Source organism: Priestia sp. AB, assembly GCF_028369225.1.
GTDB lineage: Bacteria > Bacillota > Bacilli > Bacillales > Bacillaceae_H > Priestia > Priestia megaterium.
Map to the genome: position 1 here is coordinate 1 of NZ_JAQMYN010000011.1, position 57,671 is coordinate 57,671.

At 37.9% G+C, this 57,671-nt stretch carries 57 protein-coding genes (1 of these 57 running past the window's edge); 23 read left to right on the plus strand and 34 right to left on the minus strand.

What is annotated here, in order from left to right:
- Window positions 1-307: 307 nt before the first annotated feature.
- The 4 genes from POF52_RS24180 to POF52_RS24195 all read right to left on the minus strand — a co-directional run bounded on the left by POF52_RS24180 (window position 308) and on the right by POF52_RS24195 (window position 4,558).
- Window positions 308-1,084 carry an enoyl-CoA hydratase-related protein gene (locus POF52_RS24180; protein WP_271995620.1) on the minus strand — a complete coding sequence of 259 codons (777 nt, stop codon included), beginning with the start codon at window positions 1,082-1,084 and terminating at the stop codon, window positions 308-310.
- A gap of 35 nt (window positions 1,085-1,119) precedes the next feature.
- Window positions 1,120-2,652: a fatty acid--CoA ligase family protein gene (locus POF52_RS24185; RefSeq protein WP_271995621.1), complete on the minus strand. Its 1,533-nt coding sequence runs from the start codon at window positions 2,650-2,652 to the stop codon at window positions 1,120-1,122.
- A gap of 169 nt (window positions 2,653-2,821) precedes the next feature.
- A complete protein-coding gene (locus tag POF52_RS24190) occupies window positions 2,822-3,811 on the minus strand; it encodes a lipoate--protein ligase (protein WP_013055339.1) in 990 nt (329 codons plus the stop codon).
- Between the two features lie 15 nt (window positions 3,812-3,826).
- On the minus strand, window positions 3,827-4,558 hold the full coding sequence (locus POF52_RS24195) for an MBL fold metallo-hydrolase (RefSeq protein WP_271995633.1): 732 nt from the start codon (window positions 4,556-4,558) through the stop codon (window positions 3,827-3,829).
- Window positions 4,559-4,786: 228 nt separating this feature from the next.
- Between POF52_RS24195 and yhfH the strand changes: the two genes are divergently transcribed.
- Window positions 4,787-4,918 carry a protein YhfH gene (gene yhfH, locus POF52_RS24200; protein ID WP_013055337.1) on the plus strand — a complete coding sequence of 44 codons (132 nt, stop codon included), beginning with the start codon at window positions 4,787-4,789 and terminating at the stop codon, window positions 4,916-4,918.
- A gap of 38 nt (window positions 4,919-4,956) precedes the next feature.
- On the opposite strand, the gene POF52_RS24205 is transcribed toward yhfH, so the two are convergent.
- From POF52_RS24205 to POF52_RS24215, 3 genes are all read right to left on the minus strand, one after another.
- Entirely contained in the window at window positions 4,957-6,540 is a 1,584-nt protein-coding gene (locus POF52_RS24205) for a response regulator (protein WP_025751390.1), read from the minus strand.
- Entirely contained in the window at window positions 6,518-8,338 is a 1,821-nt protein-coding gene (locus tag POF52_RS24210; RefSeq protein WP_271995641.1) for a cache domain-containing sensor histidine kinase, read from the minus strand. Before POF52_RS24210 ends, POF52_RS24205 begins: the two co-directional genes overlap by 23 nt.
- 149 nt (window positions 8,339-8,487) lie before the next feature.
- On the minus strand, window positions 8,488-9,777 hold the full coding sequence (locus POF52_RS24215; protein ID WP_013081692.1) for an ABC transporter substrate-binding protein: 1,290 nt from the start codon (window positions 9,775-9,777) through the stop codon (window positions 8,488-8,490).
- 280 nt (window positions 9,778-10,057) lie between these two features.
- Here POF52_RS24215 and POF52_RS24220 point away from each other — a divergent pair, with 280 nt between their 5' ends.
- Complete coding sequence (locus POF52_RS24220; protein ID WP_271995645.1) at window positions 10,058-12,229, plus strand: peptidoglycan D,D-transpeptidase FtsI family protein; 2,172 nt, start codon at window positions 10,058-10,060, stop codon at window positions 12,227-12,229.
- A 52-nt stretch (window positions 12,230-12,281) separates the two neighbouring features.
- Here the strand turns inward: POF52_RS24220 and POF52_RS24225 are convergent, their stop codons facing one another.
- The 5 genes from POF52_RS24225 to POF52_RS24245 all read right to left on the minus strand — a co-directional run bounded on the left by POF52_RS24225 (window position 12,282) and on the right by POF52_RS24245 (window position 18,972).
- On the minus strand, window positions 12,282-12,851 hold the full coding sequence (locus POF52_RS24225; RefSeq protein WP_013081690.1) for a TetR/AcrR family transcriptional regulator: 570 nt from the start codon (window positions 12,849-12,851) through the stop codon (window positions 12,282-12,284).
- 162 nt (window positions 12,852-13,013) lie between these two features.
- A complete protein-coding gene (gene hemY, locus POF52_RS24230) occupies window positions 13,014-14,435 on the minus strand; it encodes a protoporphyrinogen oxidase (RefSeq protein ID WP_176585724.1) in 1,422 nt (473 codons plus the stop codon).
- Window positions 14,436-14,572: 137 nt separating this feature from the next.
- Complete coding sequence (hemH, locus tag POF52_RS24235) at window positions 14,573-15,505, minus strand: ferrochelatase (RefSeq protein ID WP_176585723.1); 933 nt, start codon at window positions 15,503-15,505, stop codon at window positions 14,573-14,575.
- Between the two features lie 97 nt (window positions 15,506-15,602).
- Complete coding sequence (gene hemE / locus POF52_RS24240; RefSeq protein ID WP_013055329.1) at window positions 15,603-16,646, minus strand: uroporphyrinogen decarboxylase; 1,044 nt, start codon at window positions 16,644-16,646, stop codon at window positions 15,603-15,605.
- Window positions 16,647-16,842: 196 nt separating this feature from the next.
- Window positions 16,843-18,972 (minus strand): transglycosylase domain-containing protein, encoded by a 2,130-nt coding sequence (locus tag POF52_RS24245; protein ID WP_176585732.1) that lies wholly within the window; start codon window positions 18,970-18,972, stop codon window positions 16,843-16,845.
- Window positions 18,973-19,157: 185 nt separating this feature from the next.
- On the opposite strand from POF52_RS24245, the gene POF52_RS24250 reads away from it, so the two are divergent.
- Together POF52_RS24250 and POF52_RS24255 are read left to right on the plus strand one after the other, a co-directional pair.
- Entirely contained in the window at window positions 19,158-19,664 is a 507-nt protein-coding gene (locus tag POF52_RS24250) for an antibiotic biosynthesis monooxygenase family protein (protein ID WP_013055327.1), read from the plus strand.
- Window positions 19,665-19,747: 83 nt separating this feature from the next.
- Window positions 19,748-21,136 carry a hypothetical protein gene (locus POF52_RS24255; protein WP_098579352.1) on the plus strand — a complete coding sequence of 463 codons (1,389 nt, stop codon included), beginning with the start codon at window positions 19,748-19,750 and terminating at the stop codon, window positions 21,134-21,136.
- A 47-nt stretch (window positions 21,137-21,183) separates the two neighbouring features.
- Here the strand turns inward: POF52_RS24255 and POF52_RS24260 are convergent, their stop codons facing one another.
- A complete protein-coding gene (locus tag POF52_RS24260; RefSeq protein WP_074897511.1) occupies window positions 21,184-21,849 on the minus strand; it encodes a phosphatase PAP2 family protein in 666 nt (221 codons plus the stop codon).
- A gap of 224 nt (window positions 21,850-22,073) precedes the next feature.
- Here POF52_RS24260 and POF52_RS24265 point away from each other — a divergent pair, with 224 nt between their 5' ends.
- Window positions 22,074-23,282, plus strand: coding sequence for a M20 family metallopeptidase (locus POF52_RS24265; RefSeq protein WP_016762982.1), 1,209 nt, complete (start codon window positions 22,074-22,076; stop codon window positions 23,280-23,282).
- Between the two features lie 113 nt (window positions 23,283-23,395).
- Window positions 23,396-24,115 carry an EcsC family protein gene (locus POF52_RS24270; protein WP_013055323.1) on the plus strand — a complete coding sequence of 240 codons (720 nt, stop codon included), beginning with the start codon at window positions 23,396-23,398 and terminating at the stop codon, window positions 24,113-24,115.
- 37 nt (window positions 24,116-24,152) lie between these two features.
- On the opposite strand, the gene POF52_RS24275 is transcribed toward POF52_RS24270, so the two are convergent.
- Both POF52_RS24275 and POF52_RS24280 read right to left on the minus strand, forming a co-directional pair.
- Entirely contained in the window at window positions 24,153-25,358 is a 1,206-nt protein-coding gene (locus POF52_RS24275) for an ABC transporter permease (protein WP_074897508.1), read from the minus strand.
- The gene (locus POF52_RS24280; RefSeq protein ID WP_013081681.1) at window positions 25,351-26,094 is read right to left on the minus strand and encodes an ABC transporter ATP-binding protein; all 744 of its coding nucleotides are present in this window, start codon (window positions 26,092-26,094) and stop codon (window positions 25,351-25,353) included. The genes POF52_RS24275 and POF52_RS24280 overlap by 8 nt, the downstream gene beginning before the upstream one ends.
- 690 nt (window positions 26,095-26,784) lie before the next feature.
- Between POF52_RS24280 and POF52_RS24285 the strand changes: the two genes are divergently transcribed.
- Window positions 26,785-27,219 carry an HIT family protein gene (locus POF52_RS24285; protein ID WP_013081680.1) on the plus strand — a complete coding sequence of 145 codons (435 nt, stop codon included), beginning with the start codon at window positions 26,785-26,787 and terminating at the stop codon, window positions 27,217-27,219.
- Between the two features lie 102 nt (window positions 27,220-27,321).
- On the opposite strand, the gene POF52_RS24290 is transcribed toward POF52_RS24285, so the two are convergent.
- From POF52_RS24290 to POF52_RS24300, 3 genes are all read right to left on the minus strand, one after another.
- The gene (locus POF52_RS24290) at window positions 27,322-29,217 is read right to left on the minus strand and encodes an acyltransferase family protein (RefSeq protein ID WP_205662263.1); all 1,896 of its coding nucleotides are present in this window, start codon (window positions 29,215-29,217) and stop codon (window positions 27,322-27,324) included.
- Window positions 29,218-29,520: 303 nt separating this feature from the next.
- Complete coding sequence (locus POF52_RS24295) at window positions 29,521-29,964, minus strand: GNAT family N-acetyltransferase (RefSeq protein ID WP_271995656.1); 444 nt, start codon at window positions 29,962-29,964, stop codon at window positions 29,521-29,523.
- Between the two features lie 17 nt (window positions 29,965-29,981).
- On the minus strand, window positions 29,982-30,536 hold the full coding sequence (locus POF52_RS24300; RefSeq protein ID WP_271995658.1) for a PadR family transcriptional regulator: 555 nt from the start codon (window positions 30,534-30,536) through the stop codon (window positions 29,982-29,984).
- Window positions 30,537-30,789: 253 nt separating this feature from the next.
- Here POF52_RS24300 and serC point away from each other — a divergent pair, with 253 nt between their 5' ends.
- From serC to POF52_RS24320, 4 genes are all read left to right on the plus strand, one after another.
- Entirely contained in the window at window positions 30,790-31,887 is a 1,098-nt protein-coding gene (gene serC, locus POF52_RS24305; protein ID WP_271995661.1) for a 3-phosphoserine/phosphohydroxythreonine transaminase, read from the plus strand.
- A 124-nt stretch (window positions 31,888-32,011) separates the two neighbouring features.
- Window positions 32,012-32,542 carry a tryptophan transporter gene (locus POF52_RS24310; protein ID WP_034654488.1) on the plus strand — a complete coding sequence of 177 codons (531 nt, stop codon included), beginning with the start codon at window positions 32,012-32,014 and terminating at the stop codon, window positions 32,540-32,542.
- 549 nt (window positions 32,543-33,091) lie between these two features.
- A complete protein-coding gene (locus tag POF52_RS24315) occupies window positions 33,092-33,487 on the plus strand; it encodes a YtxH domain-containing protein (protein WP_013055314.1) in 396 nt (131 codons plus the stop codon).
- Window positions 33,488-33,600: 113 nt separating this feature from the next.
- Window positions 33,601-34,197, plus strand: a complete 597-nt coding sequence (locus POF52_RS24320) for an HTH-type transcriptional regulator Hpr (protein WP_014461677.1) — start codon at window positions 33,601-33,603, stop codon at window positions 34,195-34,197.
- A gap of 3 nt (window positions 34,198-34,200) precedes the next feature.
- On the opposite strand, the gene POF52_RS24325 is transcribed toward POF52_RS24320, so the two are convergent.
- Window positions 34,201-34,545, minus strand: coding sequence for a DUF1878 family protein (locus POF52_RS24325; RefSeq protein WP_013081673.1), 345 nt, complete (start codon window positions 34,543-34,545; stop codon window positions 34,201-34,203).
- A gap of 475 nt (window positions 34,546-35,020) precedes the next feature.
- Here POF52_RS24325 and POF52_RS24330 point away from each other — a divergent pair, with 475 nt between their 5' ends.
- Complete coding sequence (locus POF52_RS24330) at window positions 35,021-35,200, plus strand: hypothetical protein (RefSeq protein ID WP_013055312.1); 180 nt, start codon at window positions 35,021-35,023, stop codon at window positions 35,198-35,200.
- Window positions 35,201-35,235: 35 nt separating this feature from the next.
- On the opposite strand, the gene POF52_RS24335 is transcribed toward POF52_RS24330, so the two are convergent.
- On the minus strand, window positions 35,236-35,331 hold the full coding sequence (locus tag POF52_RS24335; RefSeq protein WP_016762974.1) for a YjcZ family sporulation protein: 96 nt from the start codon (window positions 35,329-35,331) through the stop codon (window positions 35,236-35,238).
- Window positions 35,332-35,367: 36 nt separating this feature from the next.
- Window positions 35,368-35,457: a YjcZ family sporulation protein gene (locus POF52_RS24340; RefSeq protein WP_016762973.1), complete on the minus strand. Its 90-nt coding sequence runs from the start codon at window positions 35,455-35,457 to the stop codon at window positions 35,368-35,370.
- A 307-nt stretch (window positions 35,458-35,764) separates the two neighbouring features.
- Here POF52_RS24340 and POF52_RS24345 point away from each other — a divergent pair, with 307 nt between their 5' ends.
- Complete coding sequence (locus tag POF52_RS24345; RefSeq protein WP_271995674.1) at window positions 35,765-36,688, plus strand: peptidylprolyl isomerase; 924 nt, start codon at window positions 35,765-35,767, stop codon at window positions 36,686-36,688.
- A gap of 42 nt (window positions 36,689-36,730) precedes the next feature.
- Here POF52_RS24345 and POF52_RS24350 read toward each other — a convergent pair whose 3' ends face one another.
- From POF52_RS24350 to POF52_RS24365, 4 genes are all read right to left on the minus strand, one after another.
- Window positions 36,731-36,913 (minus strand): sporulation YhaL family protein, encoded by a 183-nt coding sequence (locus POF52_RS24350; protein ID WP_013055310.1) that lies wholly within the window; start codon window positions 36,911-36,913, stop codon window positions 36,731-36,733.
- 65 nt (window positions 36,914-36,978) lie between these two features.
- Window positions 36,979-37,920 (minus strand): 3'-5' exoribonuclease YhaM, encoded by a 942-nt coding sequence (gene yhaM, locus POF52_RS24355; protein ID WP_013055309.1) that lies wholly within the window; start codon window positions 37,918-37,920, stop codon window positions 36,979-36,981.
- A 492-nt stretch (window positions 37,921-38,412) separates the two neighbouring features.
- Complete coding sequence (locus tag POF52_RS24360; RefSeq protein ID WP_016762971.1) at window positions 38,413-39,666, minus strand: ABC transporter permease; 1,254 nt, start codon at window positions 39,664-39,666, stop codon at window positions 38,413-38,415.
- A complete protein-coding gene (locus POF52_RS24365) occupies window positions 39,659-40,558 on the minus strand; it encodes an ABC transporter ATP-binding protein (protein ID WP_271995679.1) in 900 nt (299 codons plus the stop codon). The genes POF52_RS24360 and POF52_RS24365 overlap by 8 nt, the downstream gene beginning before the upstream one ends.
- A gap of 141 nt (window positions 40,559-40,699) precedes the next feature.
- Here POF52_RS24365 and POF52_RS24370 point away from each other — a divergent pair, with 141 nt between their 5' ends.
- On the plus strand, window positions 40,700-40,885 hold the full coding sequence (locus POF52_RS24370) for a YhzD family protein (protein WP_013055306.1): 186 nt from the start codon (window positions 40,700-40,702) through the stop codon (window positions 40,883-40,885).
- A gap of 40 nt (window positions 40,886-40,925) precedes the next feature.
- Here POF52_RS24370 and POF52_RS24375 read toward each other — a convergent pair whose 3' ends face one another.
- From POF52_RS24375 to POF52_RS24405, 7 genes are all read right to left on the minus strand, one after another.
- Window positions 40,926-41,198: an HU family DNA-binding protein gene (locus POF52_RS24375; protein ID WP_013055305.1), complete on the minus strand. Its 273-nt coding sequence runs from the start codon at window positions 41,196-41,198 to the stop codon at window positions 40,926-40,928.
- A 112-nt stretch (window positions 41,199-41,310) separates the two neighbouring features.
- Window positions 41,311-42,114 carry an enoyl-CoA hydratase gene (locus POF52_RS24380; protein ID WP_176585712.1) on the minus strand — a complete coding sequence of 268 codons (804 nt, stop codon included), beginning with the start codon at window positions 42,112-42,114 and terminating at the stop codon, window positions 41,311-41,313.
- 5 nt (window positions 42,115-42,119) lie between these two features.
- On the minus strand, window positions 42,120-43,733 hold the full coding sequence (locus POF52_RS24385; RefSeq protein ID WP_271995686.1) for a long-chain fatty acid--CoA ligase: 1,614 nt from the start codon (window positions 43,731-43,733) through the stop codon (window positions 42,120-42,122).
- 116 nt (window positions 43,734-43,849) lie between these two features.
- Window positions 43,850-45,352: a coproporphyrinogen III oxidase gene (locus tag POF52_RS24390; RefSeq protein WP_170943847.1), complete on the minus strand. Its 1,503-nt coding sequence runs from the start codon at window positions 45,350-45,352 to the stop codon at window positions 43,850-43,852.
- 127 nt (window positions 45,353-45,479) lie between these two features.
- Complete coding sequence (locus POF52_RS24395) at window positions 45,480-45,638, minus strand: hypothetical protein (RefSeq protein ID WP_162837677.1); 159 nt, start codon at window positions 45,636-45,638, stop codon at window positions 45,480-45,482.
- Window positions 45,639-45,788: 150 nt separating this feature from the next.
- Entirely contained in the window at window positions 45,789-46,667 is an 879-nt protein-coding gene (locus POF52_RS24400; RefSeq protein ID WP_013055300.1) for a Cof-type HAD-IIB family hydrolase, read from the minus strand.
- Between the two features lie 179 nt (window positions 46,668-46,846).
- Window positions 46,847-47,197: a YlbF family regulator gene (locus POF52_RS24405; RefSeq protein WP_013081664.1), complete on the minus strand. Its 351-nt coding sequence runs from the start codon at window positions 47,195-47,197 to the stop codon at window positions 46,847-46,849.
- A 187-nt stretch (window positions 47,198-47,384) separates the two neighbouring features.
- On the opposite strand from POF52_RS24405, the gene POF52_RS24410 reads away from it, so the two are divergent.
- From POF52_RS24410 to POF52_RS24440, 7 genes are all read left to right on the plus strand, one after another.
- Complete coding sequence (locus POF52_RS24410) at window positions 47,385-48,728, plus strand: YheC/YheD family endospore coat-associated protein (RefSeq protein ID WP_271995689.1); 1,344 nt, start codon at window positions 47,385-47,387, stop codon at window positions 48,726-48,728.
- A complete protein-coding gene (locus POF52_RS24415; RefSeq protein WP_255323578.1) occupies window positions 48,725-49,807 on the plus strand; it encodes a YheC/YheD family endospore coat-associated protein in 1,083 nt (360 codons plus the stop codon). Before POF52_RS24410 ends, POF52_RS24415 begins: the two co-directional genes overlap by 4 nt.
- Before the next feature lie 4 nt (window positions 49,808-49,811).
- A complete protein-coding gene (locus tag POF52_RS24420) occupies window positions 49,812-51,161 on the plus strand; it encodes a YheC/YheD family endospore coat-associated protein (RefSeq protein ID WP_271995692.1) in 1,350 nt (449 codons plus the stop codon).
- Complete coding sequence (locus POF52_RS24425; protein ID WP_271995693.1) at window positions 51,158-52,318, plus strand: YheC/YheD family endospore coat-associated protein; 1,161 nt, start codon at window positions 51,158-51,160, stop codon at window positions 52,316-52,318. Before POF52_RS24420 ends, POF52_RS24425 begins: the two co-directional genes overlap by 4 nt.
- A gap of 66 nt (window positions 52,319-52,384) precedes the next feature.
- Entirely contained in the window at window positions 52,385-52,594 is a 210-nt protein-coding gene (locus POF52_RS24430; RefSeq protein ID WP_013081659.1) for a YheE family protein, read from the plus strand.
- Between the two features lie 29 nt (window positions 52,595-52,623).
- Window positions 52,624-53,526: a PucR family transcriptional regulator gene (locus tag POF52_RS24435; RefSeq protein ID WP_074897488.1), complete on the plus strand. Its 903-nt coding sequence runs from the start codon at window positions 52,624-52,626 to the stop codon at window positions 53,524-53,526.
- Between the two features lie 139 nt (window positions 53,527-53,665).
- Window positions 53,666-54,775 (plus strand): ABC transporter ATP-binding protein, encoded by a 1,110-nt coding sequence (locus tag POF52_RS24440; protein WP_025752961.1) that lies wholly within the window; start codon window positions 53,666-53,668, stop codon window positions 54,773-54,775.
- 23 nt (window positions 54,776-54,798) lie between these two features.
- Here POF52_RS24440 and POF52_RS24445 read toward each other — a convergent pair whose 3' ends face one another.
- Complete coding sequence (locus POF52_RS24445) at window positions 54,799-54,963, minus strand: hypothetical protein (RefSeq protein ID WP_306460673.1); 165 nt, start codon at window positions 54,961-54,963, stop codon at window positions 54,799-54,801.
- 371 nt (window positions 54,964-55,334) lie between these two features.
- Between POF52_RS24445 and POF52_RS24450 the strand changes: the two genes are divergently transcribed.
- Window positions 55,335-55,553 carry an alpha/beta-type small acid-soluble spore protein gene (locus POF52_RS24450; RefSeq protein WP_013055290.1) on the plus strand — a complete coding sequence of 73 codons (219 nt, stop codon included), beginning with the start codon at window positions 55,335-55,337 and terminating at the stop codon, window positions 55,551-55,553.
- Window positions 55,554-55,618: 65 nt separating this feature from the next.
- On the opposite strand, the gene POF52_RS24455 is transcribed toward POF52_RS24450, so the two are convergent.
- A complete protein-coding gene (locus POF52_RS24455; RefSeq protein WP_013081656.1) occupies window positions 55,619-56,884 on the minus strand; it encodes a hemolysin family protein in 1,266 nt (421 codons plus the stop codon).
- 184 nt (window positions 56,885-57,068) lie between these two features.
- Between POF52_RS24455 and POF52_RS24460 the strand changes: the two genes are divergently transcribed.
- Window positions 57,069-57,671 carry the 5' portion of an NAD(P)-dependent oxidoreductase gene (locus POF52_RS24460; RefSeq protein ID WP_176585706.1) on the plus strand. Its footprint extends 18 nt past the window's final position, so 603 of the gene's 621 nt are visible here — the first part of the coding sequence; the start codon lies at window positions 57,069-57,071; its stop codon lies beyond the right edge, outside the window.

Genomic DNA, 57,671 nt, shown 5'->3' on the forward strand with positions numbered 1-57,671 from the left:
ATCATCTTATCAAGTTATCAACGTAATGTCAACAACTTTTTAAAATTCTTTTTTCAGCTTCGTTGTTAACGGTATGTCTCAACGACGCTTTATAATAATAAAATATATTTTAACTAAAGTCAACGGTTTTTAAAGAAAAAAATAAAAACTATTATTTATAGATTTGAACAACGACTACTGCAACGTATTATAGTAAATATTATAGACAAAAGCCAGCTGTAACTTTGCCTTCTTTGTTCCTGCGCTTTTACATATTCTTTTCTTATAGAAGAAACTAAAAAAGAGCTGTCCATTAGACAGCCCTTTCTTATTTCCCTTTAAAACTAGGTCTTCTCTTCTCAGCAAATGCCTGAAGCGCCTCTAAACGATCTTCTGTCGGAATCGTTAACTCATATGCTTTTCGTTCAATTTGCAAACCAGTCTGCAAATCGGCCTTCATTCCTTCTTTGATAGCAAATTTTGCTTGCTGAAGCGCAATTGGCCCATTTTTCAATAAAAGAGAGATAAAAATATCTATTGTTTCTTCTATTTCATATCCGGGAGCCACCTTCGTTACTAGACCACATTCTTTCGCTTCTGATGCTGAGAGACGCTGAGCTGTTAAAATTAGTTCCATTGCTTTTGCTTCCCCAACTAACCGAGGGAGACGCTGTGTTCCTCCTGCTCCTGGTATAATCGCTAAACTTGTTTCCGTTAAACCCATAAGCGCTTCGGTTGAAGAAATCCGGAAATCACATGCTAAAGCCAGCTCCATTCCTCCTCCAAATGCATATCCATTGATGATTGCTATCGTTGGCTGAGGAAGCTGCTCTATCTTCGAAAACACTTCTCCTATTTTGTAAATATTGCGCTTTACCTCTTGATCAGAGAGAGTTTTACGTTCTTTTAAATCGGCCCCTACACTAAAAGACTTTTCCCCTGCCCCTTTAAACGTCACAACTCGAATATCTTTTTGAATACGAATTCCTTCAATTACTTCTTCCAATTCTTTAAGCATATCGTAATTAAAAGCATTCATCGCTTCCGGACGGTTCAGTATCACATGGGCAACGTGTCCCTTCATTTCATAAGAAATAGATGACATCCTTTTACCACCTCCAAATTGGAATCGCTTTCATTTTATCGCTCCTGGGATACTTGTTGCTTCAGTGCACGACGTAAAATTTTTCCCGTTGTATTTTTAGGAAGTTCTTTTAAAAATTCAATTTCACTTGGCACTTTATATTTAGCAAGGTGCTCTTTGCAGTAGGCAATAAGCTTCTCTTCCGTTATCTCTTGATTATTGCAAACCACGTAACACTTCACACATTCACCTAAGGAAGGATCAGGGACTCCAATAACAGCCACTTCTACAATATCCCGATGCGCATATAGCACTTCTTCTACTTCGCGAGGATAAACGTTATATCCTCCTACGATAATTAAATCTTTTTTACGGTCAACGATATAAAAATAACCTTCCTTATCCATTCTTGCTAAGTCACCTGTATACAGCCAACCATCTCGGAGAGCATATTCCGTGTCTTCAGGAAGCTTGTAATACCCTTTCATCACGTTAGGGCCTTTGACGATAAGTTCGCCGACTTGTCCTACTTCTACTTCTTCTCCTAGTTCGTTTACCACTTTATTTTCAACATTCATAATAGATGTGCCTATAGAACCGGCTTTTCTCTCTCGATCAATCGGATTGAAACACGTCACAGGAGAAGCCTCAGATAATCCATATCCTTCTGCTACCATTACCCCAAACTTACGTTCAAAATTGGTTAGAAGTGCCACCGGCATTGATGCCCCTCCTGATATACAAAGCCTTACCGTGTGAAAGTGCTCTTTTTTCCCTTTGTCGTGCTGAAGTAAGAAATTATACATTGTGGGAACGCCGGCAAAAATAGTCGCTTGTCGATTTTGAATTAATTCAAATATAGAAGATGGACTGAATTTTGGTTCAATTAATATCGTTCCTCCATTCATTAAAGGCGCATTCAATGAAACAGTTAAACAAAATACGTGAAACATCGGCAAAGCAGCTACGACTCGGTCATTCCCATTTATACTTAAATAATCTGCTACGTCTTGAGCATTTGAATAAATATTCGTATGTGTAAGCATAGCTCCTTTTGGTTTTCCAGTTGTTCCTGACGTATACAGAATGAGGGCCACATCTTCTTCTTTTAACTCCAGAAAATCATATGTAGCTTCCCCTCTGTTTACAACTTGCGAAAACGTGTGAAAATAAGAAGGTATATTTTCCACTGTATCTGTCGTTTCACATAAGATAACGTGTTCCAAAAATGGAGCGTGTCCAATGATTCTCTTTAAAATAGGGAGAAGTAAATCAACCGCAATAACTGCTTTTACATCTCCATCCTGAAGCATGTAGCTAATTTCATCCGCTGTGTAAATAGGATTAATCGGTATAACAGTAGCTCCTACTCGAAGAGCACCGTACAATCCAATCACAAAATGAGGCGAGTTGCCGACAATCAAAGCGATATGATCTCCTTTTTTTACACCTAACTGCTTCAGACCATCAGCAAACTTAGATACCGATGCATCAAGATTTGCATAAGATGTTTCCTGGTCCATAAAAACATATGCCGATTTTTGTGGAAATTGCTCAGCTGTTTTATGAAGCTGTGCTGACAAATTCATCTCATAACTTCCTCCTTTTAATAATGAATGAATGAACACCCATTCATTATTAAGACATAATAATGTAAAAATTCTTACTTCTTCTATTCTATTATAATGTTACTGCTGTTCTATTGACAAGACTCATCTGTTTAAAAAGAAAAAAAGCCTGATGTAGCAGACTTTTTTCTTAATAGATTAATTCAACAAACTCTTCTTTTGTAATATTACCAAAATAATGTGGAATATCGATGTCTTCTAAGGCTTGTTCAATAGAAGCTTTTTCATAACGAACACCTGTTAATTTTTCCTGCACTTCCTGGACATCCCCCACTCCAAAGAAATCTCCGTAAATGGTGCAAGCATCGATTTTTCCTTTATTCACTTCTAAACGAACGTCGATTTGTCCCACAGGAAAGCGGTGAGAGTGCTGTAAGTTAAATTTAGGTGATTTTCCATAGTTCCAATCCCATGACTGATAGCGCTCTTTAGAAATTTGATGAATCGTTTCCCAATCTTTTTCCGTTAGTTTATATTCTGTTATATTTTCTTCTCCGTCAAAGATATATCGAAGCAGCATTTCTCTAAACTCTTCCACCGTTACTTTCTGTTCTAAAAATTCGCTGATATTTGCTACTCTATTTCGAATAGACTTAATGCCTTTGGATTCAATTTTATCTTTTTTTACTTTTAACGCTGATACAACGTTTTCAATCTCTGAATCAAAAAGAAGAGTTCCATGGCTGAACATTCTCCCTTTCGTTGAAAACTGAGCATTTCCAGAAATTTTCCGTCCTTCAGCCATTAAATCATTTCGTCCGCTTAGTTCGGCATTAACTCCTAATTTCTTTAACGCTTCCACGACCGGCTCGGTAAATTTTTTAAAATTATGAAAGCTATTTCCATCGTCTTTCGTAATAAAGCTGAAGTTTAAATTTCCTTTATCATGATAAACGGCACCGCCTCCAGACAGACGTCTCACTACATGAATTTGCTGATCTTCAACATATTTTGTATTGATCTCCTCAATGGTGTTCTGGTTTTTTCCAATAATAATAGAAGGTTCATTAATATAAAACAGCAGATATGTCTCATTAATGTCTAGATGCTTGAGCGCATACTCTTCAATTGCTAAGTTAATTCGGGGATCATAATTTTTTTGATTATCAATAAATAACATTCATTTTCCTCCTTGTTATTCCCATACATATCCTGATTCAGCTAACGTAAGCGTACCTCTATAATGAGCAGCGGCTTCCTCTACTAGCTGTTGATGTTCTCCATAGTGCGGAAGGTGAGTAAGCATGAGGTGTTTGACACTTGCTTTTGAAGCAAGTGTACCGGCTTCTGTACTTGTCATGTGTCCAGCGCCTCTTCCATCTTGATTGGCATAAAAATTACATTCACAAATAAGAAGATCTGCTTCTTCTGAGAAGGAAACAAACTCTTCTAAATAACTAGAGTCCGCTGTGTACACGACAGTTTGATTGCCGGCGCTTATTCTCATGGCATAACAAACGACTGGATGTTTCGTTTTCATAAATTCGATGGTAAAAGGCCCAACTTCAAGTTTTTGACTCGGATCATACTCTACCCCTTTAGTAATTCCTTTATGAGTAAGTTTGTTGAAGCTTTCTTGATCATATGTATGTCCGTAAATAGAAAGTTCCTGAACAGCGTTTCCTAGATAAGTCTGAATGAGGCGTGCATATTGAAATACTCCGACATCAGCCACGTGATCATGATGATAATGAGATAAAATCATAGCATCTATTTCTTCTGGCTTTGCATATTTTTGCAGCTGAGCCAATGCACCGCTTCCACAATCAACAAGCAGCTGAAATCCATCGTGCTCCACTAAATAGCTAGAAGTAGCTTCTGAAACCGCAGGATATCCTCCCCAAAAACCAATAACAGTTACTTTCATTTCAATCACCCTTTCGTACTATTTTTATTACGTTCAGTATACCCTACTTTTTTTTGAAAACTAACTGAAAGGCACTCGTTTCGGTCATTTTATCGAAATAACTCATTGTTATATAACAAATAACCACTTAGAATAGCAAAATAGGCTAAATTGTTATAAAACATAATTGACATTTTATCATCTGTTATAATACAATATTAGTAACAAAAACAACGGAGGGGATTTAAAATGTTAGAAAAAATGACTGAATTTTTCAAAAGATTACCCAATAAAAAGTGCGTAGAATGCGGAAACGACATTGAGGAACAGCATGAATGCTACGGAAACAAATGTGATCACTGTCTAGATATCATGAAATAAAAAAAGCTGAAACTGTTATAAAACAGTTTCAGCTTTTTTTATACGGTCAAACTGCGATACTCGTTTGGCGTGATGCCTTCTACTTTTTTAAACACTTTTCGAAAGTATTTATCATCATGATATCCAATCATATTCGCAATTTCATAGATTTTTAGTTCTTCATTTAGTAAAAGTGATTTGGCTTTATTCATTCTGACTTTCACCATATAATCTGAAATGTTTTCTTGAAATTCTTGCTTAAACTTTCTCGAAATGTATTCACGGCTTAGATAGAAACGTTCCGATATTTCTTGAAGCTTCACATCTCGATGAAAATTTTGCTGCAAATATTGTTCGATTTCATAAATAACGTCGCGATTGTTTTGCTTGCTATACCTTTTTACTACTTTTAAAAAGCGCTTTACTTCACGCTTCTTTCTCTCTACATACTTTGCTAGCTGAAACTGCCCATCTTGGTTATAGAAAAAAGAAAGAACATATTCAGGACCGTTATTTATCGTATAAGGAATGTGATATCTTTTTAACCAATGCTGACTTAACAGCTGATATTCCTGCTCAAAATGCAGAATTTGCTTTAATGAGAGATAATTTTGTGCTTCAAAAGCTGTGATAATTTCGTTGAATACCGGCAAAAAGGCTTCAAACTTCCCGACTTGCAGCGCTTCTTCAATTTTACTGTTATAATCCATCATATTTATTAATAAAGCACTTGCTAAAACGTCTTGCTCGCCGTAGACCTTCACTTTATTTTGATCAAGAACATTGCTTAATAAAAGCGAGTTTTTCGCATCTTCATAGGATTTCATTAGCTGATCAATAGAAGAAACTTTGCACCCTCTTGCAATCCGACAGCTCACGTCTAACGTACGGCGAATTGCTGTATGTAAAGTCGTCAGTAAAGAGGTTATGCGTTCAAAATCATTCCAAAATATAATGATAATTTCCCACTTATTTGATAAATAACGAAAGGCTACCCCATTTTCTTCTGCCATCAGCATTTCATTGATTACATTTAAAATTGAAAAATAGGCTAAATCTCGGTCACCGCCAAAAGAACGAATAATGGATTCATCTACACGTACAATCCCCACTTCATATTCTCTAGTCAGATGGAAACCAAACTCTTCATAGATTGATTGATTTAGCAAATAATTGTTCATTAACTGCGTCAGTTTTCGATCTCGATAAATCGGCTTCATTTCATTGATTAAACGATAGCTGCTATTATGAACTTTTCTGGACTCTTCTTCTTTCTTCCATTGGGTTACAGCTCGTACAAGCGTATCGTTTAAAATCGAAGGATCCACTGGCTTTAGAATGTAATCCGTGCTTCCAAAATGAATAGCTTTACGCATATAGTGGTAGTCATCATACCCTGTTACCACAATCGTTTTGCTAGAAGGTGAATTCTCTTTAATCCACTCCAACAAAGCAATTCCATCGATATTAGGCATCTTCATATCAGTAAAAATGATTTCCGGTCCATGATCCTCGATAAGCGCAATCGCTTGCTCACCGCTATCAGCTTCTATCACATCTGTAATTTCATGCTCTTCCCACTGTCCAAGCAGCTTTATTCCTTCTCTTACATGCTCTTCATCATCCACGATTAATACTTTCATCACTATCCCTCTTTTCTTCAATTGTTGTTAGCTTTATGACAACGGTAAAATCGTGATTTTCTTGACTGCTAATTTGCATTGAAGCATGATCTCCATAGTAGATGCGAAGTCGTTCATAAATGTTTTGCAACCCAATATGCTCATCTGTTTGATTATACGATTGCTGAAGTCTCGTTTTTAATTGATTCAACTTTTGTTGCCCTATCCCTTTTCCGTTATCAGAAACAGTTAGAATCAGTTCTTCACCGTTCAACTCCGCTGAAATCAACAGCTTTCCGCTTCCTGTGCGGGTTTCGAATCCATGCTTAAAAGAATTCTCAACAAGAGGCTGCAAAATCATTTTCGGTATTCGCATAAGCTCTGCTTCTTTTTCGATATTTAACTCATACTCAAACTTTGAACCAAACCGCTGCTTTTGCAGACTTAAGAAAGCTTTTACGTGATCGACTTCTTGCTTTAAGCTAACGATATCCTCCTTCATATTCATGCTGTAACGCATAATGTGGGAAAGTGAGGTTAATAAAGAATATACTTCAACTGCTTTATGCTTAAGAGCAAGAGTTCCAATCGATTGAAATGCGTTGTATAAAAAATGCGGATTAATTTGTGACTGCAGCACTTTTAGCTGCGTTGATTTATTTTCTAATTCCAATCGAAATTTACGTTCAATCAAGTCATTAATTGTTTCTACCATAGAGGTAAAATGCCTTCCTAAAACACCAAATTCATCGTTTCCAAGCGACTTAAACCGCACCTCAAATGATCCTTTTTCCACTTCTTTCATATTGCGAATCAATACGTTAATCGGCTGTGTAAAACGTACTGATATAAAAAGCGTAGCGATAACGAGCATACACAAAAATGGCAGGCCAATTAATACATTCATAAGTGCTGTCTTTCTTGCATCCTCATATAAAACACTGTAAGGAATTCGTTTCACCATGTACAAGTCCTCAAAGGGCTGTTTAAGCTTTTCGTACATTAATACGCCTGAGAAGCTTTTATCTTCCCATTCCATACTATGGTCTTTTTGAGAAGTGAGCGCCTTCACCCACGCGTAGTTTTCATTTTTTCCAATAACCTTTGAATCAGAGGAATACAAAACCTTACCTTTATTGTTCATTAAATAAAAATCTTCTGACTCTTCATTATATAGACGCTGCGATATAGATTGAATTTGTGTCATATTAATGTCTAAAGATAGATAAGCTAACAACTTGTCTGATGGAATCTCATCAATCCGCTGATGAAAGCTAATAACTTGATTCGGCAGTGAATCAATTAACGTTGATAAATTATTGTAGCTATAAATTTCATGGGTAGGCTCAATCACAAGAAATTTATGATTTTTATTTAAATAAGAATAGTAAGGCTGAGTGTAAATATCATCGTACTTCCCTCTGCTGCTCACTTTCGAATTATAAGCTGTATATGAGTCATGCCCGTTTTCAATGTAAAGATGGAGCTGTTCAATCTCTGGACGAGTATTATATAAATAAAGAAGAGTTCGTGATATTTCCAGTTGATTGGCTCCTAAGTCACTTGATACACCTTCATCTAACACTTTAATAAATGGGTGGTAGCCGTACAGCCTTTTTGTAATATTAGCAATTTCATTTAAGTAATCGCCCAAATCATTGCTTCCATTTTTAATAACTTGATAGTTGGTAGAAATAAATCGGTTCTTAACCGTTTCTTTTGTGTATTGATACGTAAAAATCGTCGAAATTAAAAATGGAATAACCGTTGCGAATAAGAAAAACAAAATTAATTTCTTGCGTATGCTCCAGCCTTTCACAAATAACCTCCTTTGACTAATGTCATACATCATGACTATTATTATACATTAAAAGCGCTTTCAATTAACTATTATTTTTTCATAACTATGAATCTAACCAGCTATTTTTTCACATCAAAAAGTCCGCGTTTTCCACGCGGACTTCTTTTTTATTTTTTCATTTTCGCCCAAATTGTATCTAATTTCTTCATAAACTCTTCTTCTGTCATTTGCTTACCTGCGTAAGACTGCATTGCTGCGCCGACTTCTTGAACCGTTCCTTCCGGATACTTAAACCAGTTCCAAGATAATGTTTTACCTTCTTCAGAGTATTTTAAGATATCATCAGATAAAGAATCAATTCCTTTTCCATCGATGTTTTTGAACGCTGGAATGAACTTGAACTTTTCAACTAAGAATTTTTGACCCTCTTTAGAAGAAACCATCCAATTTAAGAATTCCTTCGCTGCTTTTTTATCTGCATCTGGCGCATTTTTGTTTACTACCCAGTTATTTGGAACTCCGATTGCTAGTTTATCATTTTTCTTTGCATCGTTGCTGATTGGCATTGGAATAAAGCCCATTTTCATGTCCGGATTAATTTTCGTAATCATATTTACCGTCCAGTTACCTTGTTGCATCATTGCTGTTTCACCAGAAGCAAATTGAGTAACTTGTGTATTGTAGTCTGTCGTTAGTGGATTTTTATTTCCATACTTTAACGTTAAATCGAACAGATTCATAAATTGCTTAAATGTTTCATTGCCTTCAAATTTTGCCTTTCCTTCGTTTAGACCTTTAATAAACGCATCTGGATCGTCTTGCTGTGCCATTGGAATATTAAATAAGTGGTTACCTAGCACCCACCACTCGCCGTATCCATTAGAAAATGGCGTAATGCCTTTTGCTTTAAGCTTTTTAGAAGCTGCTTCTAATTCTGACAGTGTTTTAGGTAATTCTTTAATGCCTGCTTTTTCAAATAAATCTTTATTATAAATAAAACCATAACCTTCTAAGTTTAGCGGCTGACCATAAATTTTTCCGTCCATTGTCATCGGTTCTTTGGCGATATCATACAGATTATCTACCCACGGCTGATCAGATAAATCTTCTAATTTATCCTTCCACGTTTGCGCTTCTTGGAACCCTCCATTGTTAAAGATATCAGGTTCATTTCCAGAGGCAAACTGTGCTTTTAATGCTGCACCATAGTCCGCGCCTCCGCCGACTGTTTGGATGTTAAACTTTACGTTTGGATGTTCTTTTGTATATTCATCCGTTAATTCTTTCAGCTGATCTGCAATTTCCACTTTGAACTGGAACATATCAATAACAACTTGATCACCTGAGCCTGTTGATTTACTTGCTTTTGAATCCGTACCTGAGTTTGAACATGCTGTCGCAAATAAAAGTGATGTTGCTAGCACTCCAGACATTATTGAAAGCCTTTTCATTTTCATTCGTTTTGCCCCCCTTGATATCTATCTCTCTTTATTTTACCGATTCTAGGACATTTGAACAGGTAACAATATTGAACAACCGAGTGGAAAATATTGAACACCCCCTTCAGCACCCTTCGACAGATCTCTCTTCTTTCGCAAAAATTTCTATAAATTTTTTGTCTGTTTTATTCCACCTAATAACATTTATAGACAAAATTATGTTAATATGTAGAGTGATAGATTCATAAGAAAATTTATGAATTTTTTTAACTTGTATAAACAAAGTGAAGGGGTTTACATGAAAACTAAAAAGCGCAAAAAAACACATGTCTCATTTCGAATTAACTGGCTGTTTATTGTGGTTTTCCTGCTTTTTTCTGCACTCATTTTACGATTAGGCTTCGTACAGATCGTGTACGGAGAGAACTATAAACGAGAAGTTGAAAAAACAGAAGATGAAACGGTAGATTCACCGGTTCCTCGCGGAAAGATGCTAGACCGCTATGACCGCGTTATCGTGGATAATAAACCGTTGAACGCTGTCACGTACACGCGTTTGAAAGGCGTCACTCAAGAAGACAAGCTAAAAGTAGCTAAAAAGCTTGCCACTCTTATTGATGTTCCTGTTACAACAGACGTGTTTGGCAAATCGGATAAAAAGAAAGATAAAAATACGATTAAGCTAACAGAACGCGACTTAAAAGATTATTGGATTGCAACTCATCCAAAAGCAGCAGCGAAAAAAATTACCGCAGCGGATAAGCAAAAAGTAAAAGAAGGTCAACTTTCTGAAGATGATTTATATCCTCTTCAGCTAAAGCGTATTACTAAAAATGAACTTCTATCGGTGAAAGATGACCTTGAAGTGATTGCCATTAAAAGCAAGATGGAAGGCGGGTACGCGTTAACTGCTCAAATTATTAAAAGCGGCTTAACCGATAAAGAGCTTGCCGTTATTAGTGAGCAGCTGGGTGACTTACCAGGCGTCGATACAACAACTTACTGGGACCGTATGTATACATACGACGACTTACTTAGCACGCTGCTTGGTAAAATCACATCAGCAGATGAAGGATTGCCGAGCGAAAACTTACAGTACTACTTGTCACACGGTTACAGCCGTAATGACCGAGTAGGAAAAAGTTATTTAGAAAAGCAGTACGAAGACGTTCTTCGCGGTCAAAAAGCCCGCGTGCAAAACGTAACGGACCGCTCGGGCAACTTAGTGAGCCAAGAGACTGTTACAGAAGGTCAGCGAGGCAGTGACTTAATTTTAACAATTGATATGGAACTTCAAAAACAAGTCGAAGATGTTTTAACAAAAGCTGTGACATCCGGTGCTGCTGGTTCACGGTTAATGGACCGAGCATTTGCTATTATGATGGACCCTCACACGGGAGATATTTTAGCGATGGGCGGAAAACAGCTTGTTACTGATAAGCAAACCGGAGCACGTAAAGTACAAGACTTTGCTCTTGGTAACATGACCACTTCTTATGAAGTAGGTTCTGCGGTTAAAGGAGCGACCGTTCTAGCAGGACTTGATTCAGGCGCTATTCAGCCCGGTACGGTTTTTTACGATGCGCCGCTGAAGTTTGCTGGCGGAACAATTAAAAAATCGTCTCACCAAATTGGAGCAACTGGGATTCAAAATGCTTTGGAACAATCATCAAATGTATTCATGTACCGTACGGTTATGAGCATGGCTGGTGAAACGTACCGTCCTGGCGGTAAACTTAACATTCCACCGTCTATCTTTAATAAGCTGCGCTCATACTATAGCCAGTTCGGGCTTGGAATTTCAACGGGCATCGACTTAGAAAACGAATCAACGGGTATTCGTAACAGCGTCACAAATGAACCAGGTAAAGCACTGGATTTTGGTATTGGACAGTATGATACGTACACACCGCTTCAGCTTGTTCAATACATCTCAACGATTGCTAACGGTGGATATCGCATGAAGCCGCACTTAGTAAAAGAAATCCGCGAACCTGAGCTTGATAGCGAACTAAAAGGAAGTATTCAAAGTTCTGTTGAACCAGAAGTGTTAAACCGTATTACGATGGGCCAATCAGAAATTAACCTTGTTAAACAAGGGTTTCGCCAAGTAGTTACAGGGTCACATGGTACAGGGCGTTTACTTAATACAGGAAAATACCGTCAGTATAATATTGCTGGTAAGTCTGGTACCGCGGAAACCTTTAATAAAGGCGTAAGCGTTCGTAACTCTACATTCGTTTCATACGCGCCTTATGATAACCCGGAAGTAGCCGTAGCCGTTGTTATTCCTTCTGCTTATGTAGCCGGTACATCTAACACGTTAAGTAAAACTGTTACCGGTGACGTGATAAAAGCTTACTTCGATCTTAAAAAAGAAGGCGAAAAAGAAGTAGAGCAAAAAGAAGAAGATGCAAAAACAGGAAATACAGAATTAAACGGTGTAAAAAAAGATGATAATGAACAATAAAAAGGGTCTCGTCATGAGACCTTTTTTGTTTTTTCCATGAAAAAAGCCCATCTCACTGAGACAGACCGCGTAAAAAGTATAGTTCAATTAATTCAGCAATTTTTTCTTCTGAAAGCGGCTCATGCCGTTTTTCCCAATCATAGACGAGTGCAATGTACATTTTAAATAATAAAAAAGCTGTGAGCTCCGGGTTGCACGGTTTGATTTCTTTTTTAGAAATCGCAATTTCGATTTTGTTTTTTATATAAGTCAAAATCTCTTCTTCTACTCGCACCAGCACTTCTTGCACTGCTGTAGTGCCTAATTGCTGTTCCTGTACCAGCTTCAGCATGAGCTGATGCTCGGTGCGGAATTCTAAGATTCGAAAAATGGCTGCTTGGGCATTTTCAAAAAAAGGACGGTTGCTATCAATGACAGTTTCAGCTGCATCTGTCATTTCTCGAATCATTCGTGTCACAATTTCATCGAATAACTCTTCTTTGTTTTTAAAAAAAGTATAAATCGTTCCTTTTCCGACATTTGCAAGCTTCGCCACTTGCTCCATAGTCGTTGCTTTATATCCAAACAGCGCAAATGATTTTGACGCTGCATCAACAACTGATTGCTTTCGGTCTATAGCCACGTTATCCCCTTCTTTCTGACCAAATGAATATTCTAGTCAACAAGTACGGTTTTACTATAGCATAAGTTTCTTTTGCTTTTCAACCACAATCTCTTCTCTTAGTATAACCTTTCTCTACAGGTAGTAGACAAAAAAGCGGAGCATTGATTCACCGCTCCACTTCTACAGTTGCTGCACATATTTAACCGCTTTTTTAGCCACATCTTCTCCTTGCTCTACACATTCTGGTATACCCAGACCTTCGTATGAGCTTCCCGCTACATAAAGACCGGCCAGCTCTTTTTCAAGCTGTTCGTTCATCGTATCTAGCATATCGTGATGTCCGACCGTATACTGAGGCATTGACTGCTTCCATCTCGTTACCGCGTAAAATTCAGGCTCAGCAGAAATTGTAATGAGCTTCTTCAAATCCTCCAGGACAATTTTGAAAATTTCATCGTCAGGCTGATCCACCACAGCTTCATCCCCGGTTCGTCCAACTAAACATCTCAGCAGAACTTTTCCTTCCGGAACCGCATGCGGCCACTTTTTATTTAGCCATGTGCACGCCGTAATCGTGTAATCGCTATTTCTTGAAACGGCGATGTTCATTGCATCTAGATTGTCTTGCAGCGCTTCTTGTGCAAAGGCTATCACAACAGTAGCTACTGAAGTGGAAGGCATATGCTTCAACGGTTCGAATATTTTATATTTCGAAAGCATAGACTGAGCAGCTGCATGAGGAGAAGTTACAATAACGCTATCTGCTTTTATTACTTTCCCGCTATTTAACGATAATTCATATGTGGTATCTTCTTTATAAATTTTCTCTACTTTTATTCCTTTTGTAATAATATCAGGATCTATTGCTTTTTCTACCCCATCTACTAGCGATTGAAGACCTTCTTTTAATGTTAAAAAGACACTATTTTTTTTAAATTCCGAATCATCACCGTGCTGGGGGTGAATTTCTTTTAGCTTTTTCATTCCAACAATTAAGCTTCTGTACTTATGTTCAGCATGCAAAAACTGTGGAAATGTTGATCTTAAACTCAAACGATCAACGTCTCCTGCGTAAATTCCTGATAATAGAGGCTCAATTAAATTTTCAACAACTTCATCACCAAACCGTCTTCTAAAAAATACGCCTAGCGAACGGTCATCCTGATTTTTTGTCTTCGGTATAAAAAAATCAGCTGCTGCGCGCAGCTTGCCAACAGGTGAAAATAACCCTGTTGTGATAAAAGGAGATAACTTGGTTGGTATCCCCATTACAGCACCATCAGGCAGCGCATGCGGTGTATCTTTTACTAGAATATAGGATTTCCCCTTTTCATTTCCGACTAGCTCCCTGCCTAACCCTATTTCTTTTGCCAGTTTTGTAGCAGCTAGCTTACGCGCTAAAAATGAATCAGGACCTTTTTCAAATAAATACCCGTCTCGTTTGACCGTTTGAATTTTTCCACCAAGCCGATGCGTCGCTTCTATTAGTTGAAGATCAATTGGCAGCTGATGATCCTTTATTTTTTTTTGCACATAATAGGCAGCTGAAAGACCTGTTATTCCTCCACCGATGATGACAACCTTTTTTCGTCTATCCGTCATGTTATCATCGCCTTTTCTGTAAAATTCAATATAAAGAGAAGCGATTATGGAAATCCATAGCTCGCTTCTTACTTTTCTCTATATTGATTATAAGTTACTTTTCATCCCTGTTCAACGTACAAAGAATCTATATTGACTTAACGGGCAATCTGTTTTAACACAACTGTAGCTAACCCATCGATAAATTCAGGCTGTGCATTGGGCATTTCAGGGCGGTAATAATCAGCCCCAATTTCATCTGTCACCACTTTACATTCATAGTCGTTATCATAAAGAACTTCTAAGTGGTCTGCGATAAATCCAACCGGAGTATACACGAACGATGTATAACCTTTTTCTTCATGCAATTCTCTTGTTAAATCTTGGACATCAGGACCTATCCATGGCTCAGGCGTATTTCCAGCACTTTGCCAGCCAATTTCGTAATGTTCAATGCCAGCGGCTTGTGCAATTAAATCCGCTGTTTCTTGAAGCTGATTTGGATATGGATCTCCTGCTGCAATAATTTTTTCTGGCAAGCTATGTGCAGATACAATCAACACGGCTTTTTGGCGTTTCTCTTCGTCTATTAAATCAAACGTTTGTTTAACACGTGTAGCCCAGTACTGAATGAACTTTGGCTCACTGTACCAGCTTTCTACTGAATGAATGATTGGTCCTCCTAATTTTCCAGCCGTTTCTTTGGCGCGCCCATTATAGGATTTTACGCTAAACGTTGAAAAGTGAGGTGCAAGCACAATGCTGACCGCTTCTTTAATTCCGTCTTTATGCATTGCTTCTACTGCATCTTCAACAAACGGTTCAATATGCTTTAAGCCAAGATACGCTTTAAATTCAATTTCATCCTGCACTTCATTCAAGCGCTTTTCCAGACTTTCCATTTGCTGTTGCGTAATTTTTGCAAGAGGTGAAATGCCCCCGATTGCTTCGTAGCGGTTTTGTAAATCTTCTAAGGATTCTGGTGAAGGTTTACGTCCGCGGCGGATATGTGTATAGTAACGTTCAATATCTTCTTCTTTATATGGCGTTCCATATGCCATTACAAGTAATCCCATTACTTTTTTACTCATGTGTTCGACACCTCTTTATTAGATTCAATACTTGTCTTCATTTTGCCATGAATAAAAAGAAAAATTCAAAGTTTAGCGCTCCAAATTATTTGACAATTTATTGTCTATTTGCAGAATATTCATGAATAAAGGTTGTTAAACGTTTTAACGTTTCCGGCTGAACCTGTGGAAAAACGCCGTGCCCCAAGTTAAAGATGTAACCAGGACTGGCCATCCCTTTATCTAAAATTTCTGTTACGCGTTCTTCAATAACTTCCCATGGAGCTAACAAAATAGCAGGATCTAAGTTTCCTTGCAGTGTTTTTGTTAAGCCTAATGCACGTGCTTCATCCAGCTGTGTTCTCCAATCTAATCCCACTACATCCAGCGGCAGATCATGCCATTCTTTTGCCAAATGACTTGCCCCTACTCCAAACATAATGAGCGGTACATTTTTTTCACGTAAAGAGGTGAAAATTCGTTCCATGACAGGTTTTATAAAGTAACGATAATCCGCTACATTTAAAGCACCCACCCATGAATCAAAGATTTGAATGGCTTTTGCCCCAGCGTCAATTTGCGCTTTTACATATGTAATCGTCATATCTGCTAACTTATCCATTAGTGCAAACCATGCTTTAGGTTCGGTATACATAAATGCTTTTGTTTTATTGTAATTTTTTGAAGGTCCTCCTTCAATCATATAGCTTGCCACTGTAAAAGGAGCACCCGCAAAGCCAATTAGAGGTACGTTTAACTGTTCTGTTGTTAACAGCTTAATCGTATCTAATACATAGGGAACATCTTCTTCCGGCGTAATTTCTCCTAGTTTTTCTACATCGCTTAAAGATTGAATTGGATTAGAAATTACGGGACCAATTCCTGACTTGATTTCAACATCTACTCCAATTGAAGGAAGCGGTGACATTATATCTTTATATAAAATAGCTGCATCCACTCCGTACTGTTCAACGGGCAGGCGTGTTACGTATGCCCCAAGCTCCGGCTGATGAGTGATTTCAAATAAAGAGTACTTCTCTTTTAGCTTTCGGTATTCCGGCTGTGAACGCCCTGCTTGGCGCATATACCAAACCGGAACATGATCCGTTTTTTCCCCTCTACAGGCTTTTAAAAAAGTATCGTTAAACGTTCCTTGACTCATAATTTCCACCTTTCTCGATTGTCTTCCATCCGTATTTTCTTCGATTAGACAGACAATAATCAGCAAAGGAACATACCGGTTCCTCTACTGATTAAAGTTTCACGTTATATTCTCTACTTGTCACTATACCCATTTCTTTACGACTTGTATAGCCACCTGCTAAAAATGTCAAAAATTCGCCCTACTCTTCCTTATTTTATTGAAAAAGAGCAGGTGTTACTTCGTTGGATTTTTTTCCTTTTTGTTTTGTTTGGGAATTGTAAGGAACTACATAATAAGTAGGACTGTCGAGCAGATTCACCCGCTCTTTCTCAAATGCCCCTTTTCCCTTCACTTTGCCAATTACTTCGGCTTTATCTCCTTTTTTCTCATAAACATAATAAACAGCTCTTTTATCAGGTGAAGGTGTCCACGATAAATTTACCGTTAGCAAACCAAATGGATGGAATGTTAATTCTTGTTTTAAGTCTTTAACTTGCTCTAAGCGTATTGGTTTTGGCAAATCTTTAACGCCTGCTGGCTTTTGAAATGCAGCTTCGTCGTAACCAGCTCTTGTGAGAATGTCTTTAAATAATAGAGTCGGATAAGAACTTCCTTTTGTTAAATAATGCTGATCATCTGTAGAGTCATATCCCATCCACACGCTTCCTACAACGTCTGGCGTATATCCAACGAACCAAGCATCCCTCGTGGCTCCTTTAACATTCGTATATGAAGTAGACCCTGTTTTTCCTGCTAACTCTCCTGTAAACTCTCCATTTTTTGCCGTTCCTTCTTTAACAACTCCTTGAAGCATCTTTGTCATATACCAAGCCGTTTGTTTTGAAAATGCTTTGTGAGTGTCGGGAACAGCTTTTGCAATCACTTTTCCGTCTTGATCTTTTATTTCTTGAATAAAGTACGGTTGGATATTTTCTCCGTTTTCAGCAAATGCCCGGTACGCTCCTGCTAATTGAAGCGGTGTAATTCCTTCCTTTAATCCTCCAAGAGCAATCGCAAGTCCTTTATCTTCTAAAGGAATTCCTAGCTTTGTGAGATACTGCTTACTTGTTTCAACTCCTAGCTGATTCAATGTCCAGACAGCAGCTGCGTTTTTAGAATCTTTTAGGGCATCGTACATCGTTACCTTTTTAGCATATTGGCCGTCTACATTTTTAGGTGTGTATCCCCCGTAGCTTCTCAGCTTGTCTTGCAGTAAGGAATAAGGCTTGAATTGACCTTCTTCTAACGCAGGGCCATATACCGCAATAGGTTTCATCGTAGAACCTGGCTGTCTTTTGACATTTACGCGATTGAGCGATTTTTGTACATAATCTCGTCCTCCCATAACAGATAAAACTCCTCCGCTTTTGTTATCAACTAATACAAAAGCACCTTGGGCACTGTTATCTGTACCTGGAAAATAACGATTTTCTTTCATCAGTTCATAGGCGGCTTCTTGTACTTTTGTACTCATAGGTACTTTGACCGTATAACCGCCGCGCAGAAGCTCATTGCTCGAAATGCTGTATTTTTTCTCTGCTTCTTGAATAACCATATCGATATAGGTTAAATACGCTGGGTTTTTAGCCTGTTCCTTTACGTTCAACCCCAGCGTTCTTCCTTGCAAACGGACATTTTTTTCAGCTGATAAATAACCTGCTTTTTGCATGGCATTTAACACAACATTTCTACGTTCTATACTTTTTTCTGGATGTAAAATAGGAGAATAAGAATTCGGTGCTTTTGGCAGTGCAGCGAGCAGTGCACCTTCTTCTACCGTTAATTCGGAGACATCTTTATTGAAGTAAAGCTTGGATGCAGCTTGGATTCCATAGGCTCCGTGTCCAAAGTATATTTGGTTCAAATACATTTCAAGCAGTTTTTGCTTACTGTAACGCTGCTCCAAGTTAATGGCCACCACTACTTCTTTTGTTTTTCTAAGCAGCGTTTTATCATTAGATAAAAACACATTTTTAGCCAGCTGCTGTGTTAAAGTACTTCCTCCTTCAACACTTCCTCCAGCCAATATATCTCGGTATAATGCTCGACCAATAGATTTAAAATCGATTCCGTGGTGTTCATAAAAACGAACGTCTTCAATTGAAATAAATGCTTGTTGCACATGCTTTGGAATCTTATCAATTGAAACCAAGTCCCGATTTTTCACATAGAGCTTTGTTAATTCGTCTCCATTTTCGTCCACTAACCTCGTAGCCGAGTCCATGACGATCTTTTTCTCATCAATTACATAGTTTCCAAGAAACAAGATGATAATATATCCGATCAATCCTAATAGAAAAATTCCAACTAAGGCAGCAATTGCGTATAAGCCTTTTTTGTACATCATGCCACCCCTTTTCTTTCGCTAAACTTTTGATAATATGGAAAACAACTTCATCAATGTTTTACTTTACCATCTTCATTAGAAGTTCACAATTTTTGAATTTTTGTGTGTAAAATTTTATAATTTTAGTATGATTTACAATTGTAAATTGTATGCAATTCCCAATTAGAAAGGAAGTATAATCCATGAAGATCTTTATTACTTACGGAACAGGCCCTTACCTTCAGAAGTTGATCGACGAACATCCGAGTGAACGTTTGTTACTGCTTCACAAAGATGACGATCAATTTGCACTAGTTCATGAAACAGATGGAGATACAATTTTTAAAGAAGGACATGCTTATGAGGTATTAGATGCTTCTGGAGATCTTGCAGACAGCGGATTTGCTGTACTAAATAATATTTCAGTTACAGATGAAGGCCGTCCTTTGTTTGAACAGCGATTTAGCCAACGAGCTCGTTTAATTGAAAATGAAGCAGGCTTCTCAGCTATTCGTGTGCTTCGGCCACTGCAAAATGACACATACATTATCTTTACAGGATGGAAAGATGAAAGTTCATTTAGCGATTGGCAGTCTTCAAAAGCCTATAATGAAGCACACAAAAAACGCGGTACGTCAGAAGGCGTGGATCAGCAACCATCGATTTTCTCTCGCCCTTCTTATGTGACTTCATACCACGTAGTTAAATAAGTAACCACCCTCCTAGTAGGCGAGTATCACAATAGGCACAAACTTCATATTGTATACTATATCACCTATTGGGAGGAATTTTTATGGGCATAGAGCTTGGAGCTCTTCATTGGATGTATGTCCTTTTTATCGCCTTCATTATCGGCTTTATGATTATGCGGCGAGATACGAGTATCCTTTGTATACTCGGGATTTTTTTGCTTTCCTTAACGGCTACCTCTTCGTTAAGCCACTCCGTCAGCGCTGTTTTTTCCAGCTTCATTTATGCCATTACAGAACTGCTTCCTACCATTTTAATTATTTCAATTATTGTATCTATGAGTAAAGTCTTAATGGCTACAGGAATAAATGAATCGATGATTTCACCTTTTGCTCGCCTCATTAAAACACCTGCTCTTGCCTATTGGGTTATTGGATTAGTTATGATGACCATCTCCTATTTTTTCTGGCCTTCTCCAGCCGTTGCTTTACTTGGAGCCGTGCTTTTACCAGTGGCCATCCGCGTAGGGCTTCCAGCTATAGGCGTAGCCGTAGCGATGAATTTATTCGGCCACGGCGTTGCGCTTTCAGGAGACTTTGTTATTCAAGCTGCTCCTAAGATAACAGCTGACGCAGCAGGTCTTCCAGTTCACGAGGTGGTTCAAGCAAGTGTCCCTCTGGTCATCGTGATGGGAGTTGTTACAACACTCTCTGCTTTTTACTTTTTAAAACAAGATATGAAGCACAATAGAATTCACGCTCAACCGACAATGTTAACAAACAGTTCTTCTGTCCAATCCACACCTCTTTCTTCTTCAATACGCCGGGCTTTAGCCATTATAGTTCCCCTTTTCTTTGCTATAGACGTATGGGCAATGTTCGCCCTTCATTTACAGGGAGGAGATGCAACTGCTCTCGTTGGCGGCACAGCCCTATTTATTTTAGTGGTGGTTTCACTTATTGCTCACAAAGGAAAAGGTCTCGAACAAACAACTTCCTACTTGATTGAAGGCTTGCAGTTTGGTTTTAAAGTATTCGGTCCCGTTATTCCCATTGCAGCTTTTTTCTATTTAGGAGATGCTGGATTCACAACAATCATTGGTGACTTTCTTCCGAAAGGATCACATGGACTTGTAAATGACCTAGGCGTTGCGCTTGCTTCCACTGTGCCGTTAACCGCACAGGTCGCCACTGTAACGATAACTGCTCTAGGAGCTATTACCGGATTAGACGGTTCAGGCTTTTCAGGCATTTCACTTGTAGGCTCTGTCTCTCATTTATTTGCATCTGCTTTAGGATCGGGCGCTGCCACCCTAACTGCTTTAGGGCAAATTGCTGCGATTTGGGTTGGTGGAGGCACATTGATTCCATGGGCATTGATTCCAGCTGCTGCGATTTGCGGAGTCAGTCCGTTTGAACTCGCCAGACGTAATTTAAAACCTGTAGCGATTGGATTAGTCGTTACAACAATTGTCGCGATGTTCTTAGTTTAAACAAAAGCCCCCTTCTTTTTATGAAGAGGGCCATATGTATATATTTTTTACATGCCTTTTGGAAACTCTTTTTCCGCTGAAGGCTTTACATACGCATAAACAAGCGTATAGAAGAAAATGCCTACAATAAGCCACATAAGCCCTAAGCTGTAGCCAGCTAAGACATCTGTTAAAAAATGTTCTCTTAATAGAATACGGCTCACACCTATTAATAAAACGATTAAAGTAATTGCCAGCTGATACCGCTTGGCTACCTTTTGACTGTTCATATGCTTTGTGAGAAAAAAGATAATCAGACCATAAATAAGAATTCCCATCATCGCATGGCCGCTTGGAAAACTGTAGCCTTCGATGCCTTCAAGAGGACGTCCTCGTTCTACCGCATCTTTAACTGCTTTATTAATAATATCACCGCTTAAAATAAGTAAAAATGCCGATATCATACCGATATAGTCCTTTTTAAAAAATAAAAAAACGAGAAGTACAGCTAAAAGAACCATAATCATCACTTTCGAAGCTAAAAAAGACAAGCCATGAAAAATAGATGATGCTGACTGAAGAACAGTGCTGTCATCTATAGCTGAAACAAGCCAGTGGTCTCCTTGAAAAGAATCTGTCGACACAACAAACAACACTCCTAAAAAAACGAGACCTGCCCCCCCAAACACCCACATCAATTTTTTGTACAGGGATACAGTTTGTGAATCTACCATATCGTTACCTCCTATTATCTCATGAGAAAATTGGCAAAAAACTCATTCTTTATCCCTATTCCTCATCTTATGTATCTATTATGTATATAAAATATTTCATGATTCAATTACTTTTTTCAATAACAACGCTTACATTCTTTTCTTTTTAATAGATAATGATATAATGATTAAAATGTCAAAAAATTCAAAACTTTATTCAACCTATACAGAAAGGATATGGTCACGTGAATTCCAAGCTACATACTTTACTTGAAGAAAAATTTGATGAAATGGTTCAAATCCGCCGATATTTGCATCAGTATCCAGAACCGTCTTTTAAAGAATTTCAAACCGCTGCCTACATTCGATCTTTTTATGATAAAATCGGTATTTCTTACCGAGCAAATGTAGGAGGAAACGGCATTGTAGCAAGCATTCAAGGAGGAAACCCCGGTCCTACTGTAGCTTTGAGAGCCGACTTTGATGCCCTGCCTATTCAAGATGAAAAAGATGTACCATATCAATCAACTGTTCCGGGTGTAATGCATGCATGTGGCCACGATGGTCATACGGCTACTCTTTTAGTCCTTGCTAAAGCGCTTTTTGAAATAAGAGATTCTCTCCCTGGTAAAATCGTCTTCATTCATCAGCACGCTGAAGAGTACGCACCCGGAGGCGCCAAGTCCATGATTGAAGACGGATGCTTAGACGGTGTAGACGCGATATTCGGAACGCATTTATGGTCATTAACTCCAACTGGTGTCGTTCAATATCGAACGGGCCCTATTATGGCTGCTGCTGATCGCTTTGAAATTACGATCAAAGGAGCAGGCGGCCACGGTGCACAGCCTCACAAAACAAAAGATTCAATCGTCATCGCCTCTCAGCTTGTTGTTAATTTACAGCAAATTGTAAGCAGACGTGTAAACCCAATTGATTCAGCGGTTGTGAGCATAGGTTCTTTTGTAGCAGAAAATGCATTTAATATTATTGCTGATTCTGCTCGACTAATTGGAACGGTAAGAACATTTAATGAAGATGTACGAAATGATGTCGAAAAAGAAATCGAACGAATTGTCCAAGGTACATGCTTAACAGCTGACGCTTCTTATGAACTGAGTTATACGCGCGGCTATCCTTCCGTCGTCAACCACCCGGAAGAAACGGCCTTTCTTGCTTCTGCTGCTTCTCAAATCGATGAAGTTCATACAGTCGAAGAAACGGAGCCTCACATGACTGGGGAAGATTTCTCTTATTATTTGCAGCATATTAAAGGAACGTTCTTTTTTACAGGAGCTCAGCCAGAAGGTGTAGATGCTCCGTATCCTCATCATCATCCTAAATTTGATTTTAACGAAAAAGCAATGCTTATCGCAGCTAAAACGCTTGGTACGGCTGCTGTTGAGTATTTAAGAGAACAAGCTCCTTCTAAAAACGTAATAAAAGCGAATTAATCATTCAGCAAGCATTCGTACAGATAAGCAGACGAGTGCTTGTTGTTTTATTTCAGGAACCTTTTCCTCACTTAAAACGTAGTATTTATATCGACTGAAATGAGGTGATTTTTTTGAATACGTATGAAGAAAAAGTGTTACAAGAAGCTGAACATTGGAAATTCAGCATGTTGAAACGACCTTCTAAATTTCAACGGACCGCAAAATCTTTACAGCTTAAAATAAATGAAAAAATCCCTGCTAAAGTCCATAAGATTATGACTGAAAGCATAAAAAAAATGGTTGAAACCACGCTTGTTGGATCCGATTTCACCACTAAAAAAAGAGATGTCAGCGGTCTTTCGTTTGAAGAAAAAGAGAAAAGAATTTTGGAACTCATACCTAAGTACAAAAAAACAGCTGCTGTAGAAGGAGCTGGTACTGGAGCAGGCGGTATCCTTTTAGGTGCAGCAGATTTCCCGCTTCTTCTTTCCATAAAAATGAAGTGCTTATTTGACATTGCCGCTACGTATGGTTTTGATGTAAAAGAAAAAGAAGAACGCATTTATATGCTGTATATTTTTCATCTTGCCTTTTGCAGCGACGACCATAGAACGAAGCTGCTCGAAGTAGTAGAAAACTGGGAAGAAAAGAAAGAGGAACTTCTTGAGCTTGATTGGAAAGCTTTTCAACAAGAATACCGTGATTACATTGATGTCGTGAAAATGTTTCAGCTTATGCCGGGAATTGGAGCTGTTATAGGTGCATATGCTAATTATCAGCTTCTTGACCATCTCACAAAAGTAGCAATGAACGTCTATCGCTTCCGTATATTATCTTCGTCTCCAAAGTAGTCTAAAAACGTAAAAAAGCTCCTTTCGGAGCTTTTTTTTACGTTAATTTTTTATTTACATATGCATGTACAAATAAGTGAATAAATACAGCACCTGCTGCCACGGAAAGCAGTGCAGCAACTATATTAGAAAAAGCCACTGCTATGGCGAGCACAAGAATTTGTACATACAGCGCTTTTTTCCATACGTCCAAAAATGCCTTTTTCCGTTCTTTAGCTTCAACCGGATAAAGAGAAAGCCATAAAATCTGTTTGTGCTGCTTCCAAAGCGGGAGTAATTGAAAACCCGTCATGTATACAACAAATAAAACAACCACTATATTGCCGTATTGAAACGGCGCAGCTACAATTAAAAATCCGCCAATGACAGTTAAGCGAACGAGCAAACTTAAATAATCTCCTGATCGTAAAAATGTTCTGGTGTATAAGTAATGGTAAGTGGCACTTTGACGAAATGGAATACGTGCTACTAGCCAATCTAAATATCTACGGCGTTTGATTCGCTCTTTCACCTGAGGAACGTCCGTAAATAAATTAGCTAATCGATAAAAATAGCCCATGCGCTTTTCTTCTAAGTCAATTAGCTTTTCCCATTTGATCGGCTTTCTTTTTGTAAGGGAGCGATAATAAATGGCTAGCGCAATCATAATCACCGCTACGACTCCTGTAAACAATACGTATGCATGGGAAAATAAGAAGTACGTAAAAACAGCGTTCAAGAAAAACCTGACGATATAATCTGTCCACTTCGCCCACTTTTCTTCAAACCATACAGCCCACCAAGACATGCCTAAGTTTACAACTTTCAAGATGAGTAATAGCAGAAAAAACACAAAAACGTTTGAATAAGAATCATGCATTACCTTTACGTGAAGAGGTGCTGCTGCACCAGTTGCAAATAATAAAATATAAAGCTGAATCGTAAAGGTAAACCAAAAAGATTTTTTAAAATAAGGCTGCAGCTTCGTCTCTAAAGGAAGTAAAAAGACTAAATCAGGTCGTTTTAAAAACGTTTGAATTTGACCCATGGTTAAAATCAATCCCATAAGTATCGCAATCACTACAGCCGAAGGAAACGCAGGTGTTAATGTACTCAACCACTGTTGATAATAGTAGGCCAAACCGCCAATCGCAAAAATTAACACTAATTTAATGTGGTCATTTAAGATATATTTTGTATATCTTCTTACATCCACTAAATACTGCTGAAACCGTTGCTTCCATAATGCATCAATCTTACTCATAGCCTTCTTCCTTTGTTAATTCAATATAAATTTCATCAAGAGTAGCATTGCGCATCTGAAATTCTTCTTGAAGGTCTTTAAGCGTTCCTTGCGCTCTTACTTCTCCGTTATGTAGAATAACAAATTTATCGCAGTAGCGTTCCGCGGTCGCCAAAATGTGTGTGGACATTAAAATGCCTGCACCTTGCTTTTTCATATCCGTCATCAAATCAAGTAAAGATTGAATACCCAGCGGATCTAAACCTAAAAAAGGTTCATCAATAATATAAAGAGACGGCTGAACCAAAAAAGCGCACATAATCATAACCTTCTGCTTCATTCCTTTTGAAAAATGCGCAGGGAACCATTTTAACTTCCGGTCTAAACGAAACTCTTTTAAAAGCGGCTGCAGACGGGCTTCATATGTTTGAGGCTCAAGTCCATAAGCCATAGCTGTCATATCTAAATGTTCTTTTAATGTTAATTCATCGTATAGCACAGGAGTTTCTGGAATAAACGTAAACTGACTTCGATAACCTGTTGGATCTTGTTGAAAGGTTTTATTATTAATGGATACACTTCCTTTTTTTGTTTCCATTAATCCAATGATATGTTTAATCGTTGTACTTTTGCCGGCCCCGTTTAACCCGATTAACCCGACTAATTCACCTGCATTTACATCAAACGATACATCTTTTAAGACGGGAGTTTTTGTATATCCCCCTGTAATATTGTTAATTTGCAATAAAGAACCCATCACGATCTCCTTTTATTTGTTCTTTTTTGTCTCCAAGCGCAAGCGCTATTTGCTCTATTGTACCAAATCTTTTTCTTCCTCACATTGTTTTCAATTTTTTTCGGTTAATTTTTCCAGAATATAATCGAAATATCGGGACATTCTATATAGGGAAGAAGGAAAACAAGTTATTGATTACAACTAATCATTACAAAGCTTCTTACATTTGGGATGAGGTGTCTACAGCAGGCATATTTCAGAAAACCTTATTGTAAATCGATGTATGTTTGATTCATAAGGGGATGGTAGTCATGAACGTAGTAAGAATATATATAATGGGTAGACAATAATGTTCATTTATTACTGTGTAGATGAGGTGTTTGTCAAAGACCAAGAACGATTTCGTTCACATTGTATATTTTTTAGCTCAATGCTTAAATGAGGTGTTTGTTAAAGAGAATATACTTTTTCAAGTTACTGTTTCATTAGGCAATGCAATTACGTAAATGAGGTGTTCCTTAAAGATCATATGCTGCATTAAAAGCTATTTTTTCCTTCTTCACATGACGGGATGCATAATCGTTTGCATCCCGTTTTTGTGTATAAAATGCCAGCAGCTATTTCTTGCCTGCTGATTGCATTTCTACTTTGTGGTAAAATAAACATACATGTATACCCATACATTTATATTGGTAACGGAAGGTGAATATAATGAGCACACATGATGAAAACTGTATTTTTTGCAAAATTACTCGCGGTGAAATCCCAGGTGCAAAAGTATTTGAAAATGAACATGTATTAGCTTTTTTAGACATTAGTCAAGTAACAAAAGGGCATACGCTGGTGATTCCAAAAGTACATAAAAAAGACATTCACGAACTAACGCCGGAAATTGCGCGCAATTTGTTTGAAGTAGTTCCTCAAATCGCAAATGCAATTAAAGAAACATACAGCCCAATCGGCTTAAACATCTTAAATAATAATGGTGAAAAAGCTGGTCAATCCGTGTTTCATTATCATATGCACATTATTCCTCGCTATGGGGAAGGCGATGGATTCGGTGCTGTATGGAAAGAGCATACAAGCGAATACACGCCTGAAAAACTTCAAGAAATCGCTGGCAATATTTCTTCTCACCTTTCTTGAAACAAAAAAAGCTTACACATGTAAGCTTTTTTTGTTTTAACTATTCATTTAACACATGTTTAATCAGTTTGTGATATAAAATATCGTGCGGCTTTTCACTTATTATGAACGACTTTCCGCCTTAACTTCTAAATTCATACGTTCTTCAATCAATTTTGTTAATGCTCTTGATCCTTCAGGTACCAAGTGGACACCATCTGATGTAAAGTATTCAGGGTGCTTAGAAGCCTCTGAGTGCCAATCTACGAGCGTGACATGATCAAACTTTTCAGAAGCAGCTTTCAAGTTCTTGTTCACGGTGCTTTCCCAGGAACGAGGAACGCGCGTATTCACTAAGTAAACGTCCGCGTGTGAAAAAGCTTTTAACAGTTGTTCAAGTTCTTCATTTGTAAAATAGCCGTTTGTTCCTAACTCAATAATCACTGCGCTGTTCGGATTATTAAATGCTTGATAGCTAGGAGTTAGCTGCAGTGCTTCATTGAGCTGCCTTCCTACTTTTCCGTCAATCGTAATACTAAGCGGCATCTCTTTAAGATTAGGAGCAATATCCAGCATGACCGAGTCTCCAATCGCAAGAACATCTCTGTAAGAATTCGGCTGCTGTTTTTCTTTGGCATCAGATTTTTCTTCCCCGGAACTCTTTTCCGCGTTCTCTGCTTTTTTATCAGCCGCTTTGTTCTTGTCTTTGACAGAAGTTGAAGCATTTTCTTTATGATTCGTTTGAATTTTAACCTCTGTCTCTTTCGCTGTCGTTTCATCCTTTTGCTGCGTACTAATAGCAAAGCTTGTCATATCCGCTGTAAACAGCGCCAAAAAGAAAATGAGACTGCCCAAAACCGCTTGTCTCGAACGAGAGAGATTACGCCATTTAAAAAGCTCTCTCGGATGGTAGTGCCGGAAATAATAGCGAAAGCCGCGTGTGCGGATAGGCACTTCAATGTAACGGTAAGAAAGTTCAGCAATGATAAATGTAAGGCCTACTTGTAGCAGCGCATGCCAATAGACCGGGCGGCCAATCTCGGATACAGGTGTTGTAAGAACAATAACCGGATAATGCCACAAATAGATGCCGTATGATCTAGTACCAAGCCAGCGAAGCGGTTTAAACGACAGAGCTTTTCCTAAAAAACTACTAGGATGACTAATCGTTGCAACCAGTACAGCAGCGTTTAAACAAATCAGCAGCATTCCACCTTGATAAAGAAAAGATGCATGAGTATACTCATCAACGCTCCATACACAGAGAATAAATACAAAGAAACTCACCATACTTACCGCGTTTAATACTTGCTTGCCTACGGCTGGAAGATTTTTTGATGATAAACGATACATCGGCCAGGCAAATGCAAGTAAACAGCCGATTAAAAGGGCAAAAAGCCGAGTGTCGGTTCCATAATAAATGCGGCTAGGATCTCCTCCTGGCTCATATAAAAAAGACATTAGAATAGCTGAGGCCATTACTCCAGCTAAAATGAATAGAGAAAGAATTCCTCTCTTTTTGATAAATTTTAAACCCAATAATAAAACAAGTGGCCACACAATATAAAACTGCTCTTCAATAGCCAGTGACCATAAGTTCTTTAATGGTGACGGTGACCCAAAACTATCAAAATATGAAACTTTATGAAAAATAAACCACCAGTTACTCATATAAAAAATAGACGATAATGCATCGCCTCGTAGCGTTGTTAACAACGGCCGGTTAAATAAAATAACCCAAGCTGCAGTTAATACTACCATCACATACACAGCTGGAAGAAGTCTTCTCGTTCGGCTAATCCAAAAATGCTTCAAATTTTTCAAAGGATTTTCCCAAGATTGCACCAGTAAAATCGAGGTAATTAAATACCCTGATAATACAAAGAAAACATCAACTCCTAGAAACCCTCCAGATGCCCATCCAAATCCTAAGTGATATGCAATGACAGACATAACAGCGAAAGCTCGAAGTCCATCCAAACTATATATATACCTATTTTTCTTTTCCTTTGCACTCATAAAAATGCCTCCAAGCAATATGTACAACAAATTTCTTTCTGAACCAATATTAAGAATATTACGTAATTGTTACATTTTTGTTACAAAAATCATTATATACAATATTATTACTTTCTTCAATATATCACTTACTTAAAATCAAAGAATAAGCAAAAAGAAACAAATTCATTATCTATCTTATTCATAAATTACTAATTTAGTAGTAGTCATATCGATTCTATCTGCGCAGTACTAAAGCCTAACATCTTTCTTTCACCTTACCCGTTTCAGAAATAGAAAAACTTCACACAATTGGTGAAGTTTCTAAGGTGTCTTTAGCATATCTACGTGGGGAAGCCCTTCATCTGAATAAATATCGGAAACAGGTCTAAAACCAAACGATTCATAAAATGTTTGAAGTCTGCTTTGAGCTTGAATTTTAATTGTCTTCTCGTGCAACTCATTCTCTAAAAAATCAATTCCTCTTGCTACTAGTTCTCTTCCGAGACCCGTACCGCGCTGTGCTTGTTTTACAATAATGCGCCCAAGAGAAGCTTCCTGGTAGCTAATTCCTTTTGGTAAAACTCTAAGGTATGCGGTAATTTTCTCATTCTCTTTTTTGAACAAGTGATAAGCAAGTTTGTCTTTTCCATCTACTTCTAAGTAAGCACACTTCTGTTCAACAACAAAAATAGCGGTGCGAACCTGTAGAATTTCATAAAGCTCATCGTTTGTCAGCTCTTGAAATGATTTTATGCACCAAGTCATGATCCGCTCACCTTTTCTTATTGTTCTTTTTCAATTAAATTCAGCGTGCGTTCAAGCCAATTGATATAGCTTGTCTCCCGGTCTTGAGCGCGAGATAGCACCAAATAATGACCAAATTGAGGAGACGAAACGGTAATTTGATGATTAACTTGTTCCAAAAGGTCATCCATTCGTTTCTTTAAAAAAGTTAGCTTCACTTTCCTGCTTGATAGCTGATTATCTATTTGTTGCTTTAACTCTTCTATTGACATGGATGAAGCAAAATAAGCTTTTAACATAAATTCATCTTTAGTTGTTTCAGGAATAGGATCAATTGTAGTGAGCCACTTGCTTAACTCTGCTCTTCCTTCTTCCGTTATCGAATACATCTTTTTTTCTAATTTCTTGCCTTGAATCACGGTTTCATAGCGAATAAAACCCTCTTCTGTTAATCGCTTTAACTCGGGATAAATCTGGCTGTGCTTAGCACTCCAAAAATTACCGACCTCTTCTTTAAAAAGTCTGGTAATGTCATACCCGCTGAGCTCCTTCTGATCTAAGAGCCCTAATATGGCATATTTTAATACTCTCATTCTGTTCCTCCACATTATTTCTTCCATCAGTATAGCATATAAACATTTCATTTACATGTTTGCCAAAACATGTTTGCGTATACTTTTTATTTATCTTTTTTCTATTATTTCCTCTTTACAGATTAATTTAAATTTTTGAAAAGTTACCTCCACAATCAATGGTTTTCATGATAGTATAATGATATTCTTTCTGACATCAGTCATTAGCCATTTTGTATGATGAGTGTTCGAACTAATTTGAGGAGGAATTAATGTGATTACGTTAAACAGAGCTTATAATTTTAATGCAGGTCCGTCTGCGCTTCCCCTACCTGTCTTACAACTTGCTCAAGAGGAGCTAGTTAATTTTAAAAATACGGGTATGTCTGTGATGGAATTATCACATCGCAGCAAAGAGTTTGAAGATGTATTAACACATGCTAAAGAAACACTCACGGAATTGCTTAACATTCCAGATACACATGAAATTTTATTCCTGCAGGGCGGAGCAAGCCTGCAATTCTCTATGATTCCAATGAACTTTTTAGCTCCCGATCAAGTCGGTGCATATGTCCTAACCGGATCATGGTCGGAAAAAGCATTAAAAGAAGCAAAGAAACTTGGAAAAACAGCAGTTGTTGCTTCTACTAAAGAAGAGAACTACCGCTCTATTCCATCTTTAGATGATATAAAGCTTCCAAAAGAAGAGATTGGGTACTTGCATATCACGTCCAACAATACTATCTTTGGTACACAATGGGCTGACTATCCGTCTATCGAAGGAGTAGACTTAATTGCCGACATGTCAAGCGACATTCTTTGCCGTCCAATTGATGTATCTAAGTTCTCTCTCATTTATGCTGGTGCTCAGAAAAACCTCGGACCATCTGGTGTCACGGTTGTCATTTTGAAGAAAGAATTACTTAAACGTATTCCTGAAGGTTTACCAACAATGCTGAATTATGAGACACATGTAAAGAGCAACTCTCTTTACAACACTCCTCCAACGTTTGGCATTTACATGCTTTCACTTGTTTTAGATTGGATTAAAGAACAAGGTGGCGTTAAAGCAATTGAAGCCCAAAATCATAAAAAAGCTAAGTTACTCTACACAAGCATGGAACGTTCAAATGGTTTCTATACCCCTCACGCTACAGAGGAAAGCCGATCAATTATGAACGTAACGTTTACTTTACCGACCGATGAGTTAACGGCTGCGTTTTTACAGCAAGCAAAAGAAAAAGGCTTCGTAGGATTAGCTGGACACCGTTCAATCGGCGGATGCCGCGCTTCTATTTACAATGCTGTACCGCTTGAAGCGTGTGAAGCTCTTGCCGCCTTTATGGATGAATTTGCACAAGCAAACGCATAATTGGCAGAATTAACTGATCCTTTTTTCACATAAATATGTTATAATCAGTATGTAAATATATGCAATGGGCATAGACGCACTATTGGTATATTTCGAGCTTAGCTTAGAAGAGGAGAGATGAGAAATGAATACAAAGGTTTTAGTTTCTTTAGCGTTATTAGTCGGAATTGGAGCGGTTCTCCACACGGTGGTACCTCCTATTTTATTTGGAATGAAGCCAGATATGATGTTAACAATGATGTTTTTAGCAATCCTGTTGTTTCCTAGCATAAAAAATGTTGCATTGGTTAGCTTAACCACAGCGGTTATTTCTGCTTTAACAACAAGCTTTCCTGGCGGACAAATTGCAAACTTGATTGATAAACCAATTACAGCATTTGTTTTCTTTGCATTATTTATGCTTGTGAAAAAAGCAACAGGCATTAAAACACCAGTTGCCGCTGCTTTAACAGCTGTTGGCACACTCGTATCAGGAACCGTATTCTTGTCTGCTGCCGCGCTAATCGTTGGCTTACCGGGCGGAAACAGCGTCATGGCGCTTGTTACTGCGGTTGTATTACCTGCAACAGTAGTGAACACAATCGTTATGGTCGTTATTTATCCAATTGTTCAATCCGTTCTAAAACGCACAAGCATCAAAGCAAAATTATCGTAACGTCAAGAGCCTGATTTAATTAAGAATCAGGCTCTTTTTTTACACCAAAAGCTCAGGCCCGCCAAAGCGTGGCGGACCTTTAGATAAAACGGTTCATTCATAGTATGTTGCTGATCTTTTAGAGACAATCTACAGTTCGACTCTTAACTTTTTGTTTAAAAAGAAATGGTACAGAATGCTTTTCACTTAAATTTCATTTGCAGCTCATACAATAGGTATGAAGACTTACTATGTAATAAAGGTTTAAGTTCTCCATCCTAGGTTACATAATAAAGTATAAGCGCCAATAAAAAACTCGCAAAAGCCACTGTCGCACATGTAAGAGACTTTTGTTTCAGTACATGTTTAGGTGGATATGATGCCGTTCTAGTCGTAAGGCTAAACCATTTAAAGGCAGCCAGAAAAAAACTCAGGCTAATTATCAAAAGAATGAATAAAGCTACCCCATGTTGATAACCTCCTTCTTTTGTATAAATCTATGCTATTTTTTTATGATTATGTCAGAAGGAAGTGTTAGCAATTACTTTACTACATAGGAGGAAATAAATAATGAGCAGAATGAAAAAACTAGCAGCTGGAGCAGCAATCGGAAGCACCGTAGCCGCTATTACAACGCTTCTTGTTACTCCATATTCAGGACGAGAACTTAAACAGCGTGTCAGCTCTCGAAAAGACCGAGTTAACGCTTCACAACAAGAGCTCTCAACAAAAATAAAAGCTGTTTCTCAACAAGTACAAATGACCGCCAGAGAAGGAAATACTATAGTGAAAAATATCGCAAGTGACCTTTCTACTACCCTTGGTCAGTTTAAAGAAGAAATTGTCCCTCATAAGGAATCCCTTCAGCATCATTTGAAAGAAATCCAAAATTCTTTGTCAAACCTAGAGGAACATGTACAGACAACTAAAAATCCCAATGAAAAAATTGACAAAAAAGAAGGTTAAAACGCCTTCTTTTTTAATTTTTTAAAATTTTGTAAATTTACATCTTTATAATTTTTTATTTTATTGGCATAATAGAAGATAAATAAAAAAAGAGACTAAGTAGGTGGGAGAAGATGAAAAAGACTAGTGATCAAGATTACAGTTTGAAAGAAGCACTTCTATTTAGCCAACGCATTGCCCAATTAAGTAAAGCCCTTTGGAAAACCGTAGAGAAGGATTGGCAGCAATGGATTAAGCCTTATGACCTTAATATTAACGAGCATCATATTTTATGGATTTCATATCATTTAAACGGGGCTTCCATTTCCGAAATTGCCAAATTTGGAGTTATGCACGTTTCTACTGCATTTAACTTCTCCAAAAAACTAGAAGAACGAGGTTTGCTTGAGTTTTCTAAAAAAGAAAGCGACAAGCGAAATACGTACATTCAGCTGACAGATAAAGGCGAGGCCATTTTATTAGATTTAATGGAACATTACGAACCTTCTAATAATTCAGTGTTCAGCGGCGCACTTCCGTTGCGCGACTTATACGGCAAATTCCCTGAGTTTATGGAACTAATGACCGTCATCCGCAAAATTTACGGTGAAGATTTTATGGATATCTTCGAGCGATCTTTCCATCATATCGAAGAAGAATTCACTGAAGAAGATGGCAAGCTTGTCAAGAAAGATAAAGAGAACCACCAGGAGACTATTTCAAACTCTTAATGGTTAGTCCCTTATCCATTGAATAATTTCAAAAAATTCATTCATCACATCTTGATAAGAAGGTTGATAACGAAGCGATTCGACCGTCTCTCTGGGAGTTAATTTATAATTCAGCATGCCAACAAATTGTGTAAGAAGCGGAACAAAGTCTGTTAGACCTTCCGCTTTTTGCTCAATATATTCGTTTTTTGTATCTTCACACAGAATTAAAATTTCCTCTACTTCCTTCTTTGTAAGCTGATTTCTTACCACTAAATCAATAAATGGTTTAGCTTCTTGTTCAGATGTCCCAGATAACAGTTTTATGTAATATTCTAAACGTGATACTCGAGATTCTAAAGTTTCCATCCGCTTCCCCTACTCCTTCAACGTTCATATACCTCTACTCCATATTGTACATGATTCATTCATGTTCTTCCAAATAATTCTTTCTGCGTCATTCACATTTCCTGTTTAAGTAGCACCGTATAAAGATTTTCATATACTGATTATGTACTCACTGCATATATTAATATAAATCCCTCTGTCCTTTTTAACATTCCTTTTGCACAATGGGTAATTGTTACTCATTTCTTATCCATTCACTTTGCTATTTCGTTTAAAACCTATTTCTCAACTTCTTAACTACCTTTATAAAATAAAAACCGTATTTCTGTGTAAATACCTTTTGAAATTCTTTGCTCAACTGTATATATAACTATCTATTTTACCGCTTTTTTGGTAATGTTAATATAGATATTTGTAAATTCATACAAAGCTGTACTATATAAATGACTATAAGACTTTTTGTCTTCGTCACACTGATTTTGTTAGGGGGATTTTTATGTACATATTCTTTATTGTATTTGCACTATTCATTTTATTCTACATCAATGCACTAACAAATACATTGTGTATTCAAAAAGAAATTCCAGCTGAAAAACAGCCTAAAGTTTTTCGTACGATTAATGTATTAATTACCATTTTATTAGTTTCATCTTATATTGAAGTATCATTTACATAAAAAACGGTGAGATGTCTCACCGCTTTTTTATAGGCTTAGCAAAAACAGCTAGCTCCGATGATAACTAATAAGATGAATAATACGACTAATAGCGCAAATCCACTGCCGTATCCGCATCCGTAAGAACCCATATCTATCGCCCCTTTCCTTTTATATTCATCTGTTTCCTAGTGGTAACATGCACAACCAACAATGACTAATAAGATAAACAGTACAACTAATAGTGCAAAACCGCCTCCATATCCGCCTCCGCTCATTTGAGCACCCCCTTTGTTTACTAATACTGCATCTTATGCATCAGCTCAAAAAACGTCTAGGCTTTTAGCCCAAACTCCATAATTTATTTCTCTTGCTTCTCGTTTGGAGATTACTCTGTGAGTTTGTCCACCATTTTGAAAACGCTTTATAAAAAAGCCATCATAAGCGTATAATCACTCCATACTTAGTGGAAAATAAATGTAAATTTACGTGGTTTTAACTTCATTTGCTAACATCAGGAAATGTGATATAGTAAATCTTGAGTCAAGCTACATAAGTAAAAATGATGAGTAGGAGTGTTTACGTATGAAAAAAAGCTTAGTTGCACTAACAACGGCAGCCAGCCTCGTTGCTTTATCAGCATGCAGTGGGGGAAATGAGGCTTCAAATGCAAACGATTCTTCAAAAGTAATTGTAGAAACAAAAGCAGGCAATATCACTCAAGGTGATTTGTATAAGCAAATGAAAGATACAATCGGACAAGACCAATTTAATACACTCGTACGAAGCGTTACCGAAGAAAAAGTATTGAGTAAAAAATATAAAGTAACGGATAAAGAGCTTGATCAGCAGCTGAACATTCTAAGAGAACAATACGGTGATCAGGTGGATTCAGTTATTAAGCAAAAAGGCGAAAAAGAAGTTAAAGATATGCTAAAAGTTGATATTCTCCGTGAAAAAGCTGCTACGGCAGGCATTAAGGTATCGGACAAAGAGCTGAAAAAAGCTTATGATGAATATAAAGCTCAAAAACCTCAAATTCGCGCAAGTCATATTTTAGTAAAAGACGAAAAAACAGCAAACGAAGTAGAAGCGAAAATCAAAAAAGGCGAGGACTTTGCTAGTCTAGCAAAAGAATATTCAACAGATCAGCAGTCTGCAGCTAATGGCGGCGATTTAGGCTACTTCGGTGAAGGCCAAATGGTTAAAGAATTTGAAGAAGCGGCTTACAAGCTGAAAAAAGGTGAAGTAAGTAAACCAATCAAAACAGAGTACGGCTACCATATCATTAAACTAGTTGATAAAAAGAAAGTAGAATCGTTTGAGAAAAAGAAACCCGAACTTGAGCAGCAAATCAAACGTTCAAAAATAGATCAAGCAGAAGCGAACAAGAAGATTCAAAAAGAGCTTGATAAAGCAAAAGTGACACCAAAAGATAAGGATGTAAAACCAATTTTCGAAGAAGGTGCGACAGATAGTCAATCTGGCGTAGAAACTCCTCAGCAGTAATGCTAAGAGCCTGTCACTCATGTGACAGGCTCTTTTATATAATCAGATGGAATCGCTGTTGCGTCTTTCTTTTTCCACTTGCATTCTTTCAATGAAGACTTGTCCCTCTTTTTCAATAAACGAATCATCCACTTGCTTATCATGTTGTGCAGCACGAATCGCCATAAATCCACTAAAGAAAATGCCTGCTACAACTAAATAAATCCAAATTGGTAGTGTCACCATATATTGATCCCCCATCACAGTTATTTACAACCACTATATGCGAAGGAAGAAAGACTTATACCTTTTTAATCAATCGTTGGTTTATAAAATGAGCGATTATCAAGTGCAAAAATACGCTCTGTAAACTCACCGGGCTTCACTTTTGTTAATGCTCGGTCTAGCATATTCATTTTAGCGTCTACATTGTCAATCAAATGAAGCATCTCAGCCTCTTTAATTAACGGCTTTTTCGGACTTCCCCACTCTTCCTTACCGTGATGCGATAATACAAGATGCTGAAGAAGCATAACCTCTTCTCCTTCAATCGCTAATTCTTCTGCCGCTTTTCCAATTTCATTCACCATAATCGAAATATGGCCAAGCAGGTTCCCTTCGACTGTGTATATCGTCGAAACAGGACCTGAAAGTTCAAATACTTTGCCAAGGTCATGAAGAATAACTCCAGCGTAAAGCAAGTCGCGGTTTAAGCTTGGATAAAGGGTTGAAAATGACTCAGCCAGCTTCAGCATAGACACCACATGGTAGGCAAGTCCCGATACAAACTCATGGTGATTTTTAGTTGCTGCCGGATATTCTAGAAATTCCGTTTGATATTTTTTAAACAAATGGCGAGTAATGCGCTGGACATTCGAATTTTTCATTTCAAATATACTCTTTGTAATATGTTCGACCATTTCTTCTTGAGATAAAGGCGCCACTTCTAAAAAGTCAGATGTGCGAACTCCGTCTTGGGGCTGTGCAGGACGAATGTTGCGTATTTTCAGCTGGTTGCGTCCGCGGTAATTCATTACTTCTCCAGCAGCTCGCACAATCTTTTGAGCAGCATAATTTTCCTCGTCATCTGGGGAAGCATCCCACAGCTTGGCTTCAATATCACCTGTTTTATCTTGCAGGATTACCGTTAAAAATGGCTTTCCATTGCTTGCAATTCCTCTCGTTGAGGATTTAATTAAAAAATAAAGATCAACTTGCTCTCCTACTTCGTATTGAGCAATTCCTTTTGTCATGATCTTTTCCTCCTTACCACTTCATTCTATGTATTTGATAACGAAGCTCTTATCGCTTCGTCCGCTTATTTACAGCTCTTTACATTTCATTTTACCATCGCTTGCCACCGAATGCACGGGTAGACGCTTTTTCATAAAAGATGAGATTGCGACATAACAAAATCAATGCAATCTAAAGACGAACAAATTGGATAAAGGAGCTGAACTGCTTGAGACACCGCTGTTGATTTCCGTGCAAGACTTCGCTTTCCGCGAGCGGGCGCTGAGCCTCATCGTCCCTTCCGCTCCTGCGGGGTCTCACCTATTCCGCTTTTCCCGCAGGAGTCTTCGTCTTGCTCACCAATACATAGCTAGAAGCAGCCACATATATGAAAACTATGGTCACTATAGCAATAAAAAAATCCGAACGAGTTGGATTCTCCCTCAAGAATCTAGGTTGTTCGTTCGGATCTTCCTTCAACTAAACTACTTTTATCTCAGCCTCTCACTTCTTTATGTTTCTTTTTTCGTTAGCTGCAGCGCCTTTTTAATATCTTTAAAAGAGGTGGATTGCCCATACATAAGGACTCCTCCTTTATACACACGGGCACCAAATATAGCTAAAGCAGTAATCGTCACAACTAAAATCCCTATCGATACACTCACTTCCCACACAGGAACATTTAACATACCTACACGCAAAAACATAATCATCGGAGCAAAAAATGGGATAAAAGATGTGACCGTAATGATTGTGGTTTCAGGATCACCAAGTCCAAACATAGCAATTAAAAAAGCAGCCACAATCACAAGGGTCATAGGCGTAATCATTTGCTGTACATCTTCAATACGGCTCACAAGAGAACCTAAAAAAGCCGCGAGCGTAGCAAAAAGGAAGTACCCCAATATGAAAAAGACAAATGCATACACGAATGTAGTCAGTGGAACATCATTAAATCCGAGATAAGAAAAGATACCGTTATGATTTGTTTCCACACTGGCTTTTAACGATGTGTAGCCCACGCTCAGTATCACTGCAAGCTGTGTTAAGCTGAGCAGTGCAATTCCAATGATTTTAGCAAACATTTGTGTAATAGGTGATACGCTCGATACAAGGATCTCCATAACGCGGGATGATTTTTCAGTAGCTACTTCCATTGCGATCATGCTCCCATACATGATAACAGCAAAATAAATAACAAACAGCAGTACATACACAAGACCTCTTGCTTGATTTAGCTCTTGTTCTGTTTTGGCATTTTCAACTAACGCTTTCTTTTTAAATGAAACAGGGCTGTAAAGCTGATCGATTTGCTTTTCTTCTAACCCGATTTTTACTGTAGCCATAGCCACTTTTGTTTGCTGTACCGCCTGTTCTAAGGTAGAAGAAAGGTTTGATTCGGCCAAAGAGTTAGCTTTGTACACAGCTTGAGGCAGCTGCTTATCGTTTAAAGATAAAAGTAAATAGCTATCGAGCTCCCCGTTTTTTACCGCTTGTTTTGCCTTAGACTCAGACGTAAATTCTTTTAAATGAATGTCTTTATCCATAGCATTTACATTTTGTTTGAACAACGTATATACGCTTTCCACTTCGTAGATGACACCCACATTTGTACCGTTATCGTCTGAATTAAAAACGTCGATAATTTTCTCCATATTTGTAAGAGCAACTAGAATAAGAGCAGTAATAATCGTCGTAATAATAAAAGATTTTGTTTTTAATTTATTAAGATATGTATGAAAGACAATGACCCAAAATTTATTCATAGGAAGCACCTACCTTTTCAATGAAAATATCATTTAATGACGGCTCTTCCACTGCGAATTTAGATACAAATGAAAAGTATTTAAGTTCTTGAAAAATGAGTTGTGATACGGATTCATGTTGAATTTGAACAATCATGCCCTCAACCGTTTTTTTTACCTTTACAATGCCTTCAAGCTCTGTAATTCTCTCAAACGGACCTTTTCCATGTACAATGACGTTTTTCTTTCCAAATGAACGTTTGATCTCGGGCAGCCTTCCATACACTACAGGCGTGCCATGATGCATAATACATAAATATTCACAAAGTTCTTCCACATGTTCCATTCGATGACTTGAAAAAACAATCGTCGTTCCGCGTTTTTTCAAATCAAGCACCGCTTCTTTTAATACCTCTACGTTTACAGGATCTAAGCCGCTAAAAGGTTCGTCTAAAATAAGCAGCTCGGGTCGATGAATAACAGAGGCAATAAATTGAATTTTTTGCTGATTTCCTTTGGATAGCTCTTCTACTTTTTTGGAAGCATATTGAGGAATATTGAATCTAGATAACCAGTGCTCCATTTCTTGCAGCACGTTCGCTTTTTTCATTCCGCGCAACCGTCCAAGGTATACAAGCTGATCTTTGACTTTTAATTTCGGATACAGTCCCCTTTCTTCTGGAAGGTAGCCAACTAGATGACTTCTACTGTAAGTTAAAGATTTATCATTCCATTGGATATGACCTGAGGTTGGTTCAATGAGCCCTAAAATCATTCGAAACGTCGTCGTTTTGCCAGCACCGTTTGCACCTAAAAAACCGAACACTTCGCCTTTTGGAATTTGCAGGGATAGCTCGTTTACAGCTGTAAATTCACCGTACCTTTTTGAAACTTCACGGATAGAAAGAGACATTTAATTCCTCCTTTGTAAATAAACCTATGTTTATTGTATGGAAAAAAATGATATCTGTAAACCTTAGCAGGATTTAGGGGAATAGGACGAGAAATATGTTGAATACGCTTACGATTATACTATAAAAGGGGAGTAGATTTTATGAGTACTTACACATTAACCGCTTTTGAAAAGACTGGGGAAAAATTAATAGATGAAAGTTTTGAAGCAGCTTCTGAGACAGAAGCAAAGACTATCGGCACCAAGAAGTTAGAAGAGCTTTCCTATTTAGAAAAAACGCATCGATGCGTTAGCTCTAGCGGAAAACTTGTATTGTTTCATCGTTAATACAAAACGCCGGAAAGTTTTAGCTTTCCGGCGTTTTATATTACTTTACAGCTTCTTTTAGTTCTTTACCAGCTTTAAATGCCGGTACTTTTGATGCTGGAATTTGCATTTCTTCACCCGTTTGAGGGTTACGGCCTGTACGAGCAGCACGCTCGCGTACTTCAAATGTACCGAAGCCGATTAACTGAATTTTTTCACCTTCACCTAGCGTCGATGAAATTGTTTCTAGTAATGCATCAACTGCTTTAGATGCATCTGCTTTTGTTAACTCTGATTTTGTTGCCACTGCGTTTACTAAATCTGTTTTGTTCATTTCCAATCACCTCATTAGTTTCTACATTATCTTGTGTTACCACTGTTTTGCAACTTTTAAACATGCTCTATCAATATGATAGACAAAAATATTGGCTTTTAAACTAGTTCACTTAATTTTCGGAAATATCTTTTTCACTTTGATTAAAAACAGGCGCTCGCTTTTCTAGAAACGCACGTACACCTTCCTTATGATCCGAACTTTGGCTCATAGCAAACTGACTTCTTTTCTCAAGCGCAAGCACTTGCTTTAATTGTGAAACAGATGTCTCCACATAAATTCGCTTTGTTTCCTTCAAAGCACGTGAAGGTTTTTTTAGCCAATATGAGAGATAATCTTCTACATACTTCGCCAAATCTCCTTCTTTTATTTCATCAATTATGCCAAATTGATGAGCTTCCTCTGCTTTTAATGTCTTTCCTTCCCAAATTAGCTGTTTTGCACGATGAGCACCGATGCGCTTTTCTAGTAAAAAGTGACCGCCTCCGTCTGGAATTAGAGCAATACCGATAAAGTTCATCGCAATTTTTGTGTGTCTTTCTGCAATAATATAATCAGAAGCAAGCGCGATGCTCAGTCCTAGCCCTGCTGCCGCACCGTGCAGTACACTTATTGTCATTTGAGGGAGGCTGTATAAAGTCAGCACGGCTTCATTAATCAAATCCATTACCTGCTCAAAACGTTCTGATTGTGAAGGTGACATCATCATATTAATATCTCCGCCTGCTGAAAATACTTTTCCGTTTCCTTTTACTATTAAAAAGTCCGCTTCACTTTCTTCGACAACTTTTAAACATTGAATAAACTGCTCTAGCACTTCTTCGTTTAATGCATTTAACGCATCCGGCCTGTTAAACGAAATTGTGGCGATACGCTCTTGCAAAACTAGTTCTACTACTTTTAATTCGACGGTCATCTTACTCACCCTTTCTGATAATGATTGAGGACTTGTTCACGAAGCGTACGTTTTAGGAACTTTCCTACCGTTGTCTTCGGGATCTCATCCATAAATAAAATGTCATCTGGAAGCCACCATTTTGCGAACTGCGGCGCTAAAAATTCGAGCAGCTCTTCTGACGAAACGATGCCTTGGTATGCATCTTTTAACACGACACAAGCCACTGGACGCTCTTGCCACACCTTATGAGGGACTGCTATTACACAGGCTTCGAAAACTGCTTCATGGGCAATAAGCGCGTTTTCTAGATCAACCGATGAAATCCATTCTCCTCCGCTTTTAATTAAATCTTTTGTTCGGTCTACGATTTTGATCGTTCCCTCTTCGTCAACCGTCACAATATCTCCGGTGTACAGCCAGCCGTCTTTAAACGTATCTTCTGTTCTTTTATCCTTGTAATATTCAGAAGCTACCCATGGGCCCTTTAGTAATAGCTCACCCATTTCGACTCCATCCCAAGCAATTTCTCCATTTTGACCTATTACTTTCATTTCAACGCCAGGAACTAAGAAACCTTGCTTCGCTTTTACGTTGAGCTGATACTCAAAGTCTTCGCTGTACTGATAGCTTTTTAAGCGGGAGACGGTCACCACAGGGCTTGTTTCCGTCATTCCGTATGCATGCATAAATTCAATTTGATATTTTTCCTGAAATTCTCGAATGACGCTTTTTGGGGCCGCTGATCCGCCACATAAAATAGCTCGCAAACTATCGACTGCGTAAGGCCTGGTTTCTATCTCTTGTAAAAAGTTTAACCAAACGGTAGGTACTGCTGCAGCCAGAGTTACTTTCTCTTCTTCAATCAAAAAAGCAATCGTCTCTGAAGTACAAAAAGCACCCGGCAGCACGAGCTTTGTTCCAAGCCAAACGGCAGCAAAAGGAATTCCCCATGCGTTCACGTGAAACATTGGAACGATAGGCATAGCGGTATCAGCTTCTGATAATCCAGCACTATCAGCAAGCCCTAGCGCCATACAGTGCAGATAAATAGCGCGATGAGAATATACAACGCCCTTTGGCTCTCCTGTAGTAGCAGAGGTATAACAAAGACCTGCTGGTTCTTCTTCGTTTAAATCTTGAACAAAAGAATGCGATGCATCCCCTTGCTTAATCCAATTTTCGTAATGATAAACTGGCAAGTCTGTTTCTGGCAGCTTATTTTCATCTGACATAATGATATAGGCTTCAACATGTGGAAGCTTGTGATGAATGCTTTCAAATAAAGGTAAAAAACATTCATCAAATAAAATGACTTTATCGCGTGCATGGTTAATGATGTATACAATTTGCTCAGGATCTAACCGGATATTGATGGTGTGAAGAACAGCGCCTATTCCAGGCACGGCAAAATAAGCTTCTAGATGTCTATGATGATTCCATGCAAACGTCCCGACTCTTTCTCCTCGATTCACTCCAATTCGTTCTAGCATACTAGAGAGCTGCCGAGTCCGTTTTATTAACTGATTATAAGTTAAACGCTGAATTCCTTTTGAAGATTTAGAAACCACTTCTTTTTTACTAAACAGCTTTTCAGCTCTTTCCATCATAGATGGTACGGTTAACTGTACATTCATCATTAAGCGGCACCTCGCATCGCCATAATAAGAAAACGCTTACAACTTTTTTTATATATTCAACAGATTCCGACATTTCCCTGCCGAAAATAAAAAAAGATCACTAAAAAGTGACCTTTTTATTTCCTAAACAATTCATCTAAAATCTTGAGTTTCTCTTGTGTGTAGTGCTCGAATCCATCGTTGTACGATTTTGGGTCTTTTGGATTCGCAAACCTTGTGATAATGCCTGTTTCTGGATGCACGAACTTACTAGATGCCCCGCATCCAAGACCAATAATCGTCTGCTTTTCTTCCATAATCATAATATTGTACAGGCTCTCTTGACCAGGGAATGAATATCCAACGTTCTCTAAATTACCTAAAATATTTTTTTGGCGATATAAATAATAAGGTTCATACCCTTGTTCTTGAGTCCACTCAGTCGCTAAATCCATCATTTTACCAATTTCATAGCGATCTGCCACTTTGTATTTCCGTTTATTTTGAGTCATTTCAGACGCGCGTTTAAACGATAGCGTATGAACAGTTAAAGATTCAGGAAGCAATTTTTTAGATTCGTCTAGCGTATGCTGAAATTCTTCTACACCTTCATTTGGAAGTCCAATAATTAAGTCCATGTTAATGTTATTCATCCCCATTTTTCGAGAAAGATGAAATTTATCAATAGTTTCTTCAACTGTATGATGACGTCCAATAGCTTTTAAGGTTTCTTGAATATAAGACTGCGGATTTACACTAATCCGGTCAATATTCCATTTGTTCAAAACAGCTAGCTTTTCTTCCGTAATCGTATCGGGTCTTCCTGCTTCTACCGTAATTTCACGGATATTTTGTACATCCGGGAACGATTCATACATCTCTTCATACAGCATGTCCATTTCTTCAGCGGTAATGCTCGTTGGTGTACCTCCACCATAATAGACGGTTGTAATCTTGACGTTATTGTCTTTTAGCCATTTTCCTACTTCACGCATCTCATAATGCAAGCCGCCTAAAAATGACGTAACGGATCCTTGACGTCCGTTAATTGCATACGCTGGGAATGTACAGTATGCACACTTCGTCGGACAAAACGGAATGCCTATATAAATGCTTACCTCGTTCTTTAACTCATGTAAATCGGGAATAGCTGCTAGTTGACGATCCACAATATGCTGCATTAAATTAATTTTGTCATCGGTGATTAAATATTCTTCCTTTAGCTCACGATGCGCTTGTTCTTTACTTTTGCCTGACTGCAGTTTCATATGAAGCAGCTTCGTTGGACGTATACCAGTTAAAATACCCCATTTTTGAACAATGCTTGTATACTCCTGTAGTACAGATAAGTAGACGCGAAGCACCACATTTTTTATTTGCTTAAATTTTTCTTTTTCTGTTTCATATGGGGTAAACGATTTAGCAAGCTCTTCTGTAAACACTTTGTCCGTTTCAGCGTCATGGAGTACTGCTTTCGCATAAATTTCTTCATGAACTTTTAGCTCTACTTCGACTTTCAGCTGAGCTTCGTTATCATCCTCAAAGGAGACGTTGCTTTCTTCAAAAAACAAATCTGAAATTCGGTGAAGCGGACGTAAAAAACGTTCATCTTCTATACCTTTTATATAAATGTTCAATATAATCACCTTTCAAATCAATTCTATCTAAGTAATCAGTTTACAAAACCTACGTATGTCCGGTCAAGGTGCTCAGTTCAAGGGAATGCGCGGACAGGAAACAAACGGAAAAGAGATTGAGCCATAAACATTAATTCAATCTAAAGACGAACAAATGAGATACATGAGCTGAACCGCTTGTTACACTTTGTTGATTTCCATGCAAGGCTTTGCTTTCCGCGGGCGGGCGATGAGCCTTCTCGTCGCTTGCGCTTTTCGCGCGGAAGTCTTCGCCTTGCCCTCCAATCAACTGCTAGAAGCACGTACATATATGAAACCTACGTTCACTCTTCCAATAAAAAAATCCGAACGAATTGGATTCTCTATCAAGAATCTCGATTCATCGTTCGGATCTTCCTTCGGCTAAACTGCTTTTGTACTAGCCTCTTTTTTCCTTTATTTATTTTAAACGAAAGCTGTCAATTTGATGAAGATAACCAAGGCGCTGCTGCTTTCTAAATAATTCTTTTACCATATAGGCTACACCATTTTCATTATTAGAACGAGTAACCCAATCCGCAAGCATTTTTAATTCTGTTGGTGAATTGCCCATGGCCACACCCATTCCTGCATGTTCAATCGTTTCTAAATCATCATAGCAATTTCCAATTGCTACTACGTCTTCCATTGGTATCCCTAGACGATTTGCTACATAACGAACGCCGGCAGCTTTTGTGGCTCCTTTTGGCGTAATATAACATCTATTTTCATTTGGATACGAAAACCATTCAATATCCGGAACTGCACTAGCAATTGTTTGCTCGGCATATTCTTTTTCTCTACGATCTGCAAAATACACTTCTATTTTTGGCGTAGAAACAGGTTCATCACGAAGTGTATCTCCTAATGAATCTACGAACTGCACGGGATAAAAGAGCGGTTCTCCCGTTTTCAACACGCTTTTAGCTACGATATTATTAGGAAGCTTTACACGATTTCCAATTGAAAACCTTTCATGTAAAATGCGGACATGACAATTAAAATTTTCAAAAAGCTGAATGAGATTAAATGTTTTTTCCTCGCTAATTCTCTTATCTAGTATCGGTTTGTCTATCGATGTTCCGATAAAGGCACCGCTATGAGTAATGAGCATTGCTGGATGAACTTTAAGTGACCGAGCAATTTTTTTAGCAGACGGAAAATGCCTGTTTGTTACTAATGTAACGTAAACGCCTTTATTTTTAACGAATTGAATTGCGTCTTTCGTTTCTTTTGTAACGCGCCCTTGGCTATTTAAAATGGTTCCATCAATATTCAACGCTAGCAATCGATAAGCCATATGAGAACCCCTTCTTTCATAGATGTCTAATCCGTTAGGATACGGTTATAAATGACCTTTTCATGATAGTCGGCATGTGTAGCCTTGTTACTAAGCTTATGAGCAGAACTGCACAATTAGAAGGAATTTCCGCATAAAAAAAGAGGAAAAGATTTCTCTTTTCCTCTTTTCTCTATCTCTTATTCAGCCGCACCGTAAAGTTCTTCAAGTGGCTTCATGATAATTTTGTTTAATTCACCAATTACCATGCTCATACGTTGCTCAGCTTCCATTAACTTCGCGATATTTTGATCTTGTTGAACGATTGCAACTGTTTGTTGAGCTTGCTGAACTTCTTCTTCAGTGATTTCTTGGCCCATCATTTGCTTTTGTTGCAACTCCATTTGCATTGTACGGAAACGCTCAAATAATTGTTTTGAACCTTGATCAGCGTTTACTGCTGCATATAAGTTTTTTAAGTTTGTGTAATCGTCGCTTTGACGAATTGCTTTTTCTAAATCATTTGCTACATCATATAAGTTTACAGACACGTTAAGTTCCTCCTAATTAAGTTCTATAATTTCTTGACTTCCCTAACTATAACAAATTATTATATAAAATTCAGCTTAAGACCTTTATTTTCTTAGAAAACGATAAATTCTCTTCACAGATTGGGCTAATTCCTCATAGTATATATCAGCATTCGCCTACTAAAGGAAAGAAAAAGAGGATTCGTTTATGAATACTTTTACCATTTCTCTAAAACCACTAGAGAACCATATGAGCAGCGACATTTACATTAGTTCTGCTCTGTTCTCCCATGTGAAGTGCAAGCACGAGTTTACGTTAACAGTAGGCTCCATTACGAAAGAAGTCGAAGCCACCGTTTTTCAGCATCGAGAATGCTGTTTCATGATGTCAGAAGCTCTATTTACAGACTTTCGCTTTCCGTATGAAACACATCAGCTGAGAGGCATTTATGAAGAGAACACGTTTAGGTTGGGACCCGTAATTAGCATCGTAACAGAAGTTCGAGAAGATGAAGAACTCTTTGGCTCCATTTCTGTATTTTGTAAGGAATTTGTTCAAGCTTGCAAGGAGTTAGGGTGTTTTTGCTATGTGAGTAAATTAAGCGACGTGAAGTCATTATCCCCTAAAGGATATGTTTATCGCGCTGATCGATGGGTTTATTCAGACGTTCCCTTTCCTGGAATCGTACACAATCGGATTCATACCAGGAAAACGGAGCAAACCGCTGATTTTCAAACCTTTAAAACATTTTTAAAAGAACATGACGTTCCTTTCTTTAACGCACGCTACTTAAATAAATGGACGGTTTTTCAACAGCTTAAAGATGTCGTACACTTGTTTCCATATTTGCCAAAAACGTATCAGCTTCGTTCACGTCAAGATCTTCTTGACGCTTTGGAACTTCATGACGATGTTTTTTTGAAGCCTGTTCATGGTAGCCAAGGAAAAAATATTTTTAAAATTTCAAAAAAAGAGAAGTATATTTTAGACTATACAACGTTTACGCAGACATATGAAAAAGAATATGAATCTCTTTATGACTTATTTGAAACGCTTTATAGTCAATTAAAAAGGCAAGGATTCCTCATCCAAGAAGGAATTTCACTGCAGACATACAAACAGTGCCCTTTTGATTTCCGCATTCTCTGTCATAAAAAAGACGACTTGACGTGGAAAATCACGTCCATTGTCACACGTGTATCAAAACCCGGCAATTTCGTCTCAAATCTTGCCCGTGGAGGAGATATTCATCCTCCTCAGCAAGTGTTAACTCAGCTCTATGATTCAAAAACTACCCGCCATATCCTTTCACTTTTAAAAGAGATTGCGATTGAAATTTGCACGCAGCTTTCTCATCCGTCTGAACTTTATGCCGAATTCGGTATTGATTTAGCGATTGATCAAGAAGGAAAGCCTTGGATTATTGAAGTAAATGTCAAGCCTTCCAAACAATCCGATTCAAGCGCTTTCTCTGTCCGTCCATCAACAAAAGCACTGCTTGATTATTGTCTGCATGCAACGAATTTTCAATTTCCCAAGGAGGATTTATGATGATTTCATTAGGCTTTTTAACGATTCACCCGCAGCAAGAAGTGGAGTACGTGACCGAAATTGCTAAACATGCTTCTGAGTTTTCGATTGAAATATACCATTTTACTCCTTTTAACATTCATCCTAACACCGAAAATATTGAAGGCTTCCGCTACGATTTACAACAAAAGAAATGGATAGAAGATTCCTTCTTACTTCCTTCGTTTATTTACGATCGCTGCTTTTATCGAAAAGACTCTCTGTCTAAAAAGGCTCGCCCTATTGTAAACTGGCTTAAACAGCGGGAAGATGTTACATTTTTAGGCCATGGATTACCCAATAAGCTAGATGTCTATGAAGTAATTAAAAAAGATAGCTATTTATCTTCATATATTCCTCCTACCACTCCAATCGAAAGTATAGAGCAACTTGTTCAGCTGCTTCGAACAAACGATAGCCTAATGATTAAACCTGCCAACGGCTCACAAGGTAAAGGGATTGTGAAATTAAGACAGCGTGGACGTGAAATTGAAGCTTCTTATCAACAAAATGACATTGTAAACACCATTCTATTTTCCTCTTTTCAAGAGTTTAAGAACTGGTTTACGAAAACCACCCGTGATGTACTGTATATTGCTCAGCCCCATATTTCATTTTTCCCTTATGAACGCACTCCTTTTGATATAAGACTGCTATTACAAAAAGGAAACGGTGGTGCTTGGAAAGAAATTGGAAGAGGCATTAGACAAGGTGAACGGGACTCTATCGTAACAAATGTAAGTTCAGGAGCATCTATTGTACCTTTTGAGAACTTGCTGCCTCGCATCCCTCGCGTTCATCGTCAATATGTAATAGATGAAATCAACACCATTTGTAAAACGATTCCGTCCGTACTCGAAAACCACTTTCCTTCTCTTTTTGAATTAGGTATTGATTTATGTATCTCGAGAGACTTCAGCATCTGGATTCTAGATTTAAATTCGAAACCGGGAAGAAAAATAGTAATGGAAACAGCACCTGAACAAAAAGAAGTCATGTATAAAAATGTCCTGTCTTACTGCGTCTATTTAGCTAACACACTATCGTATCGTAAGGAGTAATGCTATGAAAAAAACTCTTACTCGCCTTGTTGTAGTAGAGCAGCTAGGCTGTGATCTTTCTGTTCCTGCACCTCTTTACAAAGACTCCTTGAAACAAGCAGCTTTTGGAACCATGACAGCTCCATGCCTTATACAATCTTCAGAACGTGAAGAAATTCAGATTTCAGCTGAGCTAATGACAAAACTTCAAATTCCTTTCGCCCATATGATGCATCCTATTATTGTGAATGAGACCATTCACTTAGGACCTTTAATCGGTGTGTTATCCGCTGGTTTTACTGGTTCTCTGCTGCGGCCAATTGGAAAGCGTTCCCTTCACTTAGCTAAACTTCTTTCTAGTGCAAGTATAACAGGGGGCCTGCCTTTTATTTTTGGAACTCATCATATCAACTGGGAAACGGGGACCATAAACGGCTATTTTTATGAAGAAAGCGGCTGGACACAGCATGAAATCCCGCTTCCTAACGTTGTATATAATCGTTTGCCAAATCGAAAAACAGAAGGGTTAGCTCCTTTTAAGTTCATTAAAGAAAAGATGATGACTGATTACGGCATTCCATTTTTTAATCCTGATTTTTTCAACAAGTGGGAAATTCATGAGCTTTTAAAACTGAACGAGCAGACAGCCTATTTGTTACCTTACACGGTTGAAAGTCCTTCGTGTGAGCAAATAAAAAAACTTCTGCTTCTTCATCAAACCGTTTATTTAAAACCGAAAAACGGAAGCTTAGGCCGGGGCATTTATACCCTATCTTTTAAGGATTCCATGTACACGCTGACTTACAAAGGAGAAAAAGGTCTTCATGTTCAAGAAAAAGAAACCTTAGAGGATCTATTATCAGAATTTGAATATTTACTTACTAATCCTTCCTACATTGCTCAGCAAGGTATTTCATTAATCAAAAAAGAAAAGCGCTGTGTAGACTTTCGCGTGCATACGAATAAAGACGGGAATAACCAATGGGTGCTTACTGCTCTGGCTGCTAAAGTAGCCGGTCCCAACAGCATCACTACGCATCTTGATTACGGCGGAGAAATTGAAGCTACAGCTAAAATATTCACCAACCCTTCTTACAAAAAAGAAATTGAAAATAAGCTAAAAGATGCCGCTATCTCAATTAGTCATGTGCTTGAACAGGAGTTGAACGGATTAATTGGAGAGCTTGGATTCGATTTTGGAGTGGATTATCAAGGAAACGTATGGCTGTTTGAAGCTAACTCCAAGCCCGGTCGCTCTATTTTTTCACACCCTGCCTTACGAAAAGCGGATCAACAAACTAGAAAACTTTCTCTAGAATATGCGATTTACTTATCTGGATACTATCTAAATACACCTGAAGGCATCAGCATATGATTACAATTTACTATCACAAAGAAAAGCAGCAGTGGTTTCATCATAACCCTTCAGCATCTTACACATGGGGAGTTCAAGAAATCGAACTTCCCTTTACTCAAAACATTTCTTCTACTCAAGCTTTTCTTCGTTTAAAAGAAGAAAAAGTCGGTCCTATTGTGGGAGTTTTAACGAACAAAGCGGTTTTGGAAAAACTGAATGTAAAACAGCGCCCTTTATTGGAACTCTTACATCATACCCTGCAAGAAAAAGGCGGGCTTCTTGCTTTATTCGCTGAAGAAACAATGTCTCATCACTTCTTTGAAGGGTATTGCTTTGACGGTGCAAAAAAGCAGTGGATCAAAACAACTTTGCCGCTGCCAAATGTTATATATAATCGTTATCCAGGAAGAAAATCAGAAACTAAGAAGCTGACATCTTTACATCAAAAAATTAAAGGCAAGCACATCCCACTTTTTAATTCCGCTTTTTTTTCAAAATGGAAAGTATATCAATTATTTTCAAAGGATCCACTACTATCTTCTCACCTTCCTAAAACCTATCGTTTAACACCAGAAATTGATATTGCTAAGCTTCTGCAAAAGCACTCTTCCCTTTACTTTAAGCCTATTAACAGCAGTAAAGGTGCTGGAATTTTTCGATTATCTTCCCATAAGCATACGATTATTTACCAAGATCATAAACGCAAAGAAGAATTTTCTTCTTTACAAGCAATTGACCTTCCCAGGTCTGCTTATCTCATTCAAGAAGCGATTGAGACGCAACCATTCAAAGACAGGCGCTATGACTTACGTATTTTAGCGCATCACAAAGATAGCGGATATGTTGTTAGCGGCGTCGGCATTCGACATAGTCCCTATCAATCCATTACAACACATACGTTAAACGGCGGCAGCATTTCATCTTTCCAAGATTTTGAAGATGAAGTAGATACTTCCTTTCTTTCGTCCTTTGTAAATACGTGCGGGCAAGTCCTTCAAAAATCCTTCCCTCTAGTTGAAGAATTTTCTCTTGATATGGCAAAGTCAGCCCAAGGGCAGTATTATTTGTTTGAAGTGAATGCAAAACCGATGATTTTTGATGAAATAGATATTCAAACGCAAGGTGCTAAACACATATGCAACATATTTTACAAATTAACAAAATTTTTAGATTAAATGATTTTTCATCTCCTTTTCTCATGGTAAGCTTATAATAACTAATTGAGAAAGGAGATTTTCTTTATGGTTTCACACTTTCAGGTTAAACCGCTGTATCAAAATAATCGAATGCCGGGCTGGCATATCTCGTTTTATATGAATCGGGTTTATTATGAGGCTGATTATTTAAAAGATGGACAAATTGTATGGAAAACTGCGCCTTCTAATCAAATAGATGAAACACAATTAATTGATTATATTCATGAGCTTATGCTTTTTCACGTTTATGAATAGTAAGCTTTCACCGAAGGGAACGAGCACAGATGAAACAGCTGTACACACTATTTGGGGATAAAATGATTAAGGCTAAAATCCCTTCTCAATTTGAGCGTTACAAATGGTTTTCATGTGATGAAGGCTTCATTGGAATTGAACACACCGCTTTATCTCAAAAAGAGCAGGCATTACTTTCTGCTTTTTTAACCCCTTATGATGAGAAAGTTTCTTTACTGACGCCAGAGCAATTGTATTGGTCAGACCTGTTATTTGAAGCACCTGAAAAAGTCATTCACTCTCATCATAAGCACCATTCTTTTCGCTTCACCCAGTTTTTAATTAAACGTTTGTTTGAACAAAAAATAGAGTTTGAAAATGCGCTTCACGCCTTGTATTCTACCTCGATTACTGTGTTGTGGATTGATAAACAATCAGGTATCGTTATCGAAACCTTTAATGATCCTAATGACTTAACTGAAAATTTATCAGATTCTATCGAGGTGCTATGTCATGATTTTGAAACTTCAATTCAGTTCTTTGAAGGACAAATTCACTTTTTTCCGTCTTCACCGCGATTAATTTTTGAGCGTGAAAAGAAATGGTTTTATCAAATTAAGCATACAGTCGAACAAAACCATGTTATCCATTTTACCGACGTTTTACCCCATTTGGTTCTGCAAGAGTCTTCAGAGGCAATCCAAAATCATATGATACATTTACTTGACTTAGTAAAAGATGATGGAGATCTTTTAGAAACGATTAAAGTTTATTTAGAATGCAATTTAAACGTATCTCTTGCTGCTAAGAAATTGTACATGCATCGCAACAGCTTGCAGTATAGAATTGAGAAATTTATTGATCGCACACACCTTGATATCAAACACTTTACAGGAGCTGTGTCTGCTTACTTAGCCATTCTTGCTTTAAAAAATTCGCAAGATGGAAAATAAAATGAAAGGGTTTTCGTAAATAGTGCACGAAAACTCTTTCTTTTTTTTGTGCATGTTTCCCATTTACCGTTTCATTAAAAAAAATTACACTAGATTTAAGAAAACGGTTTCACATAGTACATATAAGGGGGAAATGGAAATGGCTGAATTACGTTTAGAACATATTTATAAAATGTATGATAAAGATGTGACGGCGGTAAAAGATTTTAACCTTCACATTCAAGATAAAGAATTTATTGTATTTGTTGGGCCTTCAGGCTGCGGGAAATCGACAACGCTTCGTATGGTTGCAGGGCTAGAAGAAATTTCCAAAGGTGATTTTTATATTGACAGCAAGCGTGTAAATGACGTTGCTCCAAAAGATCGCGACATTGCAATGGTATTCCAAAACTACGCATTGTATCCGCATATGAGCGTATATGACAACATGGCTTTCGGCTTAAAACTTCGTAAATTACCAAAAGATGAAATCGAACGCCGCGTAAAAGATGCCGCTCGTATTTTAGGACTTGAGCAATACTTAGAGCGTAAGCCAAAAGCATTATCCGGCGGACAGCGTCAGCGTGTAGCTCTAGGTCGTGCAATCGTTCGTGATGCTAAGGTCTTCTTAATGGACGAACCTTTATCAAACTTAGACGCGAAATTACGTGTGCAAATGCGTTCTGAAATTGCGAAGCTTCACCAGCGTTTGGGTACAACGACAATTTACGTAACACATGACCAAACTGAAGCAATGACAATGGCTTCTCGTCTAGTTGTTATGAAAGATGGGATTATCCAGCAGGTTGGTACACCAAAAGAAGTATATGAAAAACCTGAAAATGTATTTGTAGGCGGGTTTATTGGTTCTCCTGCTATGAACTTCTTAACCGGAACGTTAAAAGACGGAAAGGTTCAAGTAGGCGATTCTCTTCTTGCAGTTCCGGAAGGTAAAATGAAAATACTTCGCGAGCAAGGATATTTAAACAAACAAATTATTTTAGGCATCCGTCCTGAAGATTTCCATGATGAGCCTGTATTTATTGAATCTTCACCTGGCACAAAAGTTACAATCAAAGTCGATGTATCCGAGTTAATGGGAGCTGAAACCATGCTTTATTCTAAACTTGGCGGACAAGATTTTGTAGCACGCGTAGATTCAAGAACAGATATTAAACCGCTTCAGTCTCTAGACTTAGCATTAGATATGAACAAAGCGCATTTCTTTGATGCAGAATCTGAACAGCGCATCCGTGCTGAACACGAATAAAAAAGACCCCCAGGGGTCTTTTTTTATTCCTGTATTTGCTTCAATTCTTCACTGTGACAAGTAGAGCAGTAAAAGAGATGAATACATTGGTGATTTGCTAAATCACTAGGATACCCATTTTCTATTTTTAACTGATCGATTTCCATGTAAGCACTGTAATCATCAAAATAATCGCTGACTTTTCCCATATCCCCCAGCACTCCTCCACATGTTTTGCACGTCATTTGTACATCACTAAACCCATTACATAAGGAACAAATCGACATCCGCACACCTCGCTTTACCTGATCAATATGTACCTATAATATGCACGGAATAAAACTCTCTTACTCTTTATCAAACTCTACACAAAAATTTCTATAAATTACCAATAATTTTCTATGTATATGTTTTTTTCCCTTTCGCCATAATACTAGTAACAACCGAGTACAACAGCTCGCAAGCATTGAGTTACGCCGCGGTAGGCAAGCAGATCTAATCGATGCATCTGCTCGGCTGGTTCAACTCCAGCTAACTCAACCATTACAATCTATTTTATCTAACGAGGAGATGAATACACATGGCAAATTATCAAAACGCATCAAACAGAAATTCATCAAACAAGTTAGTAGCGCCTGGTGCTCAAGCTGCTATCGATCAAATGAAGTTCGAAATCGCTAGTGAGTTTGGTGTAAACTTAGGACCAGATGCAACAGCTCGTGCGAACGGATCTGTTGGTGGCGAAATCACAAAACGTTTAGTACAATTAGCTGAGCAAAACCTAGGCGGCAAGTACTAATATTAACTAATTTCATATTATGGCTTTAGCGCTCCAAGATCTCTTGGAGCGCTTTCTAGTTTCTTTTAATCAGCTTCCTCATTCTTATTCCCAAATGATTTTACGGAAACTTTGCGAATACGTCGATTTTCTACTTCCTTAATGGTAAACAATATCTCTTCATATGAGAAAAAGTCTCCTTTAGCAGGGATATGATCAAACTGCTCATATATCCATCCCCCTAAGGTATGGCACGTACTGTCAGGAGAACTAACCGCTATATAGGTTAAAAATTCATCAATAGGGATGTCGGCGTTAAATTCGTACTCCTTTTCCCCTATCTGGTGTACATACTTAACAGCTTCATCATGTTCATCCCAAATCTCTCCTACAATTTCTTCTAATATATCCTCTAAGGTCACAAGACCGGCCGTTCCACCAAACTCATCAACTACAATTGCCATGTGCACCTTACTTTTTTGGAGCTCTGGCAATAGAACAGATATTTTCATGGATTCTACTACAAAAATAGGTTGTCTCAACAAATCACGAATAGAAATCTTTTTTCTTTGGATTAAACAGGTTAAAAATTCTCTTTCTGATAAAATGCCAATAATATTATCAATATGATCTTCATATACAGGGACTCTTGAATATCTCTCTTCAAGAAACATTTGACAAACCGAATCAATATCAGCATTTACGTCAACTGCTGTGACATCTATTCTAGGTTTTAAAATTTGCCCCACCACAATGTCATTAAAATTGAGTGAACGATGAACTAGCTCTTTTTCAATATTATTAATCGTTCCTTCTTCTTCGCTTAAATCTACCATCACTTTAATTTCATCTTCTGTAATCGTTGGTGTAGGAGCAGACGTTAACAAGTGAGAAGCTCCTTTTTTTACCTGTAAAAATAAGAAGGAAATCGGGGTTAACAATTTAATAATAATAAATAACAAGGAAGAAATCATCAGCGCAAAAGATTCGGCATGCTCTTTAGCTAACGATTTTGGCAAGACTTCACCAAAAATCAAAATGATGATGGTCATAACGATGATACTAATCACAAGTGCTAGGTTTCCTTTAAACATATCGAGGGCAATTTTAGCTGCCAAAGAGGACGCAGCAATGTTTACGACAACATTTCCTACTAAAATTGTCGATAGCGTCTGCTCAAAGTGTTCAGCAATATGCAGCGCTTTTTTACTTCCCCGATATTTTTTCTCAGCGTAATGTTTTAAACGAATTTTATTTACGCTTGAAAAGGCTGTCTCAGCAGATGAAAAGAAAGCTGATAACATAAGCAAAACGACTAGTATCATCATTTGATTCAGAGGTAAGTCTCCCAAAAGACATTCACTCTCCTATTTTTTGATTTTTCTGTCTTTTTATCATATCAAATTTTTTTGTTGTTGAATATTTCATTCATCAACTTTGTATTACTTTATGCTACGCATGCTTTTTATTATGAATAAGTATACAGATTGTATATCCTAAAGAATAGATACTATCTTTTATAGAGGGGTGTAGCCAATGAAAATTTTACTATTAGGCTCTACAGGGCGAGTTGGACAGTCTTTATTAAAAATGATGCTAAAAGATGAAAACGACGTTACTGTACTTGTTAGAGACCGCAATAAGCTACAGGTTAGGCATCCAAACCTACATATCTTACAAGGCGATGTACTTCATCAAGAAAATATCAACTTTGCCCTCAAGCACCAAGATATCGTAGTCAGCGCGTTAAATACAGATGGTGCAGAGACGATTTCAAAAAGTATGCCGCTTATTATAAACAGCATGAAGTATTACGACGTTCATCGTATTCTTACTATTGGAACTGCAGGCATCTTACAATCACGAACAGAACCAGAAAAGTATCGTTTTCAATCAAATGAATCAAAGCGTAAAACGACCAGAGCAGCAGAAGATCATTTAAAAGGATACTTACACTTGAAGGAAAGTGATCTAAACTGGACGGTTATATGCCCAACATACTTGCCTGAGGGTGAAATAACAGGCACGTATCGAGTGGAAAAAGATATTTTACCAGCTGATGCCGTTAAAATTTCAACGGGAGATACCGCTCACTTTACCTACCATGAGATATGGGCTCAAAAATTTTCCAAATGCCGC

What these genes read in the sequence shown, in the direction of transcription:
- POF52_RS24180 (WP_271995620.1), bottom strand. Translation starts at nt 1,084, where the DNA reads ATGTCATCTATTTCTTATGAAATGAAGGGACACGTTGCCCATGTGATA.
- POF52_RS24185 (WP_271995621.1), bottom strand. Translation starts at nt 2,652, where the DNA reads ATGAATTTGTCAGCACAGCTTCATAAAACAGCTGAGCAATTTCCACAA.
- POF52_RS24190 (WP_013055339.1), bottom strand. Translation starts at nt 3,811, where the DNA reads ATGTTATTTATTGATAATCAAAAAAATTATGATCCCCGAATTAACTTA.
- POF52_RS24195 (WP_271995633.1), bottom strand. Translation starts at nt 4,558, where the DNA reads ATGAAAGTAACTGTTATTGGTTTTTGGGGAGGATATCCTGCGGTTTCA.
- yhfH (WP_013055337.1), top strand. Translation starts at nt 4,787, where the DNA reads ATGTTAGAAAAAATGACTGAATTTTTCAAAAGATTACCCAATAAAAAG.
- POF52_RS24205 (WP_025751390.1), bottom strand. Translation starts at nt 6,540, where the DNA reads ATGAAAGTATTAATCGTGGATGATGAAGAGCATGTAAGAGAAGGAATA.
- POF52_RS24215 (WP_013081692.1), bottom strand. Translation starts at nt 9,777, where the DNA reads ATGAAAATGAAAAGGCTTTCAATAATGTCTGGAGTGCTAGCAACATCA.
- POF52_RS24220 (WP_271995645.1), top strand. Translation starts at nt 10,058, where the DNA reads ATGAAAACTAAAAAGCGCAAAAAAACACATGTCTCATTTCGAATTAAC.
- hemY (WP_176585724.1), bottom strand. Translation starts at nt 14,435, where the DNA reads ATGACGGATAGACGAAAAAAGGTTGTCATCATCGGTGGAGGAATAACA.
- hemH (WP_176585723.1), bottom strand. Translation starts at nt 15,505, where the DNA reads ATGAGTAAAAAAGTAATGGGATTACTTGTAATGGCATATGGAACGCCA.
- hemE (WP_013055329.1), bottom strand. Translation starts at nt 16,646, where the DNA reads ATGAGTCAAGGAACGTTTAACGATACTTTTTTAAAAGCCTGTAGAGGG.
- POF52_RS24245 (WP_176585732.1), bottom strand. Translation starts at nt 18,972, where the DNA reads ATGTACAAAAAAGGCTTATACGCAATTGCTGCCTTAGTTGGAATTTTT.
- POF52_RS24250 (WP_013055327.1), top strand. Translation starts at nt 19,158, where the DNA reads ATGAAGATCTTTATTACTTACGGAACAGGCCCTTACCTTCAGAAGTTG.
- POF52_RS24255 (WP_098579352.1), top strand. Translation starts at nt 19,748, where the DNA reads ATGGGCATAGAGCTTGGAGCTCTTCATTGGATGTATGTCCTTTTTATC.
- POF52_RS24260 (WP_074897511.1), bottom strand. Translation starts at nt 21,849, where the DNA reads ATGGTAGATTCACAAACTGTATCCCTGTACAAAAAATTGATGTGGGTG.
- POF52_RS24275 (WP_074897508.1), bottom strand. Translation starts at nt 25,358, where the DNA reads ATGAGTAAGATTGATGCATTATGGAAGCAACGGTTTCAGCAGTATTTA.
- POF52_RS24280 (WP_013081681.1), bottom strand. Translation starts at nt 26,094, where the DNA reads ATGGGTTCTTTATTGCAAATTAACAATATTACAGGGGGATATACAAAA.
- POF52_RS24285 (WP_013081680.1), top strand. Translation starts at nt 26,785, where the DNA reads ATGAGCACACATGATGAAAACTGTATTTTTTGCAAAATTACTCGCGGT.
- POF52_RS24290 (WP_205662263.1), bottom strand. Translation starts at nt 29,217, where the DNA reads ATGAGTGCAAAGGAAAAGAAAAATAGGTATATATATAGTTTGGATGGA.
- POF52_RS24295 (WP_271995656.1), bottom strand. Translation starts at nt 29,964, where the DNA reads ATGACTTGGTGCATAAAATCATTTCAAGAGCTGACAAACGATGAGCTT.
- POF52_RS24300 (WP_271995658.1), bottom strand. Translation starts at nt 30,536, where the DNA reads ATGAGAGTATTAAAATATGCCATATTAGGGCTCTTAGATCAGAAGGAG.
- POF52_RS24310 (WP_034654488.1), top strand. Translation starts at nt 32,012, where the DNA reads ATGAATACAAAGGTTTTAGTTTCTTTAGCGTTATTAGTCGGAATTGGA.
- POF52_RS24315 (WP_013055314.1), top strand. Translation starts at nt 33,092, where the DNA reads ATGAGCAGAATGAAAAAACTAGCAGCTGGAGCAGCAATCGGAAGCACC.
- POF52_RS24320 (WP_014461677.1), top strand. Translation starts at nt 33,601, where the DNA reads ATGAAAAAGACTAGTGATCAAGATTACAGTTTGAAAGAAGCACTTCTA.
- POF52_RS24325 (WP_013081673.1), bottom strand. Translation starts at nt 34,545, where the DNA reads ATGGAAACTTTAGAATCTCGAGTATCACGTTTAGAATATTACATAAAA.
- POF52_RS24330 (WP_013055312.1), top strand. Translation starts at nt 35,021, where the DNA reads ATGTACATATTCTTTATTGTATTTGCACTATTCATTTTATTCTACATC.
- POF52_RS24335 (WP_016762974.1), bottom strand. Translation starts at nt 35,331, where the DNA reads ATGGGTTCTTACGGATGCGGATACGGCAGTGGATTTGCGCTATTAGTC.
- POF52_RS24340 (WP_016762973.1), bottom strand. Translation starts at nt 35,457, where the DNA reads ATGAGCGGAGGCGGATATGGAGGCGGTTTTGCACTATTAGTTGTACTG.
- POF52_RS24345 (WP_271995674.1), top strand. Translation starts at nt 35,765, where the DNA reads ATGAAAAAAAGCTTAGTTGCACTAACAACGGCAGCCAGCCTCGTTGCT.
- POF52_RS24350 (WP_013055310.1), bottom strand. Translation starts at nt 36,913, where the DNA reads ATGGTGACACTACCAATTTGGATTTATTTAGTTGTAGCAGGCATTTTC.
- yhaM (WP_013055309.1), bottom strand. Translation starts at nt 37,920, where the DNA reads ATGACAAAAGGAATTGCTCAATACGAAGTAGGAGAGCAAGTTGATCTT.
- POF52_RS24360 (WP_016762971.1), bottom strand. Translation starts at nt 39,666, where the DNA reads ATGAATAAATTTTGGGTCATTGTCTTTCATACATATCTTAATAAATTA.
- POF52_RS24365 (WP_271995679.1), bottom strand. Translation starts at nt 40,558, where the DNA reads ATGTCTCTTTCTATCCGTGAAGTTTCAAAAAGGTACGGTGAATTTACA.
- POF52_RS24370 (WP_013055306.1), top strand. Translation starts at nt 40,700, where the DNA reads ATGAGTACTTACACATTAACCGCTTTTGAAAAGACTGGGGAAAAATTA.
- POF52_RS24375 (WP_013055305.1), bottom strand. Translation starts at nt 41,198, where the DNA reads ATGAACAAAACAGATTTAGTAAACGCAGTGGCAACAAAATCAGAGTTA.
- POF52_RS24380 (WP_176585712.1), bottom strand. Translation starts at nt 42,114, where the DNA reads ATGACCGTCGAATTAAAAGTAGTAGAACTAGTTTTGCAAGAGCGTATC.
- POF52_RS24385 (WP_271995686.1), bottom strand. Translation starts at nt 43,733, where the DNA reads ATGATGAATGTACAGTTAACCGTACCATCTATGATGGAAAGAGCTGAA.
- POF52_RS24400 (WP_013055300.1), bottom strand. Translation starts at nt 46,667, where the DNA reads ATGGCTTATCGATTGCTAGCGTTGAATATTGATGGAACCATTTTAAAT.
- POF52_RS24410 (WP_271995689.1), top strand. Translation starts at nt 47,385, where the DNA reads ATGAATACTTTTACCATTTCTCTAAAACCACTAGAGAACCATATGAGC.
- POF52_RS24415 (WP_255323578.1), top strand. Translation starts at nt 48,725, where the DNA reads ATGATGATTTCATTAGGCTTTTTAACGATTCACCCGCAGCAAGAAGTG.
- POF52_RS24420 (WP_271995692.1), top strand. Translation starts at nt 49,812, where the DNA reads ATGAAAAAAACTCTTACTCGCCTTGTTGTAGTAGAGCAGCTAGGCTGT.
- POF52_RS24425 (WP_271995693.1), top strand. Translation starts at nt 51,158, where the DNA reads ATGATTACAATTTACTATCACAAAGAAAAGCAGCAGTGGTTTCATCAT.
- POF52_RS24430 (WP_013081659.1), top strand. Translation starts at nt 52,385, where the DNA reads ATGGTTTCACACTTTCAGGTTAAACCGCTGTATCAAAATAATCGAATG.
- POF52_RS24435 (WP_074897488.1), top strand. Translation starts at nt 52,624, where the DNA reads ATGAAACAGCTGTACACACTATTTGGGGATAAAATGATTAAGGCTAAA.
- POF52_RS24440 (WP_025752961.1), top strand. Translation starts at nt 53,666, where the DNA reads ATGGCTGAATTACGTTTAGAACATATTTATAAAATGTATGATAAAGAT.
- POF52_RS24445 (WP_306460673.1), bottom strand. Translation starts at nt 54,963, where the DNA reads ATGGGAAAAGTCAGCGATTATTTTGATGATTACAGTGCTTACATGGAA.
- POF52_RS24450 (WP_013055290.1), top strand. Translation starts at nt 55,335, where the DNA reads ATGGCAAATTATCAAAACGCATCAAACAGAAATTCATCAAACAAGTTA.